The following is a 57,671-nucleotide window of genomic DNA, read 5'->3' as shown; positions in this document are numbered from 1 at the left end:
GTTTATTAATTATTGATGAAACATCAATGGTTGACAATAATTTATTTAGTAGCTTTATTTCATCTATTGGAAATGCAAAAAGAGTCGTTTTTGTTGGTGATGTGGAGCAATTACCAAGCATTGGAATTGGTAATGCGTTTGAAGATATTATTAAATCTAAAAAAATAACAACTGTCGAATTAAAAAGCACACACCGCCAAGGAAAACAAAGCAAAATTACTGATCTAGCTTATATGATCAGAAATAATAATTTTGACATCACAAAACTTCAAGAAACAGCAGAAAAAAGTGATTTGAAAACTATTTTTGTTGATGATCAAGAAAAATGCTTAACGAAAATTATTGAAAATTATCACTTCGAAAATAAAAATGATAAAAATAATAATGATTCTGATATCACAAATCAAATTCAAATTATTTCTCCCTTTAATAAAGGAACATTAGGAATAGAAGAAATAAATAAAAAAATCCAAGAAAAATTTAACAAAAACAAAAACGAAGATGAAAAATTAAATGCAAATGGTTACAGTTTTTATAAAAATGACAAAATAATGTATCTAAAAAATAAAAATGATTTGTCTAATGGTGATATTGGAATTATTAATAATATTGATAAGTCTGAAAGCAAAATGAATACCAATTTTAACAAAAAAGAAATTCTGCTAAATAGTGCTGATCTTGATAATTTAACTCTTTGTTATGCTTGTACAGTTCATAAAACTCAAGGTAGCGAATTTCAAAAAGTGATTTTAGTGTTAGATCCAGAAAAAGGTAGTTCCTTTATTAACAAAAAGTTAGTCTATACAGCTATAACTAGAGCTAAAGATGAACTAGTTATTATTGCCAGCAAACAATCTTTTAATAAAAGCATTAATCAAAGACCTGCTCAAAGAGATACAAGTTTAGCTAAACACATAAAAATAATGCATTGGAAAAAGAAATGAAGTCTTTTTAGAAAAAGACAATGTTGTCGCTAAAATATATTTCTAATATGAAAAAGTGTGGGCTTTCCACACATTTTTATTATCGAAAATGTAAATTTAAGTAATTAATCCCTATTTAATCCCTAAAATGCTATTAATTCTTGCTTTGGTTGGATTTGAAATCATAAAAGTGCCGGCTACACATGCATCAGCGCCTGCTTTAAAACATTCTGGGCCAGTTACATCGTTTATACCACCATCAACTTGTATTAAATAGTCATAAGCATGTTTTATTCTTAATTGCTTAAGTGACTTTATTTTATCAATTGCAGAAGGGATGAATTTTTGGCCGCCTTTTCCTGGTTCAACAGACATAACTAATACTAGTTGAATATAAGGCAAAAATTTCTTAATTTCTTCAACCTCAGTATTTGGCTTAATTGCTATTCCAAGCCTATAATCATGGTGTTTTTGTTTCAAAAACTTAAGCAATTTTGCAGACTCTACTGCTTCATAGTGAAAAGTAACAATATCAACTACATCTTTATATAAATCTATATAATCTAAAGGATTTTCCACCATTAAGTGAGCATCTTTAAAGTGCTTTAGTCCTTTTTCATGAATATTTTTAATTTCATCTAATTCAATTGCTAAATTTGGCACAAATTTGCCATCCATTACATCATAGTGGATTCATTTTATGCCTTCATTAACTAAAACATTAGCCATATTAAGCCTATTTTCAGGCTCAACATTTAATAATGATGGGGTAACATACTTATTATTTTTGTTCATTTTCAACCTCTTGCAACAACTTTAGATAATTATTATATCTAAATTGGGGAATAATATTGTCCTTAACAGCTTGTTTTATATTACAAAAGTTCTCAGGCTCATTTTGGTGAAAACAAGTTTTGAACTTGCAAAATTTGCCTAGTTCTTTAAACTGCTTGTATGAGTAGGCTAACTGTTGCTTTGTTAAATTGATATCTAAACTAGAAAAGCCTGGAGTATCAATTAATTCCCCATTATCAAAAACATTAACAATTTGCACAATTCTAGTTGTATGCTTACCTCTGTTTGCAAATTTCGAAATTGATTGAACAGCAAAATTACTTCCAGTTATCTTGTTAACTAAAGTAGTTTTGCCAACGCCACTTTGTCCCATTAAAACATTAGTTTTATTAGTAAATAAATTAGCAATGTCTTTTACTCATGCATCTGTTTTATAGGATATTTCGTAGACTTTGTAACCTAAACTTTCATATTCATTTTTGTATTTGCTTACACCTAGATCAGTTTTAGTAATAAATAAAACTGGCTCAATATTTGCGCTCTCAATAAAAGCCATGTATTTATCAACTAAAAAGCTTTGAAACTCAGGCTCATGAATTGACATTACAATAATTATATGGTCAATATTAGCTACTTTAGGCCTTATAAATTCATTTTGCCTTTCATATATTTTAGTTATGTACTTTTCTTTTTCAAATTCTACATAATCACCGACTAAAGGAACTATGTTTTTATGCCTAAAAACACCTAGAGCAGGCAGATTATGAAAATTGTTATTTTCATCCTTAATTGAATAAATTCCCGAATTAATTGAGTAAATTTTTCCCTTCAATTTTACTTCCTTATACTGATAAAACTATAATTGCAACTATGACAGCCAAAATAATTAAGCTGAAAATAACAAGCATAGCAATCAAAAAACCCTTGCTATTTACTATCTCAGTAAAAGTTTTTTTAGGCTTCATTTTTTTAGCATCAATTGGCTTTTCAAATATACGTTTTTCTGAAAGAGCTGTTTTTAAGTCTTCTGCCATTTCTCATGCACTTGAGTATCTATGAAATGGATCTTTTGCAGTTGCTTTAATAATGATATTTTCAAGCGCTTGTGTAGTTGCTATCTTGTCAGTTAGCTTAGGCATTGGCATTGTTTTTTGCAATCTTAACGTTTCATTAGCTTCTTTGCCTTCAATTGGATACTTGCCAGTTAGCATTTCGTAAAGTAAGATTCCAATTGCATAAATATCTGTTTTTTTAGTAGGCTCATTATCAGCACGGCAGAGTTCAGGCGCCATATAATAAACTGAACCTACAACTTTTGAAGCTTGTGTAAATCTTTGGCTATCAGGATCTAGTGAAAGCCCAAAATCTAATATTTTTACATGACTATTGCTAGTTATGATTATGTTATTACTCTTAATATCACGGTGAATAATATTATTTGAGTGTAATTCTTGCATAGCTTCACATATTTGTCTTACATAATTTATTGAGCTATGAGGATTAAGCACACCATTTTTTTTAATTAATTCTCTTAAGCTTTTGCCTTCAACGTATTCCATTACTAAATACTGTTCATCATCGCCAACATATGATTCAACATAATAAGGAAAATAGTCAGACTTAACTTTTTGCAAAATTGCAATTTCTTGCTTAAAACGACTGATTGCAACACTTTTATCGCTATCAGGCTTAATTACAAAATATTTAAGTGCATAAACTTCCTTAACAACTGAATCAGAATTTAATAATTCGACTTTAAAGACTTTGCTAAAGCCGCCTTCGCCAATATTTGTAAGCACTTTGTACTTTTTAAAGACTCTGCTATTTGATGGAATCATCTTCATGCCTCCTAACTTTTACTTTAATGTGACCATGATGCATGATGCATTATCATTTGAATTATTTTTCAAAGCAAAGTCAACTATGTTAGCACATCACTCTTGCGCATTTTTAAATCTTAGTGCCATATTTTCCATTACGTTTCTAGATGCAAAATTATGTGTACCATCACTAGTTGCAATAATGGCGCTAACACGTTTATAATCATCAGGAAAAACTGTTGAAATGTCTAATCTGGTTTTTTTAGTTGGCCCTAAGGCTGATGTTAGTGACGCTCGATTGGCGCTTTTTTTAGCTTCGTGTTCTGGAACTCCATTAGAAATTAGCTGATTCAAGTAATTATGATCAACGGTTACTTGCGTAATTTGCTTAGAATTATCTAAGATATAAGTACGCGAATCGCCTATGTTAAAAATTAGGATAAACTCTTCTTTCGAATTGACCAATGCCCCTGTAACTGTGGTTCCCATGTCTAATTTAGCTTCGTCACGGTCACCAATTTTTATCATCTCTTTTTTGCAAGCCTTAATTGTTTCTCTTATTCATTTGATGTAAGAATCAATTTCACTTTCATCAGAATTAGGAAAATTATTATCAAAACACTGCTTAAATACTTTAATAGTTGTGCTAGAGGCAATTGCGCCGCCATAATGACCGCCCATGCCATCACATAAAAGTAAAACTGTGCAATTTTCATTAGTTAAAATTGCGACAGCATCCTGATTTTCGAGTCGTCTTGTTCCTTTTTCACTAACTCTGCCAAAATCCATAAATTTTATATTTCTTCCTTTATTATTTGAGTTACTCTCTTGGCAGCTAATTCAGCATCATCATTAACAATTTTGTGCTTAAATAAATGCTGATCATTAATTTCGTCTATGGCCTTTTGCATTCTGATATTGATAGCTTCTTTGTTTTCAGTATTTCTGTTTAAAATTCTATTTTTAAGTTCAGCAACTGATGGAGGTAGAATGAAAAAAGTAATTACTTTGTATCTATCATTAACATCTTTTTTGCCTAGTATTTGTTTTGCACCGTTTGTTTCTATTTCTAAAAATGGAACTTTATCTAAGTTATGAATTCTGTCGATTTCAGCATACAAGGTGCCATAGTAATTTTCAAAGTGATAACTGTATTCTAAAAAGGCATTCTCATTAATTTTTTTCTCAAAGTCTTCTTTACTAATGAAAAAATAATGCACCCCATCTACTTCTCCAGTTCTAGGTTTTCTGGTTGTAGCAGAACAAGCTAAGTGCAATCTTAGCTCTTCGTTATCAAATAAATACTTCTCAATTGTACCTTTGCCAACGCCGCTTGGCCCTGCAAAGATAATAATTGGCTTCTTGTTTATGCTTTTAATCATAGTTATATTTATTATATTAATTTATTGAAAATATATTAGCATTAATTTAGAAACTAATCTAAGAAAATGAAAGCTAGCATGCTTGAGTAAATGATATTTGATTACTAGCTACCTAAAAGCCTTGTTTTATAGGCTTTTTAGGAAATAAATAAATAGATAAAATAACTTTTAATTAACTTTATAGCCTGCCTTAATTTGCTTAGATTATTAAAATAAAAAGCTAAATTAAAAAAATCATAAGCTATTAGAAATATAAAAAGGCTAAGAAAAGCACAAAGTAATATATAATATAAAATAATTTATTAAACCAGGAGAATAAGAAAATGGATGTTAAAGCAATTTTGTCAATTATCTTAGTTATTATTTCAGCTGGTATTTTAGTAATTTCACTGCTTATGTCGCCAGATTCTAATGCTTTTTCTGGTGCTTTAGTTGGCTCAGGTGACTTAGAGTTATTTAAAACTTCAAAAGAGAGAGGATTTAAGAAAGTTCTCAAATGATCAATGGTTTCTTTGGGGCTTATCCTCTTAGTGATTTCGATTGTTTGTTGAGCTTTAGTTAAATAAATATGATTAATGAAACAGTAATAATAAATACAATCAAAGAAAATCCGCACATAAATACAAACACTTTGTTAAGGAAGCTAAATATTAGTCCTAGACACAGTAAGATTTTGACCAATATGCTTATAAATCTGTCTTCTAGGGATTTAATTGCTTTTGACAAAAGAGACTCATCATATGTAGCATTAAGAAAAATAAACACAATCCAAGGGGCAATTCACTTTGCTTCTGAAGGCAAGTGTGCTTTTGTTGATGTTGAAGAATTAAACAAAAGTGGAACCAAAAGTTCTTATTTTGTTTCTAGCAATAATTTTAATACAGCACTTAATAATGATATTGTTGAAGCTGATGTTTTTGAGCCTATAAGCCCTGATAACAATAGAACTTTTGCTAAAGTTAAAAAAATAATTGAGCGCCGTTGCAAAACATTAATTGGTGTTTTAGATAATGTTAATGGTTTTGTTACATTTAAGCCAATTGAGCCTATTTATAAAAATACAAGTTTTAGAATCAAAAATATTGCTAACGAAGCTAGAGTTTTAGATGTTGTGGTTGCTGAAATTATTAACTACGAAAACAGAAATAAAGAAATAAATATTATCAAAAGAATAACAGATGTTAATGACCCTATGGCTTATGTTAAGTCATTAGAAGAAGCTAGAAATGTGCCAAGGGAATTTCCTGCTGAAGTTAATGAATATATTCAAAAATTTATTCCTGAAAACATCAAAAATGAAGACTTAAGCATGCGTACTGACTTAAGAAATGACCTAGTTGTAACGATTGATGGCTCTAGTACAAAAGACTTTGACGATGCTATAAGTGTTGTAAAGATTGACGAAAATACCTATGAATTAGGCGTGCACATCGCAGACGTTGCTTACTATGTTAAAGAAAATACGCCTTTGGATGATGAAGCTTTAAAAAGAGGAACAAGTATTTATCTCTTAAATGAAGTTGTGCCAATGCTGCCTTTTAAATTATCTAATGGCATATGTTCATTAAATCCAAATGAAGAAAGATTGACTATTAGCTGCATAACTAAAATTAATAAATTAGGCCAAAGCATTGAAACTAAAATTGTTCCTTCAGTTATAAAGTCTAAATATAGACTTACTTACGAAAGAGTTAATGAATTTATTAATGATTCTAAAGACTTTGAAGATAATGAGCTGAACAAAATGCTCAAAAATGCTTATGAACTTTCACAAATTATAAGAGAGTTTAAAAACAAGCAAGGCTATATTGATTTTGAAATTCAGGAGCCACATATTGAGCTTGATTCTGATGGTCGCGTTTTAGACATAAGTGTTGAAAAAACAGGCGAATCGGAAAAAATGATTGAAGATTTCATGGTTAGGGCTAATGAAGAAGTTGCTAAGTTTATAACAAACTCTAAACTTCCTATGATGTACCGGATTCATGAAGTGCCTAGTGAAGAGAAAATAGAATACTTTTTAGACGTTTTAAAGTCACTTAAAATTAATGTTTCATTAAACAGAAAGCACATTACACCTTTAACATTTCAAAAAGTTATAAATCAAATCAACAGCCAGCGTAATGATGAATTTTTAAAAATGCTTTTCTTAAGAACAATGCAAAAAGCGGTTTATTCGCCTGATAATATTGGCCACTTCGGTCTAGCTAGTGAATGTTATTGCCACTTCACTAGTCCTATTAGAAGATATCCTGATGTTATTGTTCACAGAATCTTATGAGACTTTGTTTTTAGAAAGCAGTTAAATAAAGTAGATGAATTTGCTGCTAATTTGCAAAAAATAGCTGCTATGAACTCAGCTAGTGAAGAAAATGCAGTGCAATTAGAGCGTGATGTAAATGATCTTAAGTTTGCTGAGTATTTCAAAAGCAGAATTAATAGTGAGTTTGAAGGCCAAGTTTTTGGAATCACTAAATTTGGAATGTTTATCCAGTTTGATAACAAAACTGATGCAATGGTGCACATAAGTAACATTGGCGATGGTGATTTTGAAGCTAATGAGCAAATGACAAAGTTATATAGCAAAAATGATCCCAAAAAAGCCTATAAATTAGGTCAAACGGTCAGAGTCATTATCACTAATGCTGATGAAACAACTGGTAAAATCGATTGTGTTTTAACTCAAGACTATCAAACCTATTTAAGAAACAAAGTTTCCAAAAACTTCAATCATCAAAAAGGCTTCAATAAGCGTTAAATCCTATAAAACAGGCATATATGAAAAATAAACAAGCTAAATTAGTTAAAAATTCATTAGGCTTCGACAGTAACTTATATGTTTATCAAGACAAAGAAATGTTTAATTATTCTGTCGACACTATAATGCTTGGCAACTTTGTGTTTTTAAATCACAAAATTAAAAGAATGCTAGAAATAGGCACAAACAATGGTGCTCTAAGCATTTTTATTTCAGAAAGAAATAAAAATTTAAAAATTGATGCAATTGAAATTCAAAAAAGAGCTGCCCAGTTAGCTGCTGATAATGTTATTTTAAATAATAAACAAGATCAAATTAATGTAATTCAAGCTGATTTTAATGATTTTTATAAAGAACACACAAAGCTAGTTAAGCCTAAATATGAAGCCATTGTGTGCAATCCGCCTTTTTATGTTTATGATAAAAGCAAAATATCAAAGAAAATTAGCGAAGAGGTCTTAATTGCTACTCATGAAGTTAAGCTAAACTTAGAACAAATAATTTCCGGAAGCGCCAAAATTATTGAGCAAAAAGGCTATTTAACTCTTGTTATTCCTGCTGAAAGATTAGTTGATTGCTTCTGCTTGATGCGACAGTACAAATTTGAGCCTAAAAGAGTGCAGTTCATGATACCGCGGGTTTACGATAAGCCTAAATTAGTTTTAGTCGAAGCTAGATATCAAGCAGGCTGAGGCACACATTTTTTGCCAAATTTATATTTGCATGATCCTAATGATCCGCTTAATCATGATTATTTACCTGAAATTAAAAATCTTTATAAACCTATAAAGGTTAAAATGGAGTAATTTATGAAAAAAACATTTTATATTACTACGCCTATTTACTACACTTCTGGGCCATTGCACATTGGTCATCTTTATTGCACAACAGTTGCTTGAATAATTGCTAACTATAAAAAAATATTGGGCTACGATGTTAAGTTTTTAACTGGTAGCGACGAACATGGCCAAAAAATAGAGCAAAAAGCTGCTGCTGCTAATAAAGATCCACAAACATATGTTGACGAATTAGTTGATTCTTATAAAAGAATGTGACAAAAATACAACATAAATTATGACTATTTTAGTCGTACAAGCGATCCTAAACATATGAAAATGGTGCAAGCAATTTTTAGTAAATTTTTAGAGCTTGGCTTTATTTACAAAGGTAAATATGATGGCCTTTATTCAGTTAATGATGAAGAGTTTTTAACTAAAAATCAAGCTGTATTAAAAGATGGAGAATACTATCATCCTGTTAGCGGACATAAATTAGTTTTGATGAGTGAAGAGAGTTACTTTTTCAAAATGAAAGAGTTTCAAAACTGGTGATTAAATGAAGTAAAAAACAACCCTGAATGGCTTTTACCTTCTAAAATGACTAATGAAATGATTACAAATTTTGTTTCAGATGGCCTTGAGGATCTTTCAGTCACTAGAACTAACATTAACTGAGGCATAAAAACTAATGAAGATCCTAAACATACTCTTTATGTATGATTAGATGCGCTTTTTAATTATGTTAGTGCTTTAGGTTTTGACTTAGAAAATCCAGGTGATGAGTATTTAAGATATTGGCAAAATGGCGATGAAATTGTGCACATAATTGGCAAAGAAATTTCGCGCTTTCACTTCATTTACTGAACTATTTTTACAAAAGCTTTAGGAATCAGAATCCCAACTAAAATTTATGCACATGGCCTATTAAGAGATAAAGATGGCAGAAAAATGTCTAAGTCATTAAATAATGTCATTGAACCTGAATATTTATTTAGTAAGTATGACGATGAAATGATTAAATATTATTTTGCATCTGCAATTTCTTTTGGCGAAGATGGCAATTTTAGTGAGGATAAGCTTATTGACACTGTTAATTCTGAGTTAGTTAATAATTATGGCAATTTAGTTTCTCGAACAGTAAAAATGATTAGCAATTCTTTCCCAGAAGGGCTAATTTACAGGCAAAGCAGTAAAATTGAGCATTTAGAAATAGAAGAAAAAATTAACTCATTTGCCTCAAAATTCATTGAGCTTATGGATGAGTTTAAACTAGATAAAGCGCTAGAGTGCTCAATGAATCTTTCTGATGCATTAAATAAATACATTGATACTCTTAAGCCTTGAACCTTGACTTCAGATGAGCATAAAGAAGAGTTAGAAGGTATTTTAGTTAGATTACTAAATGGCATTTATGCAGTTTCTTGAAGCTTACAAATTATTATGCCAAATAAAATTGTTGAGGTTGCTAAAGCTTTAAATGTTAGCTCATTTGAATTAGCTAATATTAGCAACTTTTCAAAATTTGATGGAGTTAAAACTGCTGATAAATTTATTCTATATAATAGAATTAAAAAATAGATATCCAGCATAGTGGAAGGAAAAATGATTCACATAATTTATAAAGAAATGGTAATTAGGCAAGAAGCTAAAGAAAGATTTGCTTACTTAATTAGAAACTGAAACGATTTTGTTAAAAAACAAGAATTAAATCTTTCTTTTGACTTATGCTGAAAAAATGAAAACACACTTGTTGTAATTGAAAGATGAAGCACAGCAGCAGCATACAATAATTTTTTAAAGCTTGATGAAGCTAAATTAATTAATAAAGAATTAGAAAAATTCATTGACTACAATGCAAAAGTTGAAAGACTTAATGTCAATGTTTAATGCTATAAACTAGGTTTATAGTTTTTTTATTTTTTAGTTAGTAGGATATTTTTATATAAAATTGAATTATGGGATTTTTTAGTTATTTAAAAGACAAATTATTTGGTTGAAAAAAGAAGTCTAAAGAAGAAAAATTAGCACAAAAGCAAGCTGAATTAGAGAAAAAAGAGCAAGATGAGCTTTTACGTTCACAAAAGTTAGAAAAGTATCAAGCGGGGTTAAGCAAATCTAGCTCGCTTGGTGCAAAATTACTAGATCTTTCAAACAAATATAAACAAATTGATGAAGAGTACTTTGATGAATTAGAAGAAATTTTAATAATGAGTGATATAAGCGCTAAGCTCGTGTATGCAATTATTACTCATATTAAAAATGAAGTTAAAATCAGAGAGTTAACTAACACTAAAGATATTGGCGAGCTGATAGCTGACCAAATGTTTGTTGTTTATACCAATAAGAGTGTTGTTGACACAACACTTAATGTTGAAGATGGCAGATTAAATATATTAATATTTATTGGTGTTAATGGTAGTGGTAAAACAACAAGCATCGCTAAAGTTGCACATAAATACATAAAAGAAGGCAAGAAGGTTTTAATTGCTGCAGCCGATACTTTTAGAGCAGGGGCAGTGGATCAAATTGCTATATGATCTGAACGTGTTGGTGCTGATATTGTTAAGCCTATAAAAGAAGGCGCTGATCCAGCAAGCGTTGTTTATAGTGCTTTAGAGAAAGCTAAAGCTGAGAACTATGACTTATTGTTAATTGATACAGCTGGCAGATTGCAAAATAAAATTAACTTAATGAATGAACTTAAAAAAATGTACTCAATTATTAATAAGTTCCAAGAAGGCGCACCACATGAGTGTTTACTTGTGCTTGATGCAACTACTGGGCAAAATGGTGTAAGTCAAGCTAAAGCATTTAGCGAAGTCGCTAGTCCAACTGGAATAATTTTAACTAAAATGGATGGCACTTCAAAAGGTGGTATTGTTTTGTCAATTAAGGATGAGTTTAACATTAATGTTAAATATCTAGGCCTAGGTGAAGGACTAGATGATCTTCAGGAATTTGACTTAGATAATTTCATTTATGAAATGACCAAGGATTTAATCGACAAAAATGAAGAATAATCTCATTAATGACATTAAAAATATTGAACATCTTTGCTCTCTTTTTGAAAAATATGAAGGCTTATTAACTCAAACCCAAAAGCAAGCTTTTAGACTCTATTTCTACGAAAATCTTTCATATGCTGAAATAGCTAAAATCACAGCCACAACAAGAACTGCTGCTTATGACAGTGTGCATAAGGCTATAAATAATTTAAAGAAAATTGAAGCTAAAACTAGCGAATAAAAATGAACCTGCCTTGGTTCATTTTTTGTCTTTTATGCCTTATTTAAAGTACTTTAAGGCTTCTTCATAGTTAGGCTCATTTGAGACAACTGGAACATATTCAACATATTCAACTTTATTGTTTTCATCTAAAACAAATACCGCTCTAGTTAGTAAGCCAACACCTTCTAATAATGTTTGTGTTTTCTTTCCAAAATCATTGTGCCTAAATTCGCTAACTAATTTAACTTTTTTATTATCCTTTGCAACACATCAACGATTTTGTGCAAAAGGTGTGTCATATGATACAACAACTACTTCATATTCCTTGTCTTTGAAATAGTTCATAAATTTAGTTGCTTCAACATCACAGGTTCCTGTGTCAATTGATGGAACTGATAAAACTAATTTTTTTCCTTTTGGTAATGAATAAAATTCAAAATCATTTAATTCACCATCCACAGCCTTAAAGTTAGGAAATACATCTCCAACTTTAATTTCATTGCCTAAAAGGTTAACATCCATATTTGCAAATGATACTTTCATAATTCTCCAATCAATAGCTAAGAAATACAATAATTATATATTATGCTTAATAACATTATTTTATTGGGATTATATTTTCATAATAACAAATTAAGTGTGCAAATTACAAATTCTTATATAGCATACTTTAGATAATAGCTTATTTTATTCAGTGTAGACTTTCGGTTTGTTTTTTAAATACTAAAATTGTTTATGCCAATGTGAATTAAGTAACATTTTATTTATGCGCATTTTTGTATGAAAGTAACAAAAAAGTAAAAAATGGGAAAAATAGTCTTTTTTCTTAAAATATTGAACTGTAGTTTGTAAATTAAAATAAGCATTATCATGAGCATAAAAATACTTTACTTGGTGCTGAACTACATTTTGTTAATATTTGCCTTAAAATATATGCATTTTTTAGTTTTTTTACTATAATATGTAAATATTAGTTAGGCAATACACATATAAGTTAAATAAAACGGAGATTTATAATGCCAAGAGATGGATTTACATTATTTTGTACTGATTGCAAAATGGAAAACTACATTAGCAAAAAGAACAAAAAAAATACACCAGAAAAAGTAGAATTAAAGAAATTCTGTGCAAGATGCAATGCTAGCACTCTTCACAAGGAAAAGAAATAATCATTTTATTTAACTCTACATTTTCATTTAAAAATAAAATGCCACTTTTGGCATTTTTTTATTTTCTTTGTGTTGTTTCGTTAGCTTTTAGTAAAACAGCTAAATTATTTTTATTGTTTTCAATAATTTCTTTAGTTAAGTGGTAGTGGTTAGCTGAAATAGTTTTTAGTTTGCCTTTGAATTGCACTATATAGCCATTAGAATCGCCAATAACTTCATAAATTCTTTGATCATCACTGTGCTCAACTCTAAAATGCGCTGTTGTTGAACCATTGGCATTATCAATAAATTGATTGATAATTAATTTCAATTTATTTTTGCTTTTAATGCTGCCATTATCTACAATTTTAACTAAATCACGAGATCATAAATACTCGTTGGTAAAATCGCTTAAACTTACAGGTTGTTTTCCCGAAACAATTGTTTCATAGGTTTCTTTGTAAATTGTTTGATATCCAGGAATCTTTTTTGTTTCTTCTTTTTCGAAGAAATCTTTAATAATTTGAGCCTCTTTATTTAACTCTTCTTGGCTAGGGTATACAATTGTAAATTCACCATCTTTAAGTGGTTTTTGCTTAAGCTTAGACTCTAATTCCTTGCTATTTACAGCTCCATAATTAGCAAATTTTAAGTCTAAATCTTTAATGCCTAGCCTAAATTCTACAATGTTATCACTATCTGGTGTACACTTAGCAGCTACAACAATTGGAGCTATTGATGCAAATGAAGATATTAATAATATTTTTCTTTTATTCATTATTTCTCATTTCTACATTATGAATAAATATACCAAAAATTTGAAAACTAGGTGCTAAGAAAATTTCTAAATCAATATAAAAATAATTCTTCAGACGAAGAATTATTTGCTTAATTTTTTAGTTGTCTTTGCTTTTTTCCTTGTATGGAATTACATGCACATGTGTATGAAAAATGCTTTGGTCAGCACTTTTTCCAGTGTTAATCAAAATCTTAAAGCCAGCAATTCCTTTATCTAACACTTCTTGCTTACCTAATTTTCTAGCTGTATTAATTAAGTGTGCAGCTGTAAAGTCATCTGCTTCAGTAATGTTTTTGCTCTTAACTCTAGGCACAACTAGGAAATGTCCTGGTTGAATAGGAAATTTGTCATAGAAAGCAACACAAACATCATCTTCATAGAAGATTTTCCCTTCTTCTTCACCACTAATTATTTTTAAAAATAAATCGTCCATATTATTTTTCTACCCATACCTTGTCTTTTAATTGTTCATAAAGAGGAGTAATTTCTTTATTAACTTTAATTTTAACACCTAAATGTGCAAATGCTTCAATTGCCTTTTCTAAAAGGTTTTTTGCATCTTTTCCGTAAAATAAGTAAGCTAATTTATTCAAGTTGTCTTTATAAATAGAATCTTCAAATGATAATACTTCTGCTTCTTTTAATTTAGAATCATCAACTTTATCTTTGGTATAGTCTTCTTTTGTCTTTAGTTTGACTTTTTTACCAACAGGCACAATTTGATTTATGTATGAAACAATTGACTTGCCGTCTTTGTCTTTGACGTTAACTGATGATTTTTTTGTTGATAAATCACTAAAACTAAATAAAATTGAGTTTAAAGCATCATAAACTCCATAAGTTCCTGAGCCTTTATTTCTTCTTTTATTGTCTGTTTCATCTCAGTTAAGACCGTAGGTTCCTGGGTCTTTTTGAATGCCAGCATAGCCTTGAAGTTCTTTGTCTTCAGTATTTTTTGTTATTATTTCTCACTCTTTAGCTTTCTTTTCAGCTTCAGCAGTGTCTTTAAAAAATGCATTGAAGTCATCTTTATTTGAAATAGTGTTTTTTATTTCTTTTCTAGTGAAAATATCGTTCGATGTTGTTTTATCATCAAAGGTTCTATTTCATAATTGAATGTATTTGTTTTCAAATGCGTATTTGACTAAATTATAGTGCTTTAAATCAAATTTAGCATCCTTACCATCAACATAGTATTCAAACTTTTGGTCTTTAGATTTATCTTTGTCTTTTTTGCCAACATTAGCAATATTATTTGCTATTGTTTGTAATTTACCTAAGTCAGAAATTTCAAAGTAAGCTTTAACTAAAAGCATATTGTTAATTTCTTTTCTAATGCCAGTCTTATCTTCCATTCATATTTTGATGAAGTCAGCTGTATTTATCTCGCCAGGAAAATTCTTCGTACTAATTCAATCAAATGGATTAGTCTTAAAAACATCATTCTTTTTTCACTCTAATGACTTTTCTACAAAGTAATATTCATTTTTAGAAAGCTGATCTAAAGCAAATATTTTATATGCTTCATATGAGTCTTTAAATAATTGAGAATTTTGATTTTGAAATTCTTTTTCAAAATTTTTCTTTCAGCTATTGGCATCATGTTGCTTTGCTGGTTTAAGGTTATAAATGTAGCTTAGTGCAAAGTTGTTTCAAATCTCTTCTAATTCTGCTACTCTCTTGTTTTCTTTAAGATCTTTTTGTTGATTTAGTCTTTCAGTTGTTTCAACATCATTCCCACATTTAGCACTAATAACAGCAACTGAAGGAATAGTTAATAAACTTAATGATGATAGTAATTTTTTGCTTATTTTCTTCATTATTCCTCCAGTTACTTAGCCTCTAGGTTAAATTGTTTTTTGAGATATTCTAATACAAGTGAAGCAGCTGTTTTATTTTGATTGTACTTAAAGTAGGCTTTGCCATCTTTCATCACAAGCAGCTCATCATAATTATTTTTAGCTCTGTTTTCGATTCAGGTTGAAACATCCTTAGAAAGCTTAATGAAATTAGAAATTTTGTCAAATTGAATTGCTGCAGTTGATGCTGTAATTAAATCAGTTATAGCACTATCACTATATTTAACATTTTCTAACTTTTTACCGCTTTTATCAAATGCAAAATTGTTGTTTTGAGTTTTTAGGTATTGCTTAAACTCACTATCTTGAAGCATTTTTAGAATATATTCGTTTCTTGAAAGCTGTTTGTTAAGTTTTTGCAAGGCATTATATCTAACGCCTAATTGTTTTTCATATTTACGGTTTAAAATGAAGTCATTTTTGATCATTTTAATTAATTCATCTTTTTTGATTTCATCACCAAAAATTAGCAATTTGAATCCTTCAGGAGAAAGTATGCCAGTAACATTCTTTGTGATTCCGCTGCCATTAAATTTAACTTTATAAACTGTTTGAATTTTCTCTTTGTCCTCAAAAATTTCGACAAATTTTTTAAGTATATTTTCTTCAAAAGCTTTTTCAGTTAAACCTTTGTTTTGTGATTCATTGACTTCAGTAAAAAATTTTTCTAAATTTGTATTATATTCTGCTGCCTGTTCATTATTTGAGACTGTCCCATTACTGCTGCCAGAACCGCCTCCAGATGATGAACTAGATGCACCATTGCCATTTTTAATAAGTTTATCAATTCCGTCTTTAATGTTTTTAATTTTTTCAAACAAATCAATCTCTTTAGGCTTTTGACCATTTGAACCACTGGTACTTTCATTGTAATTTTCCCCAAACAACAATTTGGGATTATTTGCTAGAAATTTTTGGAAATTATCACCAGTTACTAGCTCAGAAATTGATGTTAAGCCAGAAGTTCCTCAGTTTTTCTTAATTTCTTCCTTACTTGTTGAAAAAGTATTAAGAACTGAAGAATATTGGATAGCATCATCTGGAAGAATGTTAGTTCCATTTTTGTCAACAACAGATTTTATATAGTGATCAAATGAATTAAATTTCTCTTTAACAACATTAAATCCTTCGGTCACATTCTTTAAACCAAAAGTATCTTTTTTAGCATAAAATAGGTATCTAAGGAAAATGTTTTTGTCGATATTTCATTTTTCATTCTTCTTGGCAGGAGCAATACCAGGAAGTGTGAATTCACTAATAATTCTTGGTTTTTCATTTGCAATATATGAATCAATAAAAGGATCAATTGACTTATATGAATCTTTGAAAACAAAACTATCGGTTGCTAGTGCTAGTTTAGATTTATCATCTAACTCAATGAACTTTTTGTCTTTGCCATTAGTATGTCATCAACTAAAAACATTTTTGCCACTTTTATCTTTTCTTTCAATTTCGTCTTTTTTAGAATCACCATTTGCAAGTCTAAAACGACGCAAAGCATCTGATTTAATGCCTTCAAAAACTTTATTTTCTACAGCTTCATCAATGTTTTTAGCACCATTGTATTTTTCAACTAAGTGCTTATTAAATTCAGTTTGTCAGTTAGCTGTACCAAATTGAAGCTTCATATTATTTTCAATGTCAACTAATTCATTTTTGAACTTGGTCTTAAGCTCTTCCAAGGTTGGTAAACGGAAAGAATTGTTGTCTTTTTCATCGCTTCTTTTAGAATCGTTTCACTTCTTTTGATACTCAGCTGATGCTTTTTGCTCTTGATCATAAAGGTAGTAAAGAATAATTTTGTCAAGCTCTTTTAACTTATCTTCTGATGAAGAAATATTGTGATTTTGGTAAATATCCTTAAACTCTCCAAAGTTTAAGTCTAAATTAAAATCGCCAATTTTGGCACTAGCTACATTAGTGTTTTGAGCATATCCGTCAATAAAGTTTTTTCTAGTTGAATTAATTACAAGTGGAACAGTAATACCAGTAGCAACAGCAGCAACTAAAAGTGAAGAAGTTGTCGCGATTTTTCAACTTCTACTTTTTTTGCTTTTTCCTGTTGTTTTATTTTTGTTTTCTTGCTCAGCATTTTTTTGCAAAAGACGCTCGAAAAATGGTGTTTTTTTCTTTCCCATAAGTGCTCCTAGGTACTTTTATAAATATTTAATATTAATATTAAACTAAAATTTGTAAAAAAATAAATTAGTAATATTATATTATGATTTTTTTATAATTTATGCAAATGATAGTCAAAACAACTGCAATAGAAATACTAAAAGAATTACAAAAAATATTAGATTCAGAAAAAATAAATTACTCTCTAGGGCTAGCTAATTATTATGAGTATAAAAACGAGCCTGAGTTGTTTTTAATTAATGATCTTGAAGTGTGTCTATGACACAAAGATTTTTATGCACTGCTTAAAAAATATCCAAATCATTTTATTTTGCCAGAAAATCTTACTTTTAAGTCGCTTGCTCCATGTTACAAGTTTTCAGGTTCAAGCATCAAAATAAACATTATTGTTGGCACCAATGATGAAAAAATAAACTACTGGTATAAGTTTAAAAACTATAAGCGTTTAATCTATTGGGGAAACAGCAAAAAACACTGACTTTACTATCTTTTTGGATCAAAAACACAAAGAATTTCTTTACATGATTTAGTTAATTCTTTGGTGCATGAAAGATATACAAAATTTATTATTTTAAACTCTGAAATTGATAAGTTTAAAGTTTTTGATAATCTTAATTTTAATAAAAGATTTTTTGTAACTGAAAAAGGAGTTACTGTTCCGTTTTTTGAGCCTTTTAAAAACTTGTAGCTCTGTTTTATAGGGACTTTGGGCAGTTTCTCGTTTTATAGAAAACAATAAAAATCAAGCTTGCACGGCTTGATTTTAAATATAATTTTTGTGAAATTATAGAAGCTAAAATGCTTTATTATTGTTTTGATTTTTGTTCATTAACAAAGTGGTCTAAACGAGAAGATTTTCTTGCACCTTTATTTGGGTGGTAAACACCTTTTTGTACTGCAGTAGCAATGATTGAGTGAGCTTCAGAAACTTTCTTTTCAAAGCCTTCTTCTTTTGCTAAAACAGCTTCCCTAGCCGCTCTAATAGCTTTTCTTACTCTGGTTTTCATTGCATTATTTCTTTGTCTAAATTCTTCTTGTTTAGCAATACTTTTCACTTTTGATTTAATATTAGCCATATTTAGCCTCCCTTTTTATTTAAATAAAAATCTGTTTAATTATACATTAAAATAATAATTTAGTATTATTATTACACTATGTCAAATGTAATAGAAATTAAAATTGAAATACCTAAAAATTCAAACATAAAATATGAATACAATCGTGAAGATGGACAAATTCACGTGGATAGAATTTTAAGAGGAGATTTTAAATATCCTTGCAACTATGGTTTTATTCCAAACGCCCTAGACTGAGATGGCGATGAATTAGATGTTTTACTTTATAGCCCTGAGACTTTTATTCCTGGAGTTGTGCTTAATGCTCGTATTATTGGCGCAATGAAAATGAATGATTCAGGCGAAACTGATACAAAATTAATTGCTGTACATGATGATGATTATCGTTTAGCTAACATTAATAGCTTAAAAGAGTTGCCTGAACCATTTTTACTAGATATGGAAACATTTTTCAATAACTACAAGAATTGAAAAAAACCTAATTTAACAAAAGTTTTAGGCTTTGAAGATGAAAAGTGAGCGCTTGAAGAGTTAGAAGAGTGCAAAGAATTAATGAACAAATATGGCAAAATGCCTAAAAAAGAATTTGTTGCAAAAATGATGAAAGAGCACCCTGAAAAATACACTTTTCAAGACTAGAAAAATGGACAATTTTCCTTTGTCCATTTTTTATTTTTGCTTTCTTAATTATTCTTGCCTAAAAACTGTTTTATTTTGCTAATAATGTTACTTACATTAAAACCCATATGTTCATAGACAACATTACCTTTGTCTGAAAAACCATAATCAGAAGCAAAATGGCCGTCAATTTTATTATACTTACTTAACTTATATCATAATGGATCATTTGAAGCTTCAAGTGCAAAAATAGGTTTTTGATCTAATTTTAACTTCTTTGCTAATTCATCATTATCAACTAATTTTTGCAATACTGGCACTGAAATAACATTTGCCTCTATTCCATGATTTTTTAATTCTAAGGCTGTTTTATAGGCTAATTCAACTTCTGAGCCAGAAGCTAAAATTGATATATCAAATACTTTTTGTTCATAAACAAAACTAGCAGGAATAAAGTCTAAAAACTTAGTAGAGTGCATTGTTTTAACAGGCTGCCTTGTGCCTATTATGGCAACTTGGACACTTGTGTTATTATAAGCATAGTTTAAGCCCATAACCAATTCATATTTATCACATGGTCTGATAACTAATAAATTAGGAATAGATCTTAAAACTGTAACTTGTTCAATAGGCTGATGAGTTGGCCCATCATCGCCAACTAAATATGAATCATGCGAGTATAAATGCACAGCAGGAAGCTTCATAATTGCGCCTAATCTTAATGCGCCTTTAGCATAATCAGAAAAAGCTAAGAAAGTCGAATCAACTGTTTTTAAACCACCATATAAATTAATGCCATTATTGATTGCTGTCATTGCAAATTCTCTAACACCATAGTCAATTCTTTGGCCATAATCTAAAACGGAATCGGCAAATTTAACTTTAGTTGATGAACCAACATCAGCACCTCCACCAATTAAAAACGGATATGAAAAATCAACTATTTCACTAAAAGTTTTATAGTAGTCTCTAATCGCCAAATCATCCTGTTTTATAAGGATATTAGAAAAATCATAATTTGTTTTATTATTGATGGCTTCTAGTAATAATGAATGAATTCAAGGAAATTCTTTTTTATGATTTTCTAATTCAAGTAGTCATTTTTCATACTCTTTTTCCTTATTAGACATCAATGATTGAGAATGTTCATAGACATCCTTATCATATTCAAATGGAATAGTGTTTTTTAAACCTAAAGCTTTTTTAAATTCTAAGGTTTGCTCACTATTTAAAATCCCATGATGACCTTTTGTACTGTTTTCAAACGGAGTAAAAGGTGCTATTATGTTATGAACCATTATATAAGTAGGCTTATCTGAATTTTTAGCTTCAGTAATTGCTTTATCAACATTTGAATATGTTGCTTCATTAACTTCAATCACATTGAAGCCTATGGCTTTAAAATAGGCTAATAAGTCAACATTGCTTACATCAGAAACTTTAGTGTCTAACTGAATTTTATTGTAATCATGAATCAAAATAAATTTATTAAGCTTCATAACACTAGCAATTTGCAACGATTCTATTGCAACTCCTTCTTGTAAGCAGCCATCTCCGGCTATAACATAGGTATAATTGTCAATTACTCTTGTGTTGCCTTTATTAATTTTTAAAGCCATTCTTTTTTCAGCAATTGCCATACCAACGCCCATTGCAACTCCTTGCCCTAATGGGCCAGTTGAAGCATCAACAAATTCAAAGGCATCAGTTTCAGGATGTGAAGGTGTTTTAAAATGCTTTCTTTTATGATGTTTTAGCTCATCTAATGATAAAAGTCCTAGAAAATACATCATACTGTAAAATGACATGGAAGCATGACCGGCTGATAAAATTAATCTGTCTCTGCTTATTCATTTAGATTCTTGTGAGCTAATTTTCATATGTTTTGCTACTACTGCATACATAATAGGGCAAATATCAATGGCAGAGCCAATATGTCCGCCACCTGCATTATTAATTGAGTCTAAAGCTATTGCTTGCATTGATGCAACAACTTTTTGATTAATGTCCATAAAATTTACTCCGTTTTTAGTTTTATTAAGTCTTTATAACATTAATTCTACTATATTAAAGATTATAATTTCTGTGTAATTAATATAGGGATAACTAAGCTAGATTATGAATAATAAACTAACAAGACATAAATTTTTATATTCCATAGGAACCTTATCATTCTCCTTTTTTCTTCTAACAGTTTTGTCAGCTGCAGGATGTAATAGTAAAAACAAGGCCATAGAATTAGATAAATATAAGCTTCCTGAAAAGTCATTTTATGTCCAAAATGACTATTATAAAGCCTTAGAAGGATTAAATGGAGTTGAGCTTTATAAAGCTTTAATTGCTAACCAACACAAGTATATTTCAGGAATTAAGCCATATAATTATTTAAAAAACATATACAAGGATGCTTTTAAAGATCTTTATTTTGAAAATGATAAATCACTTTTAGATATTTATTCTGAAAATCCAAAAGGCAAGGATCCTTATAATTATGCCTTTGGTAACTTTGGCTCATCTGCTGAAAGTGAAGGTATGGGCTTTAACAGAGAGCATTTAGTGCCTCAGTCATGATTTAAAAATGAAAAGCTAGCTAAACAAGATGCACACCATGTTTGACCTACTGATATTCTAGTTAATAGCAAAAGAGGTGACTATCCTTTTGGTACTGTCAATAAATCTCAATTTACATCCAAAAATGGAACTAAGGTAAATAGTTCATTTGCTGAGCCTATTAATGAATTTAAAGGCGACATTGCGCGGGCATATCTTTACTTTGCGCTAACTCATGCTAGCAGAATAGGATTACATAGCCAAGGCAGAGAGGTTTTTGCTTTTTCAAATGACAGGCCACTAGTTAATAAATATTTTGAAGCTTATACAAAATGAGCTAAAGATGACAAAATTAGTCTTTTTGATGTTGTAAGAAATAATGAAATTGCTAAACACCAAGGCGGTCTTAGAAACCCTTTTAGTGACTATCCGGAATTGATTGATTTATTAATAAATCCTGGCAAAAAAGTTTTTATTAATAAAGGAATTTTAAAAACTGATATAGCAATTTAGTTTTTAAGATGTTGTTAATTTGACCAATAACACTATTTTATATGCAAAAATGCCACTTTTTGGCATTTTTTCATACACTAATTTTCATGTTTTACAATAAAATATGTTTTTGAAAACAAGCAACTTGTTTTATTTATATTTTTTAAAAGGAAAATAAATTATGAAAAAATTAAATTCTAAAATCCCCCTGTTTAGCAAATTAATCATTAAAACAGGCTTATTCGTAGCTTCACCCCTTGTAATTTCATCTAGCTGTTATGTTCCAAATGAAAGAGTTTATGATATATCATTAGACATTGAAAACAAAGGTTCCAAGCTATCAAGTGACATAACATTTCACAACATATCAGATCATGTTAAAGTTAACAAACCAGCACATGTTAATCTTGAATTTGTTTCAGTTACCCAAACAAATAATAGCCTAGAAGTTGAATACAGAGTTATAGATAAAGATAAAAGTAAAACATTGCCTAAAAAAATTTTAGTTACAGGATTTAAGGATTCAATTTACAACAATAATGTTGCTATAAATCCAAACCCACTTCCATATTTTGATAAAACAACACCTAAAAGTGATGAAGAACCAAACATGAAACTTGAAGGTATGCCTAATGATCAACCGATGCCAAACATTAATAATGGCGAATCAAATAGTGAATCATCACCGCAATCAAGCACTGTTGAATCACCAGAAAATAACTTACCAAGAGGCCGTAAAATTAGAGATGCTGGTTACAGATTAAGTGAGCTTTCAGCATACCCTTATGATCTTATTTCACTTGATGATGTTGCAAACAAAGATGAATTATCTAAAAAATTAGAAGAAGCAATAAAAAGCAAGGGTGGTACAAATTCATCAGCTGAAGTTGCCTTACAATCAGGCTCTTTCTTTACAAAGAATAGCTCACATCTTGAAGGATTATCAATAAATGACACAATAAGTCAAGAAATTAAGAGCAAAATTAAGACTCATGGCTCAGATGCAACTATTGGTTATTTCTTTGAGTCAGCCACAAGAGGTATCAGTGTAGAACGTCATGGCACAGAGGAAAACAAAAAATACTTGTTCAAATGACGCTTAGTTAAGAATGATGGAAACCCTGGCACTAAAGTATATGAACAAATAATTGATCTTTCTTAATTAGATAGAAATATTTTTAGTTTACTTATACAGTAATTAACGCTAAGTATGCATTAAGCACCAACAATTATCCACTAGTGTGCATCATTTTACCAATAATGCTGTTTTATACATATAAATGGTAAGAGTTGTGCATATTTTTTGCTTAATAAGAGCACTTTTGTTGCATTATATTTTTCATTTTTTAATCATAAATATAATTTTAGCAAACAAGCAATTTGTTTTATTTATATTTTTTTAAAAAAGGAAAACTGACTATGAAAAAAATGAGCACAAAGATACCCCTGTTTAGCAAATTAGCCCTTAAAACAGGTATATTTATAACCCCCCTTCTTATTTCAGCAAGCTGCTATGTTGCTAATGAAAAAAACTACAATATTTCGCTTGATATTGAAAACAAATCTTCAAAACTTTCTAGTGATGTAACCTTGCACAATATAACACAGCATGCTAAAATAACTAAACCTGAACATATTAATTTGGAATTTATATCAGTTACACAAAAAAATAACACTTTAGAAGTTGAATACAGAATTATAAATAAAGATAAAAGTAAAACATTGCCTAAAAAAGTTGTTATCTCGGGATTTAAAGATACATTCTCCAGCAGTTCAATCATAAATCCTAACCCAATTTCACCATTTAATGATGACAATCCTGAAAAAGAAAAAAAGCAAAGTTTATCAGAATCTTATAAGTTAAATAAAAATAAAGACCTTGATGAAAAGTATCATAAAGCATTAAAATCATCTTCTGACATAACTGGAAGATTATTTAATGAATCATGAGTAGATAGAACTGTTAAAGAAACTGACTACAAGCTTAATGAACTAACAGCATATCCATATGACTTATTTACTATTGATGAAGATGCAGATAAAAATGCACTAGCTCAAAAGCTAGATAATGCAATAAATAGTACAATTAGAACAAAAACACCAGGTGCAATAGCACTTGTAAGAGGGCTTTCTCGTCCTAAAGCAAACTATGGGTGATTAGATGGATTATCAATTAACAAAACAATAGATCCTAAAATAAGAGAGAGAATTAATACTCACACTGGTGACCCTACAATTGGATTCTTTTTCAAGCAAGTAGAAAAAGGTATTAGTGTCTGATGACATGGAAAAAAGGGTGATAAAAAATATATACTGAAATGAAGATTAATTAAAAAAGATGGAAAGCGCGGAGACAAAGTCTACTCACAAATTATAGATTTGTCTTAATTAACAACATGGTTGCCTTTATGGCAACTTTTCTTTTACATCTGTTTTATAGACATATAAGAAATTAACACGCTTTTTAATTAGCTATAAATAAAAAACAAAGCATAATATATCTTTGCTATATTTTGAAGTTGCTTAAATCAATAATTAATATCATAAAAAATGTGAATTTTAGATCTAAATAGCCTAATTATTTTACCAATAACGCTATTTTATAAGCATAAATGGGAAGTTTTTTAATTTTTTTCTATGCAAAAATACCAATTTACCTGTTTTTAAGGCACATTTGACTAATGCATCATCAATAAAATATAATTTTTACAAGCAAGCAATTATTTTATTTATATTTTTAAAAAGGAAAACTAACCATGCAAAAATTAAGCAATAAACTTCTCGCATTTAGCAAATTAGCCCTTAAAACAGGTATATTTATAACCCCCCCCTTCTTATTTCAGCAAGCTGCTATTCTCCAAACAAAGACAAGTACAACATATTACTTGATATAGATAACAAAGGCTCAAAACTATCAAGCGAAATAACAATACATAACATAAAAGACCTTGCTAAAGTTACTAAGCCACAACACATTGAGCTTGAATTTGTATCAGTTACTCAAAGAAACAACAGCTTAGAAGTTGAATACAGAATTGTAAACAAAGATAAAAGTAAAACATTGCCTAAAAAAATTTTAGTTACAGGGTTTAAAGACTCATTATCAAATAGCAACATTGCTATTAATCCTGAACCAATTTCCCCTATTAATCAAAATGAACCTATGAAAAAGGATGCTGAAACTAGCACTACGCCTGATTCAAATCCAATTAATAAGCCTGGACACAGTGAAAGAAGTGAAGCAGGTTCATCTAGTGAACAAAGCACACCAAAAGCACCAAATAAAGAGCAAACAAATGAACGTAAAATCAAAGAAAAAGGCTATAAATTAGACGTTTTAACTGCTTACACATATGATCTTATTCAAGTAGATGATAATGCTAACAAAGAAGAACTGATTAAAAAGTTAGATGACAGTATAAGCAAAAAATCAGGTGCTATAGCATTATTGGGTGGTTCATTTTTTAGCAAGAGTGATAATTCTAAGCTTGACGGATTATCAATAAATGAATCAATAAATGTTGAAATTAAAAACCAAATCAATACTCATAGTGGAAATTCACCAGTGGGATTTTTTAACAATAATGGTGACCGCGGTATAAAAGTTGAACATCATGGTGAAAAAGATAGCAAAAAATACCTATTCAAATGGCGTTTAGTAAAAACTGATGGCAGTTTTGGTGCAAAAGTTTACGAGCAAATAATCGATTTATCTTAATTACTCTGTGATTTTAATCCTATAATTTCCCTAAAAGGCTGTTTTACAGCTTTTTAGGTTTTTTGCTCTATGCAAAGTTTTATCAGTTAACTTTGTATGAGCACTTAACTTTAATCTCTGTATTTTATCCATATTATGCCTATTTATAGGCATATATATTAGTATTGCATTATAATATTGTTATAGCTGAAAAACAGGCGAGGAGAAATAAAATTTATGAACAACAATAATGCATTGCTTTTTGGTATGCCAAATTGCATCAAGCTAGCTGAAAGAATATCAAAAATGATAAACATTCCGCTTTCAACACTGACATTAACTAAATTTGCTGATGGTGAAACTATGCCAGTAAGTGACGAAGCTGTCAGAGGCAAGGATGTTTACATCATTGCTAGCACATCAAGACCAGTAAATGATAATTTAATGATTTTGTACTTATTCATTGACTCATTAAAAAGAGCCAGCGCTAAGTCTATAAATATAGCATTAGCTTATTATGGCTATGCACGTCAAGACAGAAAAGCTAGTGGTAGACAACCTATTGGTGCTAAATTAGTTGCAGACTTTTTAGAAACTGCTGGTGCATCAAAAATTATCACTGTTGACTTACACAACTCTGCAATACAAGGATTTTTCAACATTCCAATTGATGACTTAAAAGCTTCATTTACTTTAGCCAAAGCTATTAAAAGAAGCCATGAAAAATTTACAGTTGTTAGCCCTGATCATGGTGGTACAGTTAGAGCTAGAAGTTTAGCTGAATTAATTTCAAATGACATTAAAATCAGCATTATTGATAAACGTAGAACTGGCGTTAATCAAACTGAAGTTATGGGCTTAATTGGTGATGTTAAAGATCAAAATGCAGTTATTATTGATGATATTATTGACACTGGCGGAACAATTATTAAAGCTGCTGAAACGCTAAAGCAATATGGAGCTAAAAAAATTGTTATAGCTGCTACACATGGCATTTTTAGTAAAGGTTTTGATATTTTCGAAAATAATCCAGCTGTTGAAAAAGTTATTATTACTGATTCAATAGATAATGATGAATTATTAAATAAGTACAAAAAATTAGAAATTGTTAGTTTAGACAGATTTTTAGGAAGCGTTATTGATTGTTCAATTAATGGTAAATCTATCTCTATGCTTTATGATAAATTTGCAAAAGAAATAAAAGAGAATGAATATAAATAAAGACTATTTGCTAAATAAATATAGCAAGCAAACTCCATTGCTTCATAAATATGCACAAATGATTTATGAGCAAAATAAGGTAATGAATATTTGTGGTTTTGATAGTGTTGATGAAATATTTGATCAAGGCATTTTAGGTTCTATTTTAGTTTTTGAAAATGCAATTAGTGAATATTATTTCGATTTTAAAGGCAAAAAAATTCTTGATATCGGGGCTGGAGCGGGATTCCCTTCAGTACCTTTATTAATTGCACTAGATAATGAATTTGAGCTAGTTATTATTGAAAGCATAGCTAAAAGATGTGCATTTTTAGAAACTGTTAAGGCTAAGTTTAATCTTAATTTAACAATAATTAACGATAGAGCTGAAAATGTTAATAACTATAATTCTTACTTTGATTATATTTGTGCAAGAGCACTAGGATCTGTTGTCAAAATATATTTAATGGCAAATCATCATCTTGCCCAAAATGGCTGTTTTATACTGCCTAAAGGAAAAAACTATCAAGATGAAGTTGCCCAATTTCAAGCTAAATTTAGCTTAGAAAAAAATAATATTTCTTTCTTTGAATATAAGGATGAAATTAACAATGAGCACTCATCATTAGTAGTAGTTAAAAAAACAAAGCCAACTCCTAGGGGCTGACCTTGAAAATGGGCAAAAATCAAAAATTATTAGGTAGCTTTTGCTGCCTTTTTATTTTTTTAGTTACTGCTTGTTAAATTTAAAGAAAATAAAAAAAGCAGCTCCCTATTTTCCCATCTCTGGTATCTTCGGCGCTAAAGGGCTTAACTACTGAGTTCGGAATGGTATCAGGTGATCCCCTTTGCTATGGCCACTGATAAATATTTTAGCACAATTAAAAAATAAGTCAAAATATTTTTCTAATTTTTTTAATTAGCTTAAAGCTCTGTAAAAAATCTTGTCTTAGAATAATTAAAACCGCACTATTGGCGGTTTAATTTAATGTTAATTAGTTGGCCTTAATAAAGCTATTAGTGCTCCAACAAATGAAAGCCATGGAATAAATAGCCCTATAATTAGCAAAATTCTAGCTATAGTTCCGACTTTATGGAACAATAGTAAAATATTTATTAGAAGCATGATAACTGGAATCACTACAACAAATGCTCATAAAACAATGATTGTTCATGATGCAAATGTTGCACTTATGGTTGTGCCCTGAGCGTGATTATACAAATCTTTACCAAATATTGCTAATAAAACAACAACAATAGCAAATGCAATTGGATATGTAACAAGATATGATATAGATAATCTTTTGGTTCTAGACATTACTCTCCTTTACATTAAAGCATAGTTTAACTTAGCAAACTAAGCAGCATTATTATAATATGAATAGTATAAAACATTATTGTTATTGATAATTATATTTTCAAAATTATGGCAACTTTTTTTACATTCTAGGGTCTTAGCGCTATTTTTGTTTTAAAAATAGACTTAATTTGAAAACTGACACAACAGCACAAAAGAAAATAAAAAAAGCAGCTCCCTATTTTCCCATCTCTGGTATCTTCGGCGCTAAAGGGCTTAACTACTGAGTTCGGAATGGTATCAGGTGATCCCCTTTGCTATGGCCACTGATAATTATTTTAGCACAATTAAAGAATAAGTCAAAATATTTTTCTAATTTTTTTTGTAAATTTTTAAATTAAAAAAATTTTGTTTGATGTTAGAAAACAAATAAAAATTTTTGTCAGTTAATACAAGATACAAAAATTTAATTATTCATCATATTCTGCTACATCAAAATTTTTATTAAACATTTGCTCTATATATTCCCTATTTTGTTCATATGACATTTTTGATCTCTCTATGAGATTCTCTTTGAGAAAGTTCTCTGATACCATTAGCCTACCAGAATTCAACTTGGTTCCAGGAGATCATGATCTATGATCTTGTTTTCAACCTTTACTGAAATCAACCTGTTCCAAAAAATATGAGTATGTGCTTTTTATTATTATCTTGTTCTGATTACATATTCTAGACTTGCCAATATCATAGTTTGTTTTGAAAGTTAAATAATGTAATGGCTCATTGCCTTCATATTCAACATAGTCACTGTAAAGCCTGCTTATAGCAGCTATAGCATTGTTTGCATTTCTGTCAGCTTTTAAATTAATATAAAACAAATGCCCTTATAAGCTAGTGAAAAATCAAAGCTGCTTGTGTTTGCTTTACTATTATTCTTCATAAGAACTTTTAAATGACAATTTGTTGAACTAATATATTTCTCAATTTTTCTAATTAAATACTCTTCTAAAAGATATCCTATGGCTGTTGATGAATTTATAGAATTATTATCACGCTGAAGTATATTAATATCTGCAACGCTAACACTTATCTCGTTATTAGTCGTCTCAAAAATATCATTAATTATTGCTTCAAGTTTACATTGAAATTCAACAGCTACTTCAAAATAACTATTCATTGAAAAATACCTTATTTACTAATTTGGCTATTTCATAGGATAATTTGACAGGAACTGCATTGCCAATTTGTTTAAGAACACTAGACTTAGTTCCTAAAAATATAAAATTCTCAGGAAATGTTTGTAAGTTTGCCAATTCTCTAGGAGTTAGTACTCTTGGCAAGACAGGATGAATATGAACTCCGCCGTGATTTTCCTTAACTGTAGGAGATGGCTTGTCATAAGAAATTTTTCTAAACGCATCAGAAAAAGATTTAGAAAGACTTTCGCCCTCTTTTAGTTTCATAAATCTCTCTTTTATTTCCTCAGAATGCTTAGAGAATATGTGATTAGGTATTTTTTTGTCATCAGTAACTTTTTCTAAGTGAGCTATTGCATCAAAAACAGTAACTGTTTTTTCTTTATACTTAGCTAGTACAGATATTACCTTGTCAACTTTTTCTTTGTCTTTACAGCCAATAAAAATTACACGCTCTCTTTTTTGTGGGACACCAAAATTTGAGCTGTCTAAAAGTATAAATTTTGTGTAGTAATTCTCTTTTGCTAACATTTTTTGTATCTTTTCAACAACCAATTCATTGTCGCTTTCTCTAAATGATAAAATGCCTTTGACATTCTCTAAAACAAAACCATATGGTTGCACTCTACTGATTACATCAATTGTATATTTGTAAAGTTGATTTCTTTCGTCGTCCTTGCTTCTTCTTCCTGCTAATGAAAATCCTTGGCAAGGGAAGCCTCCAATAACCAAATCAGTTTTGTTTTTTCAATTGCTCTCAAGTTCATTTCTAACTTCCAAATCTGTTATATCCTTGGCTATAACATTTTTCCTAAAATTGAAGTTATAGGTATCAACTGCTGGTTACCAAAACTCAATGGTGTCTAATATATCAAAGTTGTTTTGAGTAAAACCAAGAGTTAAACCACCAGCACCTGCAAATAAATCTATAATTCCCCGTTTGCTCATTATTGTGCTTGGCCCCCCCTGTCTAGTGCTAATTATTATATTAAATATTATAATAATAATTCTGATATTAAAAAGTCATAAAAAGATATCCAACTAAAACAACATAGCAAAGGCATTATCATAAATAGTAATAGAAATGTATTTCTATTACTATTAAACAGATAAATTCGGCTATCTGGATGATACGCAACTACTATAAAATCTTCATCTTAAAACTTTTTTTGCATGTGTTTGAAATCACATCATCACTATAATTATGTTTTGCAAAAAAATCTTTGGCAAATTCGCTAACCTTTGATCCTGCTCCTAGTGGAAAAATTGTATTGTACTCTTCATTCATTTTTGCAATTAATGTCAAAAAATGATCTCTTGCTAGTATAGAAGCCGCTGCAACACTAATACTATGTGATTCAGCTTTGTTTGCTATCAAAACATCTCCATTAATTTCTTTGAAGTTAGCTCAGTTATTGATTAAAACCAGCTCATTGTAGTACTTTAACATATTTTCTGCTGATGCATATTTGTCAATAAATATGTAATCATATTTATAATTGTTTAATTTAGCAGTCAATGAATTAATAGCCTTAAGGTGCACGAACATTTTTAAAATGTTAGCGTTGTAATTTTTGTTTAATTTATTATATCCTGAAGGATTTAAGTGAGCTAAAGAATAAGAAATTAGCTTGCTATTTTTAAGTTTTAAAGCTAGTTCTTTAATCTTTTTATCACTTAATTTTTTGCTATCTTTAATACCTAATTGTGCCACTTTTGCTACATTTTTGGCATCAATAAAAACAGCACAGGCACAAAGCGGGCCAAAGTAATCACCAACGCCCACTTCGTCAACACCTATTATGCTTTTATTTTCTAGCAAATTGCTTTCAAGAACAAAGTCAAAAAACTTCAATTTATTCTTCTTCCTGAATAGATACTTTTCGCATTTTTAGCGCCATTGCTTTTGATTTAGCTATTTCCTTTTCAGGATTATCTAAAAACTTATCAATGTATTCGCCTACAGCACCATCTTTATTAGTTTTTTTCAATCTCACTGTAGCATGTCTTTTAACTAAATCAGAGGCGTTACCTAAAACAACAGAAACTGTTGCTACTTTAAACATAGGCACGTCGTTAAATCCATCGCCAAAAGCAATAGTATGGTCTAAATCAACTCCATAATATCTAGATAGTAAAGAAAGCGCTCTTCCCTTGTTTACAGTAACGTTGGTAATATCAAATACTGGTGTAAGCCCTTCTCCTTTTGATCAGTAAGAAAATTCACCAAGGTCACCATATCTAGCTCTTAGATATCTTCTTAATTCTTCAGCATCAGTTGTTTCTTTAACATCAAAAACAATTCCTGTTGGACTTAAAGGAACTTTGTTAAGGTTAATTCCAACTGTAAATTTTTCCGCTGAACTAAAGCCAAAAACTGCTTCAATATCATCATCACGGTGTTCTAATTGAACTCAGCCCGGTCCTTCAATTGCAAGGTTTGAGATTTCCTTTTTTACCTTTTCATCACCAAGAATGTAAAGCATTTCATTTAAGTTTAAATACTTAATGTGAGGAATAAAATTATCATCTTTTGGATTGTGAATTTGTGCGCCATTATAGTTAGAAACAACAGTAGTAAGTCCTAATTTGTCATATATTGGTTTTGTACTTCTTCAAGGACGGCCTGTAAAAATACATACAACATGTCCTTCTTCTTTTGCTCTTTGAATAGCTTTAATGCAATTTTCAGGAACTATGTTTTCCCTACTTGAAGAGAGCAAAGTTCCATCTAAGTCAATGGCAAAAAGGAACTTTTCCTTTTTATTATCAGTTAATGCGCTCATAATTTTCCTTATAACGTTAGTTTATGAATATAAAAATATTTTCATAATTAATTTTACCAATTTTTGAAATTTTCATAAAATTAATAAAAAATAGAGCTTATAGCCCTATAAAACAATTGTTTTAGTAATTTTCTTAAAGTTTGTTATTTTTTGTCTTTTTTTAGTAGTTCATCAACTTTTGAAAGTATTTCATCAATAGTTAAATCAATTGAATTTTTGGTTTCAATTGCATCGTTCATTATTTGCTCTTCGGCTTCTGATTCTTTATCATAAGAATGAGTGTTTGTATCATCATTAACGCTTGAATAATTAGAAATTAATGACACAGTACGTAAATCATCAATGTCAAAATTAATAAATTTTGCATAAGCCGACTTTGCATAATCTTGTATTTTTTCAAAATGAGCTTGACCTTGATTGTTGACAATCAATATTTTAGAATTAGCTTGCAGCGGATCACACTGTTTTATAGGGCTATTTGTCCTACTCTTAGCAAATAATGCAACTCCCTTGTTTGTCTTGGGAACTTTTGTGATTTCTGAAATGTTAATAACTCTGGCTTTATTATTTTCATTAATTAGCGCAACAGAATCATTAGAATTTACCACTGCAAATGCTGACAATTCATCATAATTTGCTAAATAACAAGCTTTATTTCCATTAGATTTTAGTCCATAAATAGGTACTTCATTTTCTGAATATAATGAAGCAAAATTATTCTTAGTTATAAGCAATACATCTTTTAAACCATTTGATAATTTAGCTCCAATTAATTCATCATCATTTTTTAGCTTCATAGCGACAAATGTTTTGCTAAATCTAGAAACATCAAATTCTTTTAATAAAACTTTCTTGCCTTGTCCTTTTTTTGTAAATAAGCAAACATAGTTAGATGAATCAAAATCTGAAACCATGATAGCGCTAACTAGCTCTTCACCTGATGCTAAATCAACAAAATCACTAAGATGGGTTCCAAACTCTTTCCATTTTGACTCATGAACCTTAAAAACAGGCAAATAAGCATAATTACCGAAGTTTGTAAATAGCAATAATTTATCCAATGAACTAGCATTATCATAAAATAAAATGTTGTCATCTTCTTTTATGCCATAAGTATTAATTAAATTAGATTCGTATGTTTTTTTAGAAACTTTTTTAATGTATCCGAATTTACTAATGCCTAAAAATACTTGCTCTTCTTTGACTAAATCTTCCTGGTTTATTGATGCTTTTATTTGCTCATTTTCAATTGATGTTCTTCTTGGCCTACCAAATTTTAACTTAAGGTCTTTAAACAAAGCAATTAAGTACTTGTTAAATTCTTCTGAATTATTCAATAACAGCTCGCATTGCTTAATTTTTTCTTCTAACTCTTCTTTTTCAATTAAGAAGGCTTGCTCATCAGTTTTACTTAATTTATAAAGCCTTAACTCTGCAATAGCAGTTGCTTGATTTAAAGTAAAATCAAAAGTTGCCATCAAATTATCAATAACACCTTGTTTTGAGTTTTCACTCTTACGAATTACTTCAATAACTTTATCAGTTATTTTGGCAACTTTTAAAAAGCCAATTACTATTTCTAGTCTTGCTTTGTGCTTAATTAAATCAAACTCAATGGTTTTGATTTTTATATCTTTAACATGTTTTAAATATGCATCTAAAAGCGCAGAAATACCTAGTGTTTTTGGTGTGTAATTATCAATAACTACATTATTGTAGTTGTAATAAATTTTCATTTGAGTTTTTAAAAAAAGATAATTTACAATTACATTTTCATCAGCTTCTTTATCTAATGTAATTAATATATTAATACCATTACGGTCTGTTTGATCTTTAACTTCTAAAAGACCTGATACTTCTTCAGAATCGACAATTAAGTCTATTTCATGGACTAATTTGGATTTTATTACTCCATATGGAATTTCTGTAATTTCAATATATTTATACTTATTATCAGAATAAACATTGTATCTTGAAGCTAGCGTTATTCTGCCTTTTCCTCTTTCGAATGCTTCATGAATTCCTTCAGTTCCATAAATTATTCCGCCTGTTGGGAAATCAGGCCCTTGAATAATTTTGGCTAACTTGCTAAGTTCAATAGCAGGGTTTTTGACTTTAGCAATAGCAGCATCTAAGATTTCATTTAAATTATGTGGCGGCATTTCTGTGGCAAAACCTGAAGCAATTCCTGTTGATCCATTAATTAATAAATTAGGAATTAAAACAGGCATAACCACAGGTTCTTTTTCTGAATCATCAAAATTAGGAGCAAACTTAACTGTGTTTTTTCTTATATCCCCAATAACATAATTAGCAATTTCCGAAAGCCTTACTTCAGTATAACGCATTGCAGCAGCAGGATCATCGTCGATTGAACCAACATTTCCGTGCATTTCGACTAAAGTGTGCCCCATTTTTCACTCTTGTCCCATTCTGACCATGGCATCATAAATTGATGTATCGCCATGAGGATGATATTTACCAATAACATCGCCTACAACACGAGCTGACTTTTTAAACGGTTTATTATTTTGCAAACCTAAATCATACATTGAGTAAAGAATTCTTCTTTGTACAGGTTTAAGGCCATCACGCACATCAGGAAGCGCTCTTTGTTGAATAACATATTTAGAGTAGCGACTAAATCTATCAGCTACTACTGTGTCAAGGTTTTCTTGAATAATCTTTGATAACAAATCATTTAATTGTTGTTCTTTTTTCTTATTCATAATTTACCTATAAAGTTATATTTCAAAGTCATCTTCTAATGTGAAATTAACATTTTTGTTAATTCATTCTTTTCTAGATTCAACATTATCGCCCATTAGCGTTGAAACTCTTCTTTCTGCTAAGGCAGCATCTTGAATTCTTACTTGAATTAATGTTCTAGTTTCAGGATTCATAGTTGTTTCTCACAACTGATCAGCATTCATTTCACCTAAACCTTTATATCTTTGCACTTCTGCATTTTTCATTTTAGTTTGCAAAAGTTCTTTTAATTCGTTTTCATCCCAGGCATATAAAATTTCCTTTTTTGCCTTGTTTATAGTCAATTTAAACAAAGGAGGCAAAGCGATATAAACTTTTCCTTCTTCAATTAATTTGCGCATATGTCTGAAGAAAAAGGTTAAAAGTAATATCTGAATATGCGCCCCGTCAGTATCAGCATCAGTCATTATAATAACTTTGTCATACTGGATTTTACTTATATCAAAATCCAACCCAATGCCGGCGCCTATTGCATTAATTATGGTGTTTATTTCTTCATTTTTAAGAATATCAATTAGCCTTGCTTTTTCAGTGTTTATAACTTTTCCTCTAAGAGGCAGGATGGCTTGATATCTTCTGTCTCTGCCTGATTTAGCTGATCCGCCGGCTGAATCCCCTTCAACTAAGAAAAGCTCTTTTTCTTTAATATTTTTAGTCTGCGCTGGAGTTAATTTTCCGCTTAAAATTTGCTTTTCTTTAAGTACACTTTTAGTTTTTCTGGCTTCTAAACGTGCTTTTCTAGCTGATTCACGAGAATCGGATGCACGTTTAATTTTCTCTAAAATTTTCTTGGCTATTTGCTTGTTTTCAGTTATTCATGTTTTTAGATTTTTAGTTACTGCTTCTTCTACAGCACTTTTAGCTTCAGGTGTGCCTAATTTATCTTTTGTTTGACTCACAAACTCTAAATATTTTTCAGGTATTTTGACCGATAATACTACAGTTAAGCCTTCACGGACATCTTCGCCATCAAATGTATTCTTGCCTTTTAATACTTTTTCATCAAGCGCAAAATCATTAAATGTTTTAGTTATAGCAGACTTAAGACCAATTTCATGAGTTCCACCATCTCTAGTTTTTACATTATTAACAAATGAAAGTATTGTTTCATTGAACCCGTCAGTGTACTGAAAGCCACACTCTATTTCTATTTCGTTAACAACTTGTTTAAAGGAGTAAACGTTAAATAAAGCGGTTTTGGAATCATTAATAAACTCAACAAAAGCTTTAATACCATTTGAGTATTTAAACTCTTCACTTCTTTCGCTTTGCTCATCAATTAATTTAATAGAAAGATTGCTAATTAAAAAGCTACTTTCTCTTAATCTTTCAGCAATTGTCTCAAAATTAAACTTAGCTTTTTTAAATATTTCATAATTTGGCCAGAATTGAATTGAGGTTCCTCTTTTGTTTGTTGAGCCTATAACATGGGTTTTTTGTACAATATTGTCGCCGTTTTCAAAAATGGTCTCATATATATGTTTATCCCTATAAACAAGGCATTTTAGCTTATTGCTTAAGGCATTAACTACTGATGAACCAACTCCGTGTAGCCCGCCTGATGTTTTATAGGCGCCTTCATTAAATTTTCCACCAGCATGAAGCTCAGTAAAAACTAACTCCACAGCACTTTTGCCACTTGGAGTTTTGCCAACAGGAATTCCGCGACCATTATCGGAAACAATAACGGATCCGTCTTTTTTTAAAATAACAATAATTTCGTTTGCTTCGCCAGCTAATGCTTCATCAATTGAGTTATCAACTATTTCTCAAATTAAGTGATGTAAACCATTAACGTCAGTTGACCCTATATACATTCCAGGTCTTTTTCTAACAGCTTCTAGGCCTTTTAATTGTTGAATACTACTTGCATCGTAATTAGAATTACTCATATAATTCATTATATAATAATCTAAAAATGATGGTTGCTTAATGTTGTTATTTAGATTACCTTTCTGATGTTTATACCTATAAAACAGCCTAAAAAGATAAATAAAAATACAAGCTAGTTGCTTGTATCTTCAGGAATAATGAACATATTGTCAATAACTGATGAAACTATTCAGTAGATTTTTTGATGAATTGTTTGAATTGTTACTCACTCTTTCATTTTCTCTTCGTTAAGCTCGCCTCTGTCATATATAAACTTGCTTTTACCTTTTTCTTTATCAAAAGTATTTTTTTCAAACAAATCAAACAATATGTCTTTCATTCTGCTTACATATTCCTTGCCATAAACTTTTATTTTGTAATCAGGATGCATATTAAACTTTAATTGAGCAGCATTTAAAATGTCTCAAACAGGTTCAGTTTGATTCACTAGTTCATATATTTCATTAAAACCTTGAGATGCTTGAGAATCGTCAAGTCCTAATTTACTCAAGTATTCAACTATTTGAAATGATTCAGGTGTTGCAGTATATAGTTCAAAAATGTTATTTATTGTTCCAATATTACTAAGCTTTGATTGAGCATTCTGACTGTTGTCAGTTAATATCTCAGTTTTTTCTGATGCTTTATCATATTTAAGCGCATCGCTTTCTGATGATGTGTTGAAGTTAAAATATAATGAAATTGCATTTTTCTTTTTTGCATTGTCGCCTAGAATAAATGGAATTAATCCGTTTATAACTTTTTGTTGTTCATTTTTATCATGAATATTTTTTAATACATTTGCACTTAATATAGGTTTAGCATGACCTTTATCATCAGAAGAAACCAAAATATAGTTTTCAGGTCTTACAAATTGTTGCAAATACCATTCGAATGCGTTAATTACTGATTCATTATTACTGCTCTCATTATTTGATGTTAATAAATCATTACCAATTTTAGCACTAGCAATTAGCCCAGGGGTGTATCTTGAAACACCTTCAGCTTTTTTAAATGATATTGCACTAAGCATCTTGTCATTAGCTTCAATAACTTTATTGTTTGTAGTCATAAATCCAGTAACATTAGCGGCTAATATTGCACAAGGGACTATTCCAGCAGTTGATAAAATTGCTCCTATTGAACGGCTTCCAACTGTTGAAACTTTATTTTCACGCATATTTTTAAGAGGTTTTCTAATAACTTTTCTTAAAATTAGCGAAATTATTTCAGCAACTATTAAAAATAGTGCTTGAATTCCAAACATAGCTATACCATAAAACATTTTTCGTAATATTTCAGCATCAATTTGCTTATTACCAGGAAGAGTTATTTTAGTTCTTTGCACAATAAAATCAACTATAGGTTTAGCAGCGAATAAGCCTACAATTCAGCCAGCTAGGCCAAATAATAAAATTATTAGCCCACCATAAATTCCTCTTTTTAAGCCAGATAATATAGCTAAAACAACGATGAAGATTACTAAAACAATGGGAATCAAAATAGACCAAGAATTAAATGCAATTTTTTCGAAACTTTCGATTATTTTCATAATTGCTCCTTAATAAATTAATTCTCCTTTAGAAGAGTCTCAAGGATTATTATTATCTATTCTGTCAATGAACAACTTGCCTTCTAAATGATCTAATTCATGCTGAGCAACAATTGCTGGATAGCCACTAAGATCATATCTTTTTATTTTCTTCTCAAAATATGAATAGGCCTCTATAACAATCCTTTTATGCCTATAAACAAGCCCTGCTTGATTAGGTATATTTCTGCCAACACTTAGGCATCCTTCGCCTTGTGAAAGTGCGATTTTTGAGTTAGACATAGCTATAACAATGGGATTAAAAAAGACATCTCTTAACACTTGGCTTTTATCATCAACCATGTCTTCAGTTATATTAATATAAAAAACTCTTTTTAAAATGCCATATTGAACAGCAGCAACACCAACTCCTGCTTGAAATTTAGAGCCTTGCTTTTGACTATCGTCAATATGATAAATCATTGTTTTTGCAAGCTCAATGTCTTCGCTAGTTAATGGAATAGGAACATTTTCTGATTTTTTTCTCAAAACCTTTTTAGGTAGCTTAACTAAATCTACATTATAAACATTCATAGAAATATTATAATTTAAAAAAATTGATGCTTATATAATTGATTTATTAAAGACCATAAGGAAGCAGATGATAAGAGTTATTTCAGGCAAGTATAGACACAGGCTTTTAAATTGGCCAAAATCTAAAGATATTAGACCAACAATGGACAAGGTTCGTGAAGCCATTTTTTCTTCAATCAGAATGCAAATTGAAGGAAAAATCGTGCTAGATCTTTTTGCAGGCTCAGGATCAATGGCTATTGAAGCTGTAAGTAACTATGCAATGAAGGCCGTGGCAGTTGAGAAAGATAAAGAAGCAGTTAAGATAATTTATGAAAATATTAATGCTTTGCAAATAAATAATATAGATGTCTTTAATACTAATGCGCTTGCATTTTTAAAGTCGAAAACCGGCAGAGTTTTTGACTATATTTTCCTAGATCCGCCATATGCTGAGTATGATTTGCTTAATGAATGCATAAAATTAATTAAGCTTAATAACTTTTTATCTCCTAATGGTCTAATTGTTGTTGAAACTAATGATAGTGAAAAAATAAGCCTCCCTGAAGGTCTTATGGTTCAAAAAAATAAAAAATATGGAAAAGTCCATATTCTATATATTAGTCATATAAACTAACTAAATTAAAATTGATGTCTTGTTCATAATTTCAGTTAGTAATCATACATGGTTTAGTATTGTTGATGCAACGTCAACAGATTTTAATATGCTAAATAATTCATTTTGTGACTTAAATCATATGCTTAATTTTGCTGATTTTTCATTGTATAAAAATCCAAAGCCATTTTGTTCTAATCTAAATTCTGAAGCGAATTTTTTAAGATCATCAATTAATGTTTTTGAAAGCATATCATTTGTGGCATATAAGCCTATTTCACTGTCTAATTCGATAAATTCAGAATCAATATTTTTAATAAGTTCTTCTTTATTATTAAGTTGTTTAAAGGCATAAAAACTTGAGTGTTGTGACTTGTTAATAAACTCTTGACTAACAGTGCAATCTAAAAGTAAAATATTGTCTTTTACATTGTTATTTCTTAAAACTTGCACTTCGTTAATAGCTCATTCATTTTTGTTATCAATATCATGTGCAGTAAATGATTTTACAACAGTTGCGCTTTCAACTTTATCTTCTTTTGAATACATTTCTAAGGCTGTTTTATAGGCTTCAGTGTTAATTTCTTCTGGTTTAGAAAATTCTAAATTAGCATAAGTGAATATTTTAGAAATCACAGGTGCAAAGTCAACTTTTTTATAAGCCTGTTGCTTGGTTTTGAATTTATTTGAAAAGTATAAAGAAAGTATGTATGAGCCAGCAAGCATAAAAAGTATTATTAAAGCAAAAAGAGCTCAGCTTATGTTTCTTGCTGTAGTTGAAATAGGTATTTCTTTAGAAGCTTCAGTAGCATTTTTTACCGCTCAAGGATCTAGTTTATTAAAAAGTATTAAAGGTATTAAAAGTAAAAGTGCTAAAGATAATAATGAGATAGATAGAATAAAGAAAAGGAATGTTTTTTTAGCTTCAGTTGTTGTTTTTTCTTTAAGCATCTTTTTGAACTCATCTTTAGACAATGCATTAAGTTCTTTTGAAACTTCATCATACTTATGATGCATATTTGAAGTTATTGATGTCATTTAAGCCTCCTTTTTTATTTAGCTTATTTGTATGCATTAATAATATATGAATTTTAACAATTTTTGGTTTTTATATATTAATTTTATTCTTAATATAGCATTCAAAATTCTAGATATTGTATACTGAGCTAATATGGTGTTTCAAGTAATTCAGCTTGCTGAGCCATTTCGAAGAATTTGTGCTCAATTTTTCTGCTTCAGTTTAGCTTTGTTTGGTCAATTTTCTCTAATTTTTTAAACACGAATCAGTAAGAAAAGCCCATTAAAACTAGTGATGATAATAAGCAGTTAAAAACAAAAGCACCTACAATAATTCAGTTAGCAATTTCTTTGTTTCCGGTTGTTTTATAGACACTATAGGCAATTCCATAGGATATAGGAATGACAATAATAAATGAAATAAAGTTTTCAAATGCTGATGAAAATATAGTTTTCTCAACGTCATTAGCTCCTTGAAAGGCAAGTAAGGAGTTAATAACTAATGATACAGCAAGAATTCTAAGTGAAATAATTCTAATAAAAGTCGCAGTTCCTTCAATTTTGTCACTATCAACATTTAAAATTCACACTCAGATATTATTAGCAGTTGCAGCAACAAAAACGTAAACAACTATTGAATAAAGCAAGGCAATAAGCATTGTTCATAAGTAAACTTTTTTACATCTGTCAAATTTTCTTAGTGTGTAATTGTATGAAAATAAGCTTCTTGCTCCATCATTAATTCCAAAAATAGAGATTAAGAATAAGCTCACAATTGGCTGACCTTTTGCTCAAAAAAATTGGAAATATTCAGGCATTGCAAAGTGAGAATTTGCAATCAATAGGTTCATAACAATGAATGAAAATCCTATCCCAAATGTTCTTAAAAAGCCGCCTAAACCAAGTGAAAAAATTGGGCCAAGTAATTTTTTGTTAAATTTAAACTTAAATAAACTTTTAATTGAAAGCCACGTTTTCTGCTTTCTATCCTTTACAACTATATAAATAATGTAGGCAAATGTGTTGAAGAATCAGCCAATAACTGTGGCAACAACTCCGCCAAGCACCCCCATTTTAAAAACTATTATAAATAAAGCGTCTAAAGCAATATTTATAAGGTTGGCCGCAATACCACAAGCCATTACATAGGTGTTATAACCTTCAGAACGGATAAAGTAAGACAAATAAAGCGTTAAGCACTGTAAAACAGTCGCGCTGGCATAAATGTAAATGTATTGTTTTGCTCATTCAACACTTAATTTGTGTGCTGCATTATAAAAATCTTGTAATCTTTCAACATTAACGTTTGCACTGCGTGCAATTGCTGGATCAATTGTAGTAACTCCTGCAATTTTGTCTATCAATCCTGTTCATATTGCTGTAAAAGTAACGAGAGATGAAAAAACAGAGAGCATAACACTAACCCAAAACATAGTTGCTCATAAGTTTTTGCCTGTTTTTTCTAGCTTTTTGCCTATACATTTTGTGTAGTAAATTGATGATCCCACAGGAACTAAATATACAATTGCATTAGAAAAAATAATTAATGGAGTAAATGAAGCAGTTGTGGTTGAGACAATAGTATTTGAATTTATAACAGTTAGTTTTGATACATTTGCAATAGCAGCTTGCTCGTTATAGGCACTAAGCATCTGGCTATAACTTTTAAATATTTCATTGGCACCTACATTATGAAGGCCAAGATTTAAATATTTAACTATTTCGCTATCAGCATTACCAAAAACATTACTGTATTTAGGTACAAATTGCAATATGAAAATTTGATCTATAAATGAATATAGACCAACCATCATAGATGCTAATAAACTAGGAATGGCAACTATTCATATAGCCTTAGAAATAGGCATTTCACCGAATAATTTTCTGGCTCTTTCCTGTTTTTCACTAACTGACTTATGAATAACAGCCTCCTAATGTTTAAGAACATTTTACTTATAAGCCTGTAAAACAGGCAAATTATTTGTGATACTTACTATTGTTTAGAATCATAAAAGCCCTATATATTTGCTCAATTAACATGATTCTAAATAACTGGTGTGGAAACGTCATTTGCGAAAAAGATAACTTTTGTGCGCTTTCAAAATACTCTTCACAAACTCCATCAGAGCCGCCTATTATAAAAGTAATGCTTTGATTTGTGTTCATTTCGATTAATTTAGAAAAAGCAATTGAATCAATTTGCTTGCCTTTTAATGAAAGTAAAATCACTTTAGAATTAGGCAATATTGATTCTAAAATCAATTTAGTTTCTTTTTCTTTTTTAACTTCAATATTTTTTTCTTCACTAAATTCTTTAAGCTCAGACAATGATAAAGAGCAAAAGTGGCTTACTTGCTTAGCATATTCCTCATATAAACTTTTGAATTTAGGACTAAGCGAACCAACGGCAACTATTTTAATTTTGGTCATAATTTTTCTTGTGTCTTGATTCTAAGTGAAACATTAACATTTGAATATCAGCAGGATTTATTCCACTTATTCTGCTAGCTTGACCAATTGTAGCTGGTCTAATTTTTTCAAACTTTTGTCTAGCTTCAATAGCTATATTTTTAACATCAAGGTAATTTAAATCTTCAGGAATTTTTAAATTTTCCAACCTTACAGCCTTATTTGCATCTGATTTTTGCTTTTCAATATAGCCATGTAAACGCACCATTGTAGTTATTTCTTCTAAATATGGAAAGTTTGGAATAATGTCGCTTGGATCTACATCAGGTCTAGAAATAACGTTTAATAATGTTGAACCATTTGTAATGTTGTATTTTAATGCTACATCGCTTTTACCAGATAAATATGTTGTGTTTAATCTTTGAATTTCATCGTCAATTAACTTATATTTATCTAAAACTTTTTGATACTCATCTTTGCTGATCATTCCTGATTTATAGGCATATTCGCTTAATCTGTCATCAGCATTATCATTTCTTAATAATAATCTATATTCAGCCCTAGAAGTTAGCATTCTATAAGGTTCCTTTGTACCTTTAGTTACTAAATCGTCAATCAAAACGCCAATATATCCATGATTTCTTAAAATCACAATTGGATCTTTGTCTTCTAATTTTAGTGCTGCATTAATACCAGCTATAAGCCCTTGTGCAGCGGCTTCTTCATAACCACTAGTTCCGTTAATTTGGCCAGCTGTAAAAAGATTATGTACAAGTTTTGTTTCTAAAGATTCTTTAAGCTGCAATGGATCTAGAGCATCATATTCAATTGCATATGCTCATTTTTGTACTTTAGCATTTCTTAATCCTGGAATTGACTTAATCATTAGCTCCTGAACATCAATTGGCATAGATGTAGATAAGCCATTTACATATGTAATTGCTCCATCAGCTGTTTCAGGTTCGAAGAAAATTTGGTGCCTTTCTTTATCAGGAAACTTCACAATTTTATCTTCAACAGAAGGGCAGTATCTTGGCCCTATTCCTTCGATCACTCCTGAATACATAGGAGAGCGATGAATGTTTTCTTCAATAATTCTATGAGTTTCAGGGGTTGTATAAGTTAAATAACATGCTATTTGTTTAGGCATTTTTAAATTTGAGCGCGATGAAAAAGAAATATTAACGTCGCTTAATACTTCTTGCTCAACTTCATCGAAGTTTATTGAATCAGAATAAATTCTTGGTGGAGTTCCAGTTTTAAGTCTTTGCAATGTAAAACCTAATTTTGCTAATGATGCACTTAATTTAGGGGTTGTTTTTTCATTATCAGGGCCACTTGTTGTAATATCTTGGCCTCTTAGAATTCTAGAGTTCATATATGTGCCTGTTGTTATAACACAAACTTTAGCTTCTATTAAACCAATATTTTCAACTAAAACTCCTTTAAAATAGCCATTTTCATCAACTATAACTTCTTCTGCTACACCTTCTAATAACTCTAAATTAGGTTGCTTTAAAACATATTCATAGGCAAGCTGTGAATACTTTTCTTTATCAATTTGCGCTCTTAACGCTCTAACTGCAGGGCCTTTTGAAAGATTAAGCATCTTAAGCTGAATAGTTGCTAAGTCAGCTCATAGACCTTGCATTCCGCCTAAAGCATCAATTTCTCTAGTTATAATTCCTTTGGCAGGCCCACCAATTGATGGATTACATGGCATCATTCCTAATTTTTTAGAGTTAAAAGTTAATAAAAGTGTGTTGTGTCCTTTGTGTGAAATTGCAAATGCAGCTTCTAGACCAGCATGACCCCCACCAATAACAATAGCATCGTATTTCTTATTCATAGTTTATAAATTTTAATATATTTATTAATAAATATATCAACATAAATTGCTTAATATTAGAAAAGTAAGAATATTGTTAGTATCTATGCATTTATTCCATCATCAATATAAGGAAACTATTTTGCATACAAGTCTGTTTTATAGCATTGTAAGTATAATATAGCATCTAAAATGTATGTATCATTAGTATTTGTATTTATTAAAATAATAATTTGAAAAAAGATACTCTTAATTATTTATAAGCAATATACATTGTGAATGTATTTTGCCATTCTATTTTAGCATTATTTAACTTTGAACAATTAGAATATAATCCAAGTATGGGAAAAATAAATATCGGCAAAATCTATAAACTTAAAACTAACGATAACGCAACTTTTGTTATAAAAGACGATAATATATTAGAACATAAAGCAACTTTTACTAAGTCTGATAGAGCATTTGTGATTTTTGCTAATGCAGACATAATTTACTTCTTTTCATCTATGCTAGTGCACATAAATGATGAATCACAAACACTAATGGATTTATTCAATCAAGTTAATAAGGATGCATCAATATACACAGAAGAAACAATAGAATCATTCAGAAAAGCAAGCTGCTCTATAATGTTTGCGATGAGGCTTGATGAGTTTGATGCTTATTTTGATGTTTGCACAGACGAAAAGGAACAATTCATACCGTCGCTAATTTACGATGCCGCAATGAGATTTATGAATAGTAATATGGACAAAATTAAATTTCCTATTGTTGTTCCTGATCTTAGCTAAAAATGAAATTTATTAAAATTTTCCTGTTTAGAAATCGAAAAAGCGACTAGATTATTTCTAGCACTTTTTTATTTATAAATCATAGTTTATATTTTAAATATCATAGTTAAATGCACTAACTTATTCCACTCATAAATTCAAAAATTTATTAATGTAATTATAATTTTGGCACTATGAATAAGCTAAATAAGTTAATTAAAAATACTGAGAACATTTAAAGGAAAATGTATGAATAAAAAAACTATGCAAATGTAGTGGAAGTAGCGCCGGTTCCTTTTTGATAAAATCAGCATTGCCTTTTGCTATAAGTATTCCAATGCTTGTTTCATCATCTTGTGGGACGTTTTATCAAACTTCTAATGAAAGCGAACTCTCTATTTATTTAAATACTGATATTTTTGAGAGCAAAATCAGAAAGATTATTGATAACAGAATACAAGTATTTAGTTTGGGTGATAAATGAGTTTTGGAATATGGTCCTGAAGTTAAAAAGAAAATTGGTGAATTTCTTAAGCTAATATCTAGTTTTACTTATGCACCAAATTATGAGTTTCCAGGAATTGAAAACGAATACATTTCATACTTGTACTATACTGGGAAAACAGATATTTGTTTTGTTCAAATAAAATTTAAGAGTCAAAAGTTGCAAAAGAATACGATTCAAAAAATGTTCATAAAACTTTAACTCTTGACAATTTATCTTACTTTGATGGCATTAAATATGCAAAAGAATTATCAATGAGAAAATATCTAATCAAAGATCATGCTGATAATAATTACTGACAAAATTTGTCTTATCTTCTGCTTAATGATATTCACAAAAATTTGCTTAAGTTGTATCCACATCTCAATCAATACATAGACACAATGGCTAACTTTGTTAAGCCTGATGACAAAGCAATTATAAATGCTGGGAAAAATGTAAAAGTTGAAAGCAGTGCTTTTAACGTTTACAATGATAAAAAGAATCTTGAACTCCTTTGCAACAATAAACAACTATTCTGTAATAAATAAGTATCGAAAGTTTGGCATTTTTGATGTTAAAAAGGAAACTTTAATAATTGATTCAAAAAAACATAAACGCTTTGACATTTAAATTTAATAACACTTATTCAATAAATGATATTAGTGCTAATGCAATAAAATATAGCTCAGACTCTGAAGCACCAGTTAATGACATAAGTATTAATTTTTCTTATAGGCCTAAATCAATGAGCTTTAGGGAATTTTTTAATTTTATAAAGAAAATAAAATCTAGAAAAAGTAATCTTTTAGAAAGTGAAATTGGAATAGGTATATTGATTTAACAAACTGTTAGAACCTATAAACAAGTTAAAAGGGAATAAGTTTAGTGTTTTGAAAATAAACACTTATGATTTTGGTAAATTTACACGTGGGAATTTGGCTATCACTGCTACTGGGAATTATGGTGGCCAAAACAACAGTAAATATGACAAAAATGTCTTTTTAGATTACATCATCTTACTAAAACTAGATCCTAAGTCAAAAAATACCGAGTTTTTTATAACCCCTGAGAGCTGAAACATAAATGATATACATAAAAAAGATTGAGAGCAATTGTTGCCTAATATATTAAAAAGTTTAGAAAAGTCTTCATCATAGTTTAATACAATAACTATAATGCAGCAATTTTGTTTATACCCCTGTTTTATAGTGTTTTTGGAATTATATAATATGCAAAAATTGAGTCATGCTCAATTTTTTGTTTGTTTCTGACTTATTTTTTAAATGTAAACTGATCGATTTTTGCTTCTGTAAAAACAGGAATCAATATCTGCTTGTTATTTGAGTTAGAATAATCCTTTAGGTCTCCAATTCCCTGAGCAAAAACTGGCAGCTTAATATTAAATGAAAGCTTTAGTTTGCCTGTGTCACCATTTGCTAACTCTAGCTTTAGATCAAATATAGATTCATTACTTATCCAAGTAAAAAATGGATATAGCACAAAACTATTTCCTAATGAAGGTAAATCCAACACTTTCGCTGTTTGGCTAAAGCCATCTTGATATGCTTTGTTACTATCATTTATATAAACATTGAGCTCACTTACTATTTTCTGCTTTAAAAATTTTTGTTGACTTTTTTCAATATCTTTTAGTATGTTTTCTCCTGCCTTAATGCTGTCTTTAGTTCTTTTAGATAAAATGCTTTTAATAATTTGTAAATTCTTAAAAGACATAGGAGTTAGTGAAAAACCGATTACATTGTTAGTTGTATTTTGCAAATCTGCCTTTTTTAAGCCTGCAAAAGAAAAAGTTTTGGTTATTGATGGCTCATTGCTATTCTTCTCTGGATTGTTTTTGATTTCAACTTCTAATTGTAAAGTACCTGCACTATCATCATATCCAGCCGCAACAATTTTATCAATGTACTCTTCTTTTAAATTTTTATCATATGCAAAAAACGCTTCTTTAGTTCCGGGTCCAAATGGTATAGTGTCAGAACTAAAATATTTGCCATTTGCATTTAATAATGCTTCATAATTCACTTTATTACTACTTGTAATATCGTTATATCTTTCTGGATTATCAATATATAAAAGCATTCTAGCAATTAATGATGGGAATAAGCCTTTAATTTTTTCATCAGGTTCTTTAGCACTTATATAATTCTCTTTCTTGTTTGTGCTGCTGCTATTTTGTTCTTTCTTTTTGAATCCAGCAACTGTAAAAATAAATGTTTTTGTAACATTTTTCTTTGTAAAACTAATTGAAAGATCAATTAGTAAGCCATTATCAAAATCATAGTTAACTGATTCTGAGCTAATTTTTAGAGTATATAACTCTAAGACTTTTTCGCCGAAAACGTCTTTAAAAAAGATGCTTTCGTCTTTTAATATCTCATTTAAAGCTGTCTTTGGATCTAGTTTGCTGTATGAATAATTTGCTATTTTTAAACTTTTGCTTAATGATTCTATATCACTGAAACTAACATCATTATTATTGGTGGTATCATCAGGTTTTGATGGCTCAGGTTGTGATTCGTCCGGTTTTTTAGGCAATAAAGGATCGCTTGGCACTGTTGTGGGCTGGTTTTGAGTACTACCATTATTATCTTTATCCTCACATTTTGTTGCTAAAGCAGTGCTTAGCAGTGGAACAAAAGCAGCAGTTAATAAAATCTTTTTACTTCTCTTCATAAATAACCTCTAACAAAGATAATTTTATATTTTTAATACTGAATGTACCAAATAATTATGCTGTTATTCTGATAAGACTGTTTTATAGTCTCTTTAGGAAAATTTAATATTTTCAAGCCTAAGTAAATTAAGATAATTCTGATTTATGCAAATCAACAAAATTATTTATTTTTAATAAATAATCCTCCCTGATGCTTTCTGTAATTGCTTAATAAAATATAATAATCATATGAATGAATTTATAGACTTATATAACACCACTGAATATTCATTTTTAGAATCATTAATTAAAGTAAAAGATTTAGTTAGACTATCTAAAGAAAACGGCAAAAGGGCTGTTGTTTTAAGCGACCATAATAATATGTTTGCTTTAGGTGAATTTTTAAAACAATGCACTGCTTATGAAATTAAGCCAATTATTGGAGTGGATTTAGATGTTGAAGAATCTAGATTTATTTTGCTTGCTAAAAATTATGAAGGTTTTAAGCTAATTAACTCACTGATTTTAAAAAAATCTAGAGAAGAAATTAAGCTCAGCGACATTATTAGTTACAATCTTTTCATTATTGATCACCCTTCAAATGGATTGTATGCAAAAAATAAACATCATAAGCTTTCTGATAATAAAAATTACTATATTTCTTCGCCAGATTCTTCAATTCCTAATTCAATTTATGTAAAAGAAAACAAATTAATTGATGTTGAAGACAACGAAACCCTTAATATTCTTTTAAAACTAGGAAACAATAAAGAAGCTAATTATAATTTTAGTTATTTTGAAGACTATACAACTGATCCTGACTTCTTAGCTAGAATTAATTTTATTGTTGATAACTGCAATGTGACTTTTCCTAAAAAAGAGCTTAAATTAGCTTCTTTTTGTGAAAGTGATGAAAAGAACTACGAGCTTTTTATTGAAAAAATAAAACAAGGACTTATAAAACACAAAAAAGCTTTATTGCCCTATAAAACAGCCGTTAATGACAGAATAAATTATGAATGTTCAGTGATTAAAAAACTAGGTTTTATTAACTATTTTTTAATAATTTCAGATATGATTGAGTATGCTGATAGTAATGGTATATCAATTGGACCAGGCAGAGGTAGTGCTGCTGGTTCATTGATTAGTTATTTATTAGGAATTACTAAAATCAATCCTCTCAAGTACAATCTATTATTTGAAAGATTTTTAAATATTGATAAAGTCTCATGACCAGACATTGACATTGATATTCAAGATGACAGACGTGATGAAATTTTTGCCTATTTACAAAATAAATATGGCAAAAATAGGGTGGCTGTTATTTCAACTTTTCAAACAATGGGAACCAAGCAAGCTATAAGAGATGTAGGAAGAATGCTTGATATTCCTCTTTCTGATGTTAATAGAATAAGTAAGTCTATAAATGCTTTTGCAAATTATTCATCAATTGAAGAAGAATTTGCAAAAAATTTAACTTTTAATAAAGAAGTATCGTCATTAAAAGACTATGAAAAGTTTATAAATCATGTTTCAAAATTACAAGGGTTGCCTCGTCAATACGGAATTCATGCAGCAGGTTTAATTATTTCTGATAAAGATTTAAATGAATATGTTCCAGTGTTTGAAAATGCTTATTCATTCTTGCAAGTACAAGTGCCAATGGAATTTGTTGAAAACTTTGGCTTACTAAAAATTGACTTGCTAGGACTTAAAACTTTGACAGAAATTAAGCACATTGAAAAAAGAATTAGTAAGCTTAAGCTTTTTGACGAATTAGTCTATGAAAATGACTTAGAGTTACAAGATCCTATGGCTATAAACTTGCTTAATAATGGCAACACTGAAGGGCTTTTTCAAATTGAATCTTCAGGAATGAAAAGCACAATTAAAAAAGTTGGCATTCAAAGTTTTGAAGACCTTTTTGCTATTATTTCTCTTTATAGACCTGGGCCAAAAGAATATATTAAAGACTATGCAAATAACAGAAAAAATCCAAAATTAATTGAAAAAATAGATCCGGTATATGATGAAATTGTTGCCCCAACATATGGCATTATCATCTATCAGGAGCAAATAATGGAAATATCTCAGGCTGTTGCAAAAATGTCTTTTGCACAGGCTGATTTATTAAGAAGAGCAATAAGCAAGAAAAATGAAGTAGAGCTGCATAAATATAGAAAAACTTTTTTTGAAGGCGGACTTAAAAATAATTTTAGTATTGAATCACTAACCAAAATTTATGACAAAATTGAAAAATTTGCTCAATATGGATTTAATAAATCACATGCAGTATCATATGCTTACTTAACAATGAAAATGGCTTACTATAAAGCTAGATATCCACAAGTTTACTTTAGCGCTCTTATTTCTAATTCATATGGCGATCAAAATAAAATTGCTTCGTTTGTTAATGAACTAAAAAACATGAATTTTAGTGTTTATTCGCCAAGCATTATTCATTTTACTAACTCAGCCATAGTTGATAATGGAGATATTTATCTTCCTTTTAATATGATTAAAGGTTTAGGGGCTGAAAGTATTAAAAAGATTGCGCTAGATATTAAGGAAAATGGCCAATATAAAGATTTATCGCTCTTTGAAATCTTGCTGCGTTTAAGATTTGCAGGCATAAAAAATGCAATGATTAGCACACTAATTAGAGCAAATGTGTTTCGTGCTTTTGGCTACCAAGACTATATTAATGGCGTAGATTTACTTATGCAAGAAGAGTACAATTTGCTTAGCAAGGGCGCTAATTCATTTAGCGACATAGTCAATAATTTAGACTTTGAAGGCTATAAAAAAGCTTCAGAAAACATCGAGATGCAATCTAAATTTAATCTAGAAGAGGAATCGAGAAATGAAATTGAATTGCTTGGAAATATCTATAATGCCTATAAAACAGTGCAATACGAAAAAAAATATAAATATAGATTGTCTGATTTATTAAAAATGCAGGGTAATTTTAGCACTGCTATTGAGATAGTGGTTAAAAAAGAGCCTAAGGACAGGCCATATGCAATTATCGAAGTCTGTGACCGCACCTTAAATTACACATTTTTTGTTAACAAAAACAATTTATCTAAATATAGAACTTTAAATAAAGGCGACATTATTGAAGCCCATATTCGCTCAAATGGCAATAAAATGTATCTAGATTCATGACAAGGAATTGAATAGTATGAACAGTGAAAATAAACTTATGCTTTTAGTAGATGGCAACTTCTTGATTTTTCAATCGTTTTATGCCTCATATAATAAATATAATCCTAATAGCGTTCTAGTAGCTAAAGATGGCACAACAACTAATGGTGTTCATGTGTTTTTTCAAACTTTATTTAAGCTAATTAAATTTTATAATCCTTCACATATGTTTATTGCTTTTGATGCTAAAGGCAAAACTAAAAGACATGAAGAGTATTATGATTATAAAGCTGGTAGAGAAAAGGCACCAGAAATCATTTTTGAGCAATTTGATCTAGCTAAAAAAATTCTTAGTGCAATGAATATCAAATGATTTGAAAAAGTTGGCTATGAAGCTGATGATTTAATAGCAACAGTTGCAAAACATAATTCTCAATTTAATAACTATATTTATTCTAAAGATAAAGACTTACTTCAGTTAGTTAATGAGAACAATAGCATAATAAAAGTAATTAAAAAAGTTGGGAATTTTACTGAATACAAACTAGAAACAATCAATGAATTTGCCAATATATACGGAATTAATCCTAATCAAATTCCTGATTATAAAGGTTTGGCTGGTGATTCGTCAGATAAACTAAAAGGCGTTGCTGGAATTGGGCCTAAGAAGGCTATAAGTTTGCTCAATGAATTTGGCACTTTGGAAGCAATTTATGAAAATATAAATAAAATTACTGGCAAAACTAAAGAATATTTAGAAAATGATTGTGAATCAGCTCATTTTTGCAAAAAATTAGCTATATTAAATTCAGATGTTGAAATGGACACTAATATAGATGATTATCAAATAATCCTTAATCAAGATAAAGCAATAGAAATACTAAAAGAATTTGGTTTTGACAGTGTTCTAGATACATATGTTAATGTACTTTTACCTAAGTATAAATTGACTTAAAAACCTATAAAACAGGACTTTTGATAACATACCTTGATATACTTTGCTGTGCTTAAGAAATTAAATCAGCTTTTTATTTAATGGTATACTAGCTAAAAGTGGTTTTGGTATTCCCAAAAGTATTAAAAAAATGGATAAAGTTTAAAATGCTCATCCATTTTTTTAATATTAATAGGCTATAAATAATTATTAACATTTACCTTAAGCACTATAAATAAGGCACATTTACACTCTTTTTCTAAATTTAAATGCTACTATTGCAAGTGCAACAAAAATGACTGATACTGCTAGTGAAATTAAAATAAATACTCAAATAGGCGAATCAAATAATAAAGGCAATGAGTTATTCCAACCATAATTTATTGTGGCAACTGAGTAGCTAAAAGGCAAGCACATTGCAATTATTTTTAAAGCAGAAGACTTTGTAATAACACTAATAGGTAAATACATACCAGATACTCATGCAGGTGGCAAATAAAATAGCATTGAAAGCGCATTAGCCATTTTATAATCTCTAGCAATTATGGCAACTATAACCCCTAATGAAGAGCATATTACTGAAAGAAAAATCATTCCTAGAATAATATAACCAAAATTAATGTTGCCTAAAGCTATTTTTGAGTGTCAAAAAGTTAAAGAAAATATAAATACTCAAAGTGCACTTATTCAAATTAATATTGTATAAAACGATATTATGCTAGCTACAAAAATTCATGGTTTTAAGGGTAAAACAGATATTCTTTTGTAAATAATTGTTTCTTTAAGATCACTAAAAGACATTGAAAGTGAGACAATTCCTACAACAGGACAAGCTGAAGCAATAATTCCCGGGATTAAATCATTAACTTCAAAAGTAGGAATTGCACTTAAAATTAGCAAAAACATTACTGGAAAAACAAAGGCAAAGAATACATTATGAAATGACTTTTTTCAATAATTAAATAATAAAGCATACATTGCTTTAAATTGTCTATGCATTGTTGCCTTCTTTCTTGTTACTTGATACTTTTTCTAAATAATAATCTAGCAATGTTTTGTGATTTTCTAAAATTTTGTCAATTTGCGTGTCTTCAATTATTAAGCCTTTATCAATAAAAATTATTCTTTCACACAATTCTTTTATTTCATTTAAATTGTGACTTACTAAAATTAAAGTCATTCCTTTGTTTTTGATTTCTTGTTTTAGTAAACTAATCATTTCTAATTGACTCTCAATATCAAGCCCTGTTGTTATTTCATCACCTATATAAATCTCTGGCTTATTGAATAAAGAAACAAATAAATTTACTCTCTGGCGCTGTCCTCCAGAAAGTGTGTTGACTTTTTGCTTATACAACTCTTTTAGCTCAAACTTATCAATCATTGTTTCAAAGTATTCTTTGTCCAAAATGCCTGTGTATAAGGTTTTATAGAAATTTATTAGCTCTTTGACATTAATAAAATTTGGATACACTTGCGATTGGAAGTTTATGCCTATTTTATAGGGTATTTGGCTTTTTTCAAAGCCATATTCAACCTCACCTGAACTTTGTTTTTTAGTATTAGCAATAATTTCACATAAAGTAGATTTTCCGGCGCCGTTAGCACCAAATATGGCAACACTAGTTCCTTTTTCAATTTTTAAATTTATAGGCCCTAATACGACTTTGTTGCCATATTTTTTAGTTACATTTTTAACTTCTATTAAACTCATAATATTAACAACCTTTGTCTATATTTATATATTTTAGTACTATTAGCAACTATTGTTAGAACAAACTTATGAAAATAAAAGTAGGCTTTAATTTTGCTTTCACACAAGTAATTTAACTCGATAATTTATGTAATCAAAGTACGCATCTTTTTTAGTTTAGCATGTATAAAGGCTTATAACTATTGAAACATCATATTTCATGTAATACTTTTTTACTTTCTTATTCATTATTTATCATAATTTACTATATGTATAAAATTAAATATAATTTTATTAGTTATGAAAAGATTGAATAAATTAATTTTAGCCCCTATATTTTTTGCTCCCGTTTTTTCTGTTTCTGCTGTGCTTCCAGCAACAAATAATCAAGTTAAATTAAATCCGATTCAATCAATCAATATAGCTATAAGCATTTAGTTAAGATATATACTCTGTGTTGCAGCAAGCAGTAGTATGAGATATAGAGTGAGTATGAACTATCTACTCATCCAGCAAATATGATAAAGTCGGAATTATTAAATTTGAGGAATTCAATAGCATTATCTGATTCACAAAATAGTGACTTTGAGAACATATTAAGGAAAATGTATGGTTAGTAAGTTTTACAAATCTGTTTTAAAAAAAGTCAAATAATGGGTGCATGCCCTGTTTTTATAGGCTCATCTATTGCTATATCTACCACATTTTTGGCAGCATCATGTGGGGAATATCAGCAAACTTTGTTTGAAAGGGAATACAATAAATTTTTTGATTTTAATTTATATGAAAAGCGAATAAAAAAGTCATTAAAGTCAACTGAGCCAATTTCTCAGATGTGTTCTGATCTGGAACTATTTAAATATGACCCTATATTTTACAGAAAGCTAACTCAAAATTTTTATAACTTCGTTAGGTTAATAAATAGTTTTTCTTATTCTCCAAATCAAGAATATCCTGAAATTGAAAATGAATATATTGGATATCTGGTTTATACAGTTAAAAACTATTCTTCATTTTATTCTAATAGTGTCGAAAGTTCAAAAATTGTTAAGTAATATAATCCAAAAACAACTTTAAGTGATTTACCAACTGGTAATTTTGTTAATTTTAGTGGCATGAAATATTTAAATGAAATTTCAAAAAACTTCGATCTTAAAAATAAAGATAAGATCAAACTTAGCAATTTAAGGAATTTATCGCTTAAAATTTCTGATGACATTTATAAAAATTTACTTAAATTGGAGTCACATTACAATCGTTATTTTAGAAACTTTTCAATAAACAATTTAATAGTTCCCAATTCGGATGCTTCTCATAAATTAACAAATTCAAAAGTTGATAACTATGTTGGTAATTTTGAACACATAAAAAGTGTTGCTAGTCTTTTACCCACTATTAATAATCAAACAATAATTAACAATTATCAAAAATTTGGAATTTTTGGTGTTAAAAGAGAGACATTGCTTGTAAACTCAAATAAAATAAATGCCTTGACATTTAAATTTAATAAGTTATATTCTGCTAATGATATTACTGTAACAGCATCTTATAGTCATTCAGAATCTCGCGATTTAATGAACTACATAAAGATAGATTTGTCATACAGGCCTGATTTAATGAGTTTTAAGGAATTTTTAAATTTTAAAAAGAAAACTAAATTTTCTAAAACAAACTTACAAAAAGAGCAAATTGTTTCTGGATATATAGACTTAGAAAAATTAATTGGAAACTATATTACAATTGCCCCGGATAAATTCAATGTTTTGGAAATAAATACACAAGGATTCGGCAGCAAAGTTTCTTCATGAAAAGAAAGTGTAGATTCTGGATATTATGGCAATAGAATTACTAGCGACTCTGAAAAAAATATTTATCTTGATTACATTAACTTTTTGAAAATAGATCCTAATACAAACAATACTAACCTGCTTATAACTCCTGATAGCTGAAATGTAAATGAGATTCCTAAAGATGATTGAAAAAAATTATTCCCGGTTATAAATGAATCTATTTCTTAAACAAAAAAACATACTAAGTGTATTAAAGACATAAATTTAGACGCAAGATATAAAATTGTGTTTGCAAAATACTTCTAAAAAGAGCATCAATCTTTCCATAAATGAAAATTCAAGTGCAACACAAATTGAAATAAAATTTAATTGTGAGCACTTGAATTTTTAATCAAGCAAACATAGAAAACTATGATTTTTAATGCATTTTTGTTAGCTTATTAAAAATATTAAACAATAGAACAATAACTTACAGTATATTACATGTGGTAAAGTTTGTAAATTCATAAACTAGAAGTTATTTATTATTTTTATTTTCTAGTCTCCGCAGCTAATCAGTCGATCACTTTTTGAAACTTATCGCCAATGTGGGTTGTATTGAACTGATCTTTTAATTCTTTCTTAACTGTCTCTTCTTGATTTTTTAATCTCTCTTGAATCTCAGATTTATGATTTTCATAATATGCAATTGCATTTTTTAAAGATTTGTTCGCTAATTCATCGCTAATATCATCTAATAAACCTGATGTTGCAACACCTACATATTTTTCAGTTTCACTGTCGCCGTAACCATAAGGTAAAGGAGTTCCATTTTTCTTACCAATTTCAAATCCTGGCTGAAGAGTTATATTACTTTCTCCTTTAGTATATAAGTCAGCTAAAATGTTGTAAACTGCCTGGCCGATTAATTTCATAACTGATGTAAAAATTCTATGACCTTTTAGTTTATTTTTTTGTTCTTCATCAACACCAATAATGAATTTATCTTTATCAGCCATTTTTTTAATTTCCTTTGCTGT

The 57,671-nt window shown here is 29.4% G+C and carries 50 protein-coding genes, 2 rRNA genes and 5 pseudogenes (2 of these 57 cut by a window edge); 24 read left to right on the top strand and 33 right to left on the bottom strand.

Annotation, left to right across the window (positions count from 1 at the left end; genetic code table 4):
* Positions 1-977 carry the end of an ATP-dependent DNA helicase gene (locus tag MAGB_RS03295; RefSeq protein WP_004024378.1) on the top strand. Its footprint begins 1,279 nt before the window's first position, so 977 of the gene's 2,256 nt are visible here — the last part of the coding sequence; its start codon lies beyond the left edge, outside the window; its stop codon occupies positions 975-977.
* A gap of 78 nt (positions 978-1,055) precedes the next feature.
* Here the strand turns inward: MAGB_RS03295 and MAGB_RS03290 are convergent, their stop codons facing one another.
* Genes MAGB_RS03290 through gmk form a run of 5 tightly spaced genes read right to left on the bottom strand, consistent with a single transcriptional unit; the run spans position 1,056 to position 4,920 of the window.
* Positions 1,056-1,718 (bottom strand): ribulose-phosphate 3-epimerase, encoded by a 663-nt coding sequence (locus MAGB_RS03290; RefSeq protein ID WP_004024377.1) that lies wholly within the window; start codon positions 1,716-1,718, stop codon positions 1,056-1,058.
* A complete protein-coding gene (gene rsgA / locus MAGB_RS03285) occupies positions 1,705-2,550 on the bottom strand; it encodes a ribosome small subunit-dependent GTPase A (protein ID WP_004024376.1) in 846 nt (281 codons plus the stop codon). Before rsgA ends, MAGB_RS03290 begins: the two co-directional genes overlap by 14 nt.
* A 10-nt stretch (positions 2,551-2,560) precedes the next feature.
* On the bottom strand, positions 2,561-3,556 hold the full coding sequence (locus tag MAGB_RS03280; protein ID WP_004024375.1) for a serine/threonine-protein kinase: 996 nt from the start codon (positions 3,554-3,556) through the stop codon (positions 2,561-2,563).
* An 18-nt stretch (positions 3,557-3,574) separates the two neighbouring features.
* On the bottom strand, positions 3,575-4,327 hold the full coding sequence (locus MAGB_RS03275; protein ID WP_004024374.1) for a PP2C family protein-serine/threonine phosphatase: 753 nt from the start codon (positions 4,325-4,327) through the stop codon (positions 3,575-3,577).
* A gap of 5 nt (positions 4,328-4,332) precedes the next feature.
* On the bottom strand, positions 4,333-4,920 hold the full coding sequence (gmk, locus tag MAGB_RS03270; protein ID WP_004024373.1) for a guanylate kinase: 588 nt from the start codon (positions 4,918-4,920) through the stop codon (positions 4,333-4,335).
* 323 nt (positions 4,921-5,243) lie between these two features.
* On the opposite strand from gmk, the gene secG reads away from it, so the two are divergent.
* The 7 genes from secG (at position 5,244) to MAGB_RS03235 (ending at position 11,703) form a co-directional block, all read left to right on the top strand.
* A complete protein-coding gene (gene secG, locus MAGB_RS03265) occupies positions 5,244-5,486 on the top strand; it encodes a preprotein translocase subunit SecG (RefSeq protein WP_004024372.1) in 243 nt (80 codons plus the stop codon).
* Between the two features lie 2 nt (positions 5,487-5,488).
* The gene (gene rnr / locus MAGB_RS03260; RefSeq protein ID WP_004024371.1) at positions 5,489-7,678 is read left to right on the top strand and encodes a ribonuclease R; all 2,190 of its coding nucleotides are present in this window, start codon (positions 5,489-5,491) and stop codon (positions 7,676-7,678) included.
* Positions 7,679-7,698: 20 nt separating this feature from the next.
* Entirely contained in the window at positions 7,699-8,484 is a 786-nt protein-coding gene (locus MAGB_RS03255; RefSeq protein WP_004024370.1) for a tRNA1(Val) (adenine(37)-N6)-methyltransferase, read from the top strand.
* A 3-nt stretch (positions 8,485-8,487) separates the two neighbouring features.
* Positions 8,488-10,035, top strand: coding sequence for a methionine--tRNA ligase (gene metG, locus MAGB_RS03250; RefSeq protein WP_004024369.1), 1,548 nt, complete (start codon positions 8,488-8,490; stop codon positions 10,033-10,035).
* A 24-nt stretch (positions 10,036-10,059) separates the two neighbouring features.
* Positions 10,060-10,344 (top strand): antibiotic biosynthesis monooxygenase, encoded by a 285-nt coding sequence (locus MAGB_RS03245; protein WP_004024368.1) that lies wholly within the window; start codon positions 10,060-10,062, stop codon positions 10,342-10,344.
* Positions 10,345-10,412: 68 nt separating this feature from the next.
* The gene (gene ftsY, locus MAGB_RS03240; protein ID WP_004024367.1) at positions 10,413-11,477 is read left to right on the top strand and encodes a signal recognition particle-docking protein FtsY; all 1,065 of its coding nucleotides are present in this window, start codon (positions 10,413-10,415) and stop codon (positions 11,475-11,477) included.
* Positions 11,467-11,703, top strand: coding sequence for a sigma factor-like helix-turn-helix DNA-binding protein (locus MAGB_RS03235; protein ID WP_004024366.1), 237 nt, complete (start codon positions 11,467-11,469; stop codon positions 11,701-11,703). The genes ftsY and MAGB_RS03235 overlap by 11 nt, the downstream gene beginning before the upstream one ends.
* Before the next feature lie 39 nt (positions 11,704-11,742).
* Here MAGB_RS03235 and tpx read toward each other — a convergent pair whose 3' ends face one another.
* On the bottom strand, positions 11,743-12,228 hold the full coding sequence (tpx, locus tag MAGB_RS03230; RefSeq protein WP_004024365.1) for a thiol peroxidase: 486 nt from the start codon (positions 12,226-12,228) through the stop codon (positions 11,743-11,745).
* Positions 12,229-12,701: 473 nt separating this feature from the next.
* Between tpx and rpmG the strand changes: the two genes are divergently transcribed.
* A complete protein-coding gene (rpmG, locus tag MAGB_RS03225) occupies positions 12,702-12,854 on the top strand; it encodes a 50S ribosomal protein L33 (protein ID WP_004024364.1) in 153 nt (50 codons plus the stop codon).
* A gap of 58 nt (positions 12,855-12,912) precedes the next feature.
* On the opposite strand, the gene MAGB_RS03220 is transcribed toward rpmG, so the two are convergent.
* The 4 genes from MAGB_RS03220 to MAGB_RS03205 form a co-directional block, all read right to left on the bottom strand.
* The gene (locus MAGB_RS03220) at positions 12,913-13,611 is read right to left on the bottom strand and encodes an MAG2000 family lipoprotein (protein ID WP_004024363.1); all 699 of its coding nucleotides are present in this window, start codon (positions 13,609-13,611) and stop codon (positions 12,913-12,915) included.
* 118 nt (positions 13,612-13,729) lie between these two features.
* On the bottom strand, positions 13,730-14,065 hold the full coding sequence (gene hinT / locus MAGB_RS03215) for a histidine triad protein HinT (protein ID WP_004024362.1): 336 nt from the start codon (positions 14,063-14,065) through the stop codon (positions 13,730-13,732).
* Between the two features lies 1 nt (position 14,066).
* A complete protein-coding gene (locus MAGB_RS03210; protein WP_004024361.1) occupies positions 14,067-15,452 on the bottom strand; it encodes a HinT-interacting membrane complex lipoprotein P60 in 1,386 nt (461 codons plus the stop codon).
* Positions 15,453-15,463: 11 nt separating this feature from the next.
* Positions 15,464-17,629 (bottom strand): HinT-interacting membrane complex protein P80, encoded by a 2,166-nt coding sequence (locus MAGB_RS03205; protein WP_004024360.1) that lies wholly within the window; start codon positions 17,627-17,629, stop codon positions 15,464-15,466.
* A 101-nt stretch (positions 17,630-17,730) separates the two neighbouring features.
* On the opposite strand from MAGB_RS03205, the gene MAGB_RS03200 reads away from it, so the two are divergent.
* Positions 17,731-18,318: a hypothetical protein gene (locus tag MAGB_RS03200; protein WP_004024359.1), complete on the top strand. Its 588-nt coding sequence runs from the start codon at positions 17,731-17,733 to the stop codon at positions 18,316-18,318.
* 118 nt (positions 18,319-18,436) lie between these two features.
* Here the strand turns inward: MAGB_RS03200 and rpsT are convergent, their stop codons facing one another.
* On the bottom strand, positions 18,437-18,706 hold the full coding sequence (rpsT, locus tag MAGB_RS03195) for a 30S ribosomal protein S20 (RefSeq protein ID WP_004024358.1): 270 nt from the start codon (positions 18,704-18,706) through the stop codon (positions 18,437-18,439).
* Between the two features lie 78 nt (positions 18,707-18,784).
* On the opposite strand from rpsT, the gene MAGB_RS03190 reads away from it, so the two are divergent.
* On the top strand, positions 18,785-19,345 hold the full coding sequence (locus MAGB_RS03190) for an inorganic diphosphatase (protein ID WP_004024357.1): 561 nt from the start codon (positions 18,785-18,787) through the stop codon (positions 19,343-19,345).
* A 44-nt stretch (positions 19,346-19,389) separates the two neighbouring features.
* Here MAGB_RS03190 and MAGB_RS03185 read toward each other — a convergent pair whose 3' ends face one another.
* Complete coding sequence (locus tag MAGB_RS03185; RefSeq protein WP_004024356.1) at positions 19,390-21,336, bottom strand: transketolase-like TK C-terminal-containing protein; 1,947 nt, start codon at positions 21,334-21,336, stop codon at positions 19,390-19,392.
* Between the two features lie 106 nt (positions 21,337-21,442).
* On the opposite strand from MAGB_RS03185, the gene MAGB_RS03180 reads away from it, so the two are divergent.
* From MAGB_RS03180 to rsmG, 6 genes are all read left to right on the top strand, one after another.
* On the top strand, positions 21,443-22,387 hold the full coding sequence (locus MAGB_RS03180; RefSeq protein WP_004024355.1) for an endonuclease: 945 nt from the start codon (positions 21,443-21,445) through the stop codon (positions 22,385-22,387).
* A gap of 160 nt (positions 22,388-22,547) precedes the next feature.
* Positions 22,548-23,528 carry an MAG1890 family putative lipoprotein gene (locus MAGB_RS03175; RefSeq protein ID WP_004024354.1) on the top strand — a complete coding sequence of 327 codons (981 nt, stop codon included), beginning with the start codon at positions 22,548-22,550 and terminating at the stop codon, positions 23,526-23,528.
* A gap of 257 nt (positions 23,529-23,785) precedes the next feature.
* A complete protein-coding gene (locus MAGB_RS03170) occupies positions 23,786-24,754 on the top strand; it encodes an MAG1890 family putative lipoprotein (RefSeq protein ID WP_004024353.1) in 969 nt (322 codons plus the stop codon).
* A gap of 427 nt (positions 24,755-25,181) precedes the next feature.
* Positions 25,182-26,084: an MAG1890 family putative lipoprotein gene (locus MAGB_RS03165; RefSeq protein WP_420329214.1), complete on the top strand. Its 903-nt coding sequence runs from the start codon at positions 25,182-25,184 to the stop codon at positions 26,082-26,084.
* A gap of 216 nt (positions 26,085-26,300) precedes the next feature.
* Positions 26,301-27,284: a ribose-phosphate pyrophosphokinase gene (locus MAGB_RS03160; protein WP_004024351.1), complete on the top strand. Its 984-nt coding sequence runs from the start codon at positions 26,301-26,303 to the stop codon at positions 27,282-27,284.
* On the top strand, positions 27,271-27,963 hold the full coding sequence (rsmG, locus tag MAGB_RS03155; RefSeq protein WP_004024350.1) for a 16S rRNA (guanine(527)-N(7))-methyltransferase RsmG: 693 nt from the start codon (positions 27,271-27,273) through the stop codon (positions 27,961-27,963). The genes MAGB_RS03160 and rsmG overlap by 14 nt, the downstream gene beginning before the upstream one ends.
* Positions 27,964-28,022: 59 nt before the next feature.
* Here rsmG and rrf (MAGB_RS03150) read toward each other — a convergent pair.
* The 13 genes and pseudogenes from rrf (MAGB_RS03150) to def form a co-directional block, all read right to left on the bottom strand.
* Positions 28,023-28,128, bottom strand: a 5S ribosomal RNA gene (gene rrf, locus MAGB_RS03150).
* Positions 28,129-28,254: 126 nt separating this feature from the next.
* Complete coding sequence (locus MAGB_RS03145; RefSeq protein WP_004024349.1) at positions 28,255-28,581, bottom strand: hypothetical protein; 327 nt, start codon at positions 28,579-28,581, stop codon at positions 28,255-28,257.
* 204 nt (positions 28,582-28,785) lie between these two features.
* Positions 28,786-28,891: ribosomal RNA gene (gene rrf, locus MAGB_RS03140) — 5S ribosomal RNA — on the bottom strand.
* Between the two features lie 139 nt (positions 28,892-29,030).
* On the bottom strand, positions 29,031-29,438 hold the full coding sequence (locus tag MAGB_RS04520; RefSeq protein WP_235750747.1) for a UpaP162 family type II restriction enzyme: 408 nt from the start codon (positions 29,436-29,438) through the stop codon (positions 29,031-29,033).
* Positions 29,420-29,737 (bottom strand): hypothetical protein, encoded by a 318-nt coding sequence (locus MAGB_RS04515; protein ID WP_235750746.1) that lies wholly within the window; start codon positions 29,735-29,737, stop codon positions 29,420-29,422. The genes MAGB_RS04520 and MAGB_RS04515 overlap by 19 nt, the downstream gene beginning before the upstream one ends.
* A pseudogene (locus tag MAGB_RS03130) lies at positions 29,730-30,584 on the bottom strand (DNA cytosine methyltransferase); the annotation flags it as partial. The gene MAGB_RS04515 and the pseudogene MAGB_RS03130, both read right to left, overlap by 8 nt.
* A gap of 15 nt (positions 30,585-30,599) precedes the next feature.
* Entirely contained in the window at positions 30,600-30,704 is a 105-nt protein-coding gene (locus MAGB_RS04510) for a DNA cytosine methyltransferase (protein WP_235750745.1), read from the bottom strand.
* Between the two features lie 193 nt (positions 30,705-30,897).
* The gene (locus MAGB_RS03125; RefSeq protein WP_004024347.1) at positions 30,898-31,611 is read right to left on the bottom strand and encodes a ribonuclease HIII; all 714 of its coding nucleotides are present in this window, start codon (positions 31,609-31,611) and stop codon (positions 30,898-30,900) included.
* A 1-nt stretch (position 31,612) separates the two neighbouring features.
* A complete protein-coding gene (locus MAGB_RS03120) occupies positions 31,613-32,542 on the bottom strand; it encodes a Cof-type HAD-IIB family hydrolase (RefSeq protein ID WP_004024346.1) in 930 nt (309 codons plus the stop codon).
* Positions 32,543-32,685: 143 nt separating this feature from the next.
* Entirely contained in the window at positions 32,686-35,271 is a 2,586-nt protein-coding gene (gene parC, locus MAGB_RS03115; RefSeq protein WP_004024345.1) for a DNA topoisomerase IV subunit A, read from the bottom strand.
* A 15-nt stretch (positions 35,272-35,286) separates the two neighbouring features.
* Positions 35,287-37,212, bottom strand: a complete 1,926-nt coding sequence (parE, locus tag MAGB_RS03110) for a DNA topoisomerase IV subunit B (RefSeq protein ID WP_004024344.1) — start codon at positions 37,210-37,212, stop codon at positions 35,287-35,289.
* Positions 37,213-37,316: 104 nt separating this feature from the next.
* A complete protein-coding gene (locus MAGB_RS03105) occupies positions 37,317-38,735 on the bottom strand; it encodes a CvpA family protein (protein ID WP_004024343.1) in 1,419 nt (472 codons plus the stop codon).
* A 9-nt stretch (positions 38,736-38,744) separates the two neighbouring features.
* Positions 38,745-39,308, bottom strand: a complete 564-nt coding sequence (gene def, locus MAGB_RS03100; RefSeq protein ID WP_004024342.1) for a peptide deformylase — start codon at positions 39,306-39,308, stop codon at positions 38,745-38,747.
* 67 nt (positions 39,309-39,375) lie between these two features.
* Here def and rsmD point away from each other — a divergent pair, with 67 nt between their 5' ends.
* Complete coding sequence (rsmD, locus tag MAGB_RS03095; RefSeq protein ID WP_004024341.1) at positions 39,376-39,924, top strand: 16S rRNA (guanine(966)-N(2))-methyltransferase RsmD; 549 nt, start codon at positions 39,376-39,378, stop codon at positions 39,922-39,924.
* Here the strand turns inward: rsmD and MAGB_RS03090 are convergent, their stop codons facing one another.
* From MAGB_RS03090 to mnmG, 4 genes are all read right to left on the bottom strand, one after another.
* Positions 39,925-40,941 (bottom strand): hypothetical protein, encoded by a 1,017-nt coding sequence (locus tag MAGB_RS03090; RefSeq protein ID WP_235750744.1) that lies wholly within the window; start codon positions 40,939-40,941, stop codon positions 39,925-39,927.
* Between the two features lie 128 nt (positions 40,942-41,069).
* Positions 41,070-42,788 carry an MATE family efflux transporter gene (locus MAGB_RS03085; RefSeq protein WP_004024339.1) on the bottom strand — a complete coding sequence of 573 codons (1,719 nt, stop codon included), beginning with the start codon at positions 42,786-42,788 and terminating at the stop codon, positions 41,070-41,072.
* A 109-nt stretch (positions 42,789-42,897) separates the two neighbouring features.
* The gene (locus tag MAGB_RS03080) at positions 42,898-43,350 is read right to left on the bottom strand and encodes a 23S rRNA (pseudouridine(1915)-N(3))-methyltransferase RlmH (protein WP_004024338.1); all 453 of its coding nucleotides are present in this window, start codon (positions 43,348-43,350) and stop codon (positions 42,898-42,900) included.
* Complete coding sequence (gene mnmG / locus MAGB_RS03075; RefSeq protein ID WP_004024337.1) at positions 43,337-45,178, bottom strand: tRNA uridine-5-carboxymethylaminomethyl(34) synthesis enzyme MnmG; 1,842 nt, start codon at positions 45,176-45,178, stop codon at positions 43,337-43,339. The genes MAGB_RS03080 and mnmG overlap by 14 nt, the downstream gene beginning before the upstream one ends.
* A 320-nt stretch (positions 45,179-45,498) precedes the next feature.
* Between mnmG and MAGB_RS03070 the strand changes: the two genes are divergently transcribed.
* A complete protein-coding gene (locus MAGB_RS03070) occupies positions 45,499-45,948 on the top strand; it encodes a hypothetical protein (protein ID WP_004024336.1) in 450 nt (149 codons plus the stop codon).
* 232 nt (positions 45,949-46,180) lie between these two features.
* Positions 46,181-47,571: pseudogene (locus MAGB_RS04670) on the top strand (Mbov_0186 family lipoprotein).
* A gap of 115 nt (positions 47,572-47,686) precedes the next feature.
* On the opposite strand, the gene MAGB_RS03050 reads toward MAGB_RS04670, so the two are convergent.
* A complete protein-coding gene (locus MAGB_RS03050; protein WP_004024335.1) occupies positions 47,687-49,108 on the bottom strand; it encodes an LppA family lipoprotein in 1,422 nt (473 codons plus the stop codon).
* Between the two features lie 229 nt (positions 49,109-49,337).
* On the opposite strand from MAGB_RS03050, the gene MAGB_RS03045 reads away from it, so the two are divergent.
* Together MAGB_RS03045 and MAGB_RS03040 are read left to right on the top strand one after the other, a co-directional pair.
* On the top strand, positions 49,338-52,271 hold the full coding sequence (locus MAGB_RS03045) for a DNA polymerase III subunit alpha (protein WP_004024334.1): 2,934 nt from the start codon (positions 49,338-49,340) through the stop codon (positions 52,269-52,271).
* Position 52,272: 1 nt separating this feature from the next.
* Entirely contained in the window at positions 52,273-53,190 is a 918-nt protein-coding gene (locus MAGB_RS03040; protein WP_004024333.1) for a 5'-3' exonuclease, read from the top strand.
* A gap of 225 nt (positions 53,191-53,415) precedes the next feature.
* Here MAGB_RS03040 and MAGB_RS03035 read toward each other — a convergent pair whose 3' ends face one another.
* Positions 53,416-54,168, bottom strand: a complete 753-nt coding sequence (locus tag MAGB_RS03035) for an ABC transporter permease (RefSeq protein ID WP_004024332.1) — start codon at positions 54,166-54,168, stop codon at positions 53,416-53,418.
* Positions 54,161-54,883 (bottom strand): ABC transporter ATP-binding protein, encoded by a 723-nt coding sequence (locus MAGB_RS03030; RefSeq protein WP_004024331.1) that lies wholly within the window; start codon positions 54,881-54,883, stop codon positions 54,161-54,163. The genes MAGB_RS03035 and MAGB_RS03030 overlap by 8 nt, the downstream gene beginning before the upstream one ends.
* Before the next feature lie 279 nt (positions 54,884-55,162).
* On the opposite strand from MAGB_RS03030, the pseudogene MAGB_RS04665 reads away from it, so the two are divergent.
* Positions 55,163-55,421 (top strand): annotated as a pseudogene (locus MAGB_RS04665) (S8 family serine peptidase); the annotation flags it as partial.
* A 50-nt stretch (positions 55,422-55,471) separates the two neighbouring features.
* Positions 55,472-56,880: pseudogene (locus MAGB_RS04660) on the top strand (Mbov_0186 family lipoprotein).
* Positions 56,881-57,182: 302 nt separating this feature from the next.
* On the opposite strand, the pseudogene MAGB_RS03015 reads toward MAGB_RS04660, so the two are convergent.
* Positions 57,183-57,671: pseudogene (locus tag MAGB_RS03015) on the bottom strand (BMP family ABC transporter substrate-binding protein); its annotated part runs 1,233 nt beyond the window's last position; the annotation flags it as partial.

Source organism: Mycoplasmopsis agalactiae 14628 (assembly GCF_000266865.1).
Taxonomy (GTDB): Bacteria; Bacillota_I; Bacilli_A; order Mycoplasmatales; family Metamycoplasmataceae; genus Mycoplasmopsis; species Mycoplasmopsis agalactiae_A.
Note: the sequence above shows the minus strand (reverse complement) of the source record. Positions and strands in the feature narration are given on the sequence as shown.